This window comes from Streptomyces sp. NPDC058697 (assembly GCF_042715345.1).
Classification (GTDB): Bacteria; Actinomycetota; Actinomycetes; order Streptomycetales; family Streptomycetaceae; genus Streptomyces; species Streptomyces liliifuscus.
The window spans coordinates 507,944-561,825 of record NZ_JBHXSU010000004.1; the positions used below are offsets into that span (position 1 = coordinate 507,944).

The following is a 53,882-nucleotide window of genomic DNA, read 5'->3' on the forward strand; positions in this document are numbered from 1 at the left end:
ACGTCCTCGCCCAGGAAGAGGGTCCTGCTGGCCTACTTCTCCCGGCCGGGCGAGAACTACTTCAACGGCGGACGCACCCGCCTCAGGATCGGAAACACGGAAGTCCTCGCCCGCATGATCCGCGAGCACATCGAGTGCGACGTGCACCGCATCGAACCCGTCGACCCCTACTCCGACGACTACGACGAGACGGTCGCCCGCAACGTCCGCGAACAGAACGCCGATGCCCGGCCGGCCATCGCCGACCCCCTGTCCTCGATCGACCGCTACAACGTGGTGCTACTGGGCAGCCCCATCTGGAACGTCCGAGCACCCATGATCATGTCGGCCTTCGCCGAGAAGCACGACTTCCGCGGCAAGACGGTCCATCCCGTCACGACGCACGCGATGAGCGGACTGGGCACCACCCGGCGCGACTACGCGGCGGTCTGCCCGGGCGCGACCATCGGAGAAGGGCTGGCGATACGGGGCGAGGAAGTCGGGAAGGCCGACGCCGAGGTCCGCTCTTGGCTACGACGCATCGGCGCTCTCCAGGCCTGAATCGTGTCCGAGGACCGGCACACCCTATGGACACACGCGCCGGAACAGCAGACATGGCTGGCCGCGAACCAGCCGAGCAATGGAATTCAGGTCCGCGCGACACCAGTCCCCAGTCGGTCGCCCGGGGCGCCGCTCTGCACATTCCGTCGGGCCGGTCAGCCCCGGGTAGGCGCCAGAAGCCCGCGACGACTGCCACGGGCATCCGCTACGCACCGCTGGGCGCCACCGACCACAGAGGCGTTTCCCTGCGGCACCCCAAGCCCCTGCCGGCCAGGCAGCTGTCAACTCCCTTGCCCAGCCACCGGCTCCCACCTAGCCTGACTTTGTGCCGCTAATAAACAAATCCCGATCGCACAGTGTCGTGCCGGGCAACGACCTCACCGGACTCCGCATCGTCCTCACCGTCTTCTTCGCCCTCGACGGCTTCATCTTCGCCGGCTGGGTCGTCCGTATCCCCGCCATCAAAGAGCAGACCAACGCCTCCGCCAGCGCCCTGGGCCTCGCCCTTCTCGGCGTCTCCGCCGGCGCTGTGGTCACGATGATGTTCACCGGCCGGCTCTGCCGCCGCTACGGCAGCCACCCCGTCACCGTCGCCTGCGGCATCCTCCTCTCCCTCAGCGTCGCGCTGCCACCCCTCACCCACTCCACCTGGGCACTCGGCGCGGTCCTGCTGGTCTTCGGCGCCGCGTACGGCGGGATCAACGTCGCCTTCAACAGCGCCGCCGTCGACCTGGTGGCCGCGCTGCGGCGACCGATCATGCCCAGTTTCCACGCGGCCTTCAGCCTGGGCGGAATGATCGGCGCCGGCCTCGGCGGACTGGTCGCGGGCTCGCTGTCGCCGACCCGGCATCTGCTCGGCCTGACCGTGATCGGCCTGCTGGTGACCGCTGTCGCGGGACGCGCCCTGCTGCGGTACGAATCCCCCGTACCGCGGCCGACGCCCGGACGGCCCGAGGAGCGTGCACCCCGGCGACCGGACGCCCGTACGCGCCGACTGGTCGTCGTCTTCGGTCTGATCGCCCTCTGCACGGCCTACGGAGAGGGGGCCCTGGCCGACTGGGGCACACTGCACCTGGAGCAGGACCTGCACGCGCACCCGGGCATCGCCGCCGCGGGTTACTCGTGTTTCGCGCTCGCCATGACGATCGGCCGACTCTGCGGGACCACGCTCCTGGAGCGGCTCGGGCGGACCCGGACGGTGGTCGCGGGCGGCGCCATGGCCGCCGCCGGCATGCTCGTCGGATCGCTCGCCCCCTCCGTGTGGGCGGCCCTGCTCGGCTTCGCCGTCACCGGCATCGGCCTCGCCAACATCTTCCCCATCGCCGTCGAACGGGCCGGCGCCCTGGCCGGCCCCAGCGGCGTCGCCGTCGCCTCCACGTTCGGCTACGGCGGCATGCTCCTCGGGCCGCCCGCCATCGGTTTCATGGCCGACTGGTTCTCCCTGCCCATCGCCCTCACCAGTGTGGCGACCCTGGCCGCGGTGGCCGCCGTCATCGGGTACGGGACACGGCGGGCGACGGCCGACTGACGGCATCGCCGGAGCCGCCCCCGGGTGAGACACCGCCCGCCGAGGCACAGCGCCGCGCGCCCGACACCGTCACGGCGCAGCACGCCACTCCACGCCACGGCAGGGCCAGGCAGGGCACAGTGGTACCCGACGCACCATACGGATCAGGAAAGTTGATGTCATGACCGACAAGCTCACCGTCACTGTCCTCGGCACCGGGATCATGGGCGCCGCGATGGCCCGCAACCTCGTCCGCGCCGGACACACCGTCCGGGCCTGGAACCGCTCCCGCGACAAGGCCGAACCCCTCGCCGCCGACGGCGCGCACGTCGCCGACACCCCCGCGGAGGCGGTCGAGGGCGCCGATGTCGTCCTCACGATGCTGTACGACGGTCCCGCCGCGCTGGATGTGATGCGGCAGGCCGCACCCGCCCTGCGCGCCGGCACCGCGTGGGTGCAGTCGACGACCGCCGGGATCGAGGCCGTCGGCGAGCTGGCCGACTTCGCCCGCGAGAAGGGCCTGGTCTTCTACGACGCACCCGTTCTCGGCACCCGACAGCCCGCCGAGGCCGGTCAGTTGCTCGTCCTGGCCGCCGGTCCGGGCGACGGCAGGGAGGCCGTGACGCCGGTCTTCGACGCCGTCGGCGCCCGTACGGTGTGGACCGGTGAGGACGGCGCGGCGGGCAGCGCGACACGCCTCAAGCTCGTGGCCAACAGCTGGGTCCTCGCCGTCACCAACGCGACCGGTGAGGTGCTGGCCCTGGCCAAGGCCCTGGACGTGGAGCCGCAGAGCTTCTTCGACGCCATCGCGGGCGGCCCGCTCGACATGGGCTACCTGCGCGCCAAGGCCGGACTCATCCTCAACGACGAGCTGACACCGGCCGCCTTCGCCGTGGGCACCGCCGGCAAGGACGCCCGGCTCATCGTGGAGGCCGGCGAGCGGCACGGACTCCGTCTCGACGTCGCCGCCGCGAGCGCCGACCGCTTCGCCCGCGCCGCCGCCCAGGGCCACGCCGACGAGGACATGGCCGCCGTCTACTTCGCGAGCTTCGACGAGAAGGACGCGAACACCGGGGGCTGACAGCGGAGTTGGACACACCGGCTCATACCGAGTCGCGTACGACGACCCGCCCCGACGTCGTCGGCACCATCGGCTCGGTGCTCAGCCGTCCCGCCGCGAACATCGTGGCCCTCGACCAGCACACCGCCTGCTGTCCCTCCTGAAGCCCGCTCCATCCGGCACACTCCCCTTCATGGAGACTGCCGAGTTCATTCGAAGCCTGGACCGGGAAGGCGGGCTGCTGGCCGAGGCCGCGGAGGAGGCCGGGGCCGACGCCAACGTGCCCACCTGCCCGGACTGGCAGGTGCGGGACCTGTTGCGGCACACCGGCATGGTGCACCGCTGGGCCACGGCGTTCGTGGCCGAGGGGCACACCTCGTACCACCCCGACGGCGGCCTGCCCGAGCTGGACGGTTCGGCGTTGCTGACCTGGTTCCGGGACGGACACCGCAGGCTTGTCGAGACGCTCGCCACCGCTCCTCCCGACGTGGAGTGCTGGAGCTTCCTGCCCGCCCCTTCACCGCTCGCCTTCTGGGCACGGCGGCAGGCCCACGAGACGACCGTGCACCGGGTCGACGCGGAGTCCGCACGCGGCGGCACGCCGACCGCGGTCCCCGTGGCCTTCGCGGCCGACGGCATCGACGAACTGCTGCTCGGCTTCCACGCCCGCAGCAGGAGCAGGGTACGGACGGACGAGCCGCGGGTGCTGAGGGTACGGGCCTCGGACTCGGACGCCGTGTGGAGCGTACGGCTGTCGGCCGAGCCCCCGGCGGCCGAGCGGGGCGAACTGACGGACGCGGACTGCGAGTTGGCGGGGACGACTGCCCAGCTCTACCTGGCGCTGTGGAACCGCGGCCCGTTCCCGAGCGTGACGGGAGACTCGTCGATCGCGACGCTGTGGCGGCGGAAGTCCGCGGTCACCTGGAACTGACCGGCACGCGACGACACAAGCGACGGGCGGACGGCCGACTGCCTCAACGACCCACCCGCCCCAGCCAGTTCACCCCGCGGAGCCACCCGCCAGCATCCGCCCCAGCACCGCCCGCTGCACCGGCAGTACCTCGCCGTGCAGCGCGCGTCCCTTCGGTGTGAGGGCGACCCGGACGCCTCGCCGGTCCTCCGGGCACATGCAGCGCTCCACGAGGCCGTCCTTCTCCAGGCGGCCGATCAGCCGGGACAGCGCGCTCTGGCTCAGATGGACCCGCTCGGCGATCTCCTGGACGCGGTACGAGCTGTCGCCGCCGTCGGCCGGCGCGGACGCGGCCAGTACGTCGAGGACCTCGAAGTCACTTGCGCCCAGGCCGTGTTGGTGCAGGCTCCGGTCCAGTTCGCACAGTGTGCGCGCATGCACCGCGAGGATGTCGCGCCACTGGTCCACGAGGCCCTGCTCGGCCTTCTCGACAGCCGCCATGGCCCGCACCCTAGCAAAAAACCGCCTTTGTTGCGCACGCATTAAATGCTCTTGCATTGAATGCACGCGCATGTACTGTGTGGCGCATGACCTCTCCGCTCACCACCTCCGCGGCGCCGTCCCCGGCTGTTCGCTGGACGCCTCGCCTGTGGGGCACCCTCCTGGTGCTCTGCGCCGCGATGTTCCTGGACGCGCTGGACGTGTCGATGGTCGGCGTCGCCCTGCCGTCCATCGGTTCCGAACTCGATCTCTCCACCTCGACCCTGCAGTGGATCGTCAGCGGCTACATCCTGGGCTACGGCGGCCTGTTGCTCCTCGGCGGACGTGCCGCCGACCTCCTCGGCCGCCGCCAGGTCTTCCTGGTGGCACTCGCCGTCTTCGCGCTCGCCTCGCTGCTCGGCGGGCTCGTCGACTCGGGCCCGCTGCTCATCGCGAGCCGGTTCATCAAGGGCCTGAGCGCCGCGTTCACGGCTCCCGCGGGCCTGTCGATCATCACCACGACGTTCCCGGAGGGCCCGCTGCGCAACCGCGCGCTCTCCATCTACGTCACCTGTGCCGCGACCGGTTTCTCGATGGGCCTCGTCCTGTCCGGGCTGCTCACCGAGGCCAGTTGGCGCCTCACCATGCTGCTGCCCGCGCCCATCGCGGTCATCGCCCTGATAGCCGGTCTCAAGCTCATCCCGCGCAGCGAGCGCGACCGCACCCACCGCGGCTACGACATACCGGGCGCCATCCTCGGCACCGCCTCGATGCTGCTGCTCGTCTTCACCGTCGTCCAGGCACCCGAGGTGGGCTGGGCCTCGGCCCGTACGCTGCTGTCGTTCCTCGCGGTGGCCGTCCTGCTGACCGTGTTCGTACGCGTCGAGCAGCGCAGCCCCAGCCCGCTGATCCGGCTCGGCGTACTGCGCTCCGGCAACCAGATCCGGGCGCAGCTGGGCGCGATGGCGTTCTTCGGCTCGTACGTCAGCTTCCAGTTCCTGGTCACGATCTACATGCAGTCGCTGCTCGGCTGGTCGGCACTGCACACCGCGCTCGCCTTCCTGCCCGCGGGCGCGCTGGTGGCGCTGTCCTCGACGAAGATGGGCGCGATCGTCGACCGGTTCGGCACGCCACGGCTCATCGTGGCCGGCTTCGCCCTGATGGTCGTCGGCTACGCCCTGTTCCTGCGGGTCGACCTGGACCCCGTGTACGCGGCGGTGATCCTGCCGTCGATGCTGCTGATCGGCGCGGCCTGCGCGCTGGTCTTCCCCTCGCTCAACATCCAGGCCACCAACGGTGTGGACGACCACGAGCAGGGCATGGTTTCGGGTCTGCTCAACACCTCGGTGCAGGTCGGCGGTGCGATCTTCCTCGCGATCGTGACGGCCGTCGTGACCGCGAACTCCTCCGGGAGTTCCTCGCCCCAGGCCGTCCTCGACAGCTACCGCCCGGGTCTCGCCGTCATCACCGCGATCGCCGTGGTGGGCCTGCTCATCACGGCCACCGGACTGCGCGGGCAGCGCACTCGGACTCGGCAGACGACGATCCTGGTCGCCAAGTCCGAGGACGTACGGGACGACGAGCGGGAGCGGGCGGACGAGCGGGTGGCGGCCCGCGACTGACCCCGGCCCGCGACCGGCTCCTCTCTCGGTCCGGCTCTCTCTCGGACCGAACTTCTCTCGGACCGGCTCCTCCGTCTCGACGGTATGCGCCCGGCGGGCTTCCCTGCCCGCCGGGCGCGCCTTTCCTTGCCCCGCCGGGCGCTCCCCTGTGAGACTGCCGGTATGGGACAGACCAGGGGGCGGCGGACTCAGTCCGAGCGGGACGAGATGACCGTCGAGATCGGATACGCGTTGTTCAGTGCCGCGTTCGCCGCGGCGGTGGCGTTCGGGGCGCTGGCCGGACCGGCGCTGCTCTTCGACCTGCCGGTCACCATCGAGAAGGTCCAGCTCGCGGCCGGCACCTCACTCGCCGCGGTGCTCTTCATCTTCCGGGTGGCCAGTGTGCTGGTCCGGTTCCGGCAGGCGGCTCAGCCCAGCCAGCCCGGCCGCACCAGCCCCGACTCGTAGGCGAGCACGACCAGTTGGGCCCGGTCACGGGCGCCCAGCTTCACCATGGTCCGGCTGACGTGGGTCTTCGCGGTCAGCGGGCTGACCACCAGTCGGCGCGCGATCTCGTCGTTCGACAGCCCGATGCCGACCAGCGCCATCACCTCCCGCTCCCGCTCGGTGAGTTCGGCGAGCGCGCCTGCGGCCGCGGGCTCCTTGGAGCGGGCCGCGAACTCGGCGATCAGCCGCCGGGTCACACCCGGCGACAGCAGCGCGTCGCCCCCCACCACCGCCCGCACCGCGCGCAGGAGTTCCTCCGGCTCGGTGTCCTTGACCAGGAAGCCGGACGCTCCGGAGCGAATGGCCTCGAAGACGTACTCGTCCAGCTCGAAGGTGGTGAGCATGACGACCCTGACGTCGTTCAGGCCGTCGTCATCGGTGATACGGCGGGTCGCGGCGAGGCCGTCGAGCAGGGGCATGCGGATGTCCATCAGGACGACGTCGGGCCGCAGTTCGCGCACCGCGCGCAGCGCCTCCTCGCCGTCGGCGGCCTCTCCGGCCACCTCGATGTCCGGCTGAGCGTCGAGGAGCGCCTTGAAGCCTGCACGGACCAGTGACTGGTCGTCGGCGAGCAGTACGCGGATCACCGGTCCTCCTTGAGCTTGAGGGATTTCTCGGGCCGGTCGGACGTCCCGGCCGGCGCCCCTGACGCCCCGCCCGAGCTCTTGAGCGGCAGCAGGGCCAGCACCCGGAAGCCTCCGTCCTCGCGCGGTCCGGCCTCGATCGTGCCACCCAGGGCCGCGGCCCGCTCCCGCATTCCGGCCAGTCCGTTGCCGCTGCCGCCCGCGTCCTCGCCGGTCGCGGGTCCGTCGTCGTCGATACGGAGCGTCAACGCGTCGCGCGCGTAATCGACCCGCACGCGCGCGTGCCGCGATCCGGAGTGCCGTACGACGTTGGTGAGTGCCTCCTGGATGACGCGGAAGGCGGCGAGGTCGGCACCCGGCGGCAGGGCCCTGCGCTCGCCCCCGCTCTCGAGGTCGACCGTCAGTCCGGCGCCCGCCGCCTGCTCGACGAGCTCGGGGAGCCGGTCGAGGCCCGGCGCCGGCGCGCGCGGCGCGTCTCCGGGCGTGCGGAGCGTGTCGAGTACCTGGCGCACCTCCCCCAGTGCCTCCTTGCTCGCGGCCTTGATGGTGGTGAGCGCGGTGCGCGCCTGTTCCGGGTCGGAGTCGAGCAGCGCGAGGCCGACGCCCGCCTGGACGTTGATGACGGAGATGCTGTGCGCCAGGACGTCGTGCAGTTCCCGGGCGATCCGCAGCCGCTCCTCGTCGGCGCGCCGCTTGGCCGCCTGCCGGCGTTCCGCCCGGTCCCGGTCCCACTGTTCACGGCGTACCCGGGCGAGTTCGGAGACCGCGAGGATGGCGGCCATCCAGGCCGCGATGGCGACCTCCTCGCCCCACGAGGAGACCGGGTCGCCCTTCGGCGGCAGCCACCGGTAGAGCCAGTGGCCGACCAGGAGGTGGACCACCCACAGCGTGCCGAGCGCGGTCCAGGCCGCCCAGCGCTGCCCGGCCACGATCGCGCTGAAGCAGGCGAGCGCGACCGTGAGGAAGATCGGCCCGTACGGATATCCGGCGCTGAAGTAGACGAGGGCCGTGGCCGCGGTGCCGAACACCACGGCCACGGGATACCGCTGCCGCCACAGGAGCAGAGCGGCGCCCCCGAAGAGAAGGAGCCGCGCGAGGACGTCGAGCTGTTCCCGGTCGGGCTGCTGCTCCGCGGCGAAGGTGCTGCCGACCATGACGAACACGGTGAGGAGCAGCGTCGAACGCCACGGCCACCGCGGACGGCCGCCGCCCTCTTCTTCCTCGTCGCGGCGGTTCCACCACGGAGGGCCGTGCCGCCGGCCCCAAGGCGGGCCGCCCCCGGCCCAGGGGGGTCCGCCCCACCGGCGTGTGCGCTGCTCTTCCATGCCTGCCACGCTAGACGCCGCCGGTCGCCGGAGGCGTCAGCCGAGCGTGGTGATCACACGTACTCCCGGCGGAGTACCTGCTCCGGCTCCGGCTCGGCGGCCTCCCTGATCCGGAAGCGGCGCAGCGGCCTCGGTGCCCACCAGTTCGCGCGCCCCGCGAGCCGCATCGTGACCGGCAGCAGGACCACCCGGATGAGGGTCGCGTCGACGAGGATCGTCAGGGCCGTGCCGATGCCCAGCTCCTTCAGGAAGACGACGCCTCCGGTGGCGTACGACAGGAAGGACAGCGCGAGGATGCCGGCCGCCGCCGTGATCAGCGGGGCGCTGCGCCGGATGCCCTCGGCGACCGCGCGAACAGTGTCACCGGTGCGGTCGTGCTCCTCCTTGATGCGGGACAGCAGGAACACCTCGTAGTCCATCGAGAGGCCGTACGCCACGCAGAACATCAGCACCGGGATGCTCGGCTCGATCGAGCCGGTCGGCGTGAAGCCGAGCACTCCGGAGAGGTTGCCGTCCTGGAAGACCCACACCAGGCAGCCGAACATCACGGCCAGGCTGAGCAGGTTCAGGACGGTCGCCTTCAGCGGGAGCAGCACACTGCCGGTCATCAGGAAGAGGATCAGGTACGTCGCCCCGAGGACGAGCCCGGCGGCGAGCGGCAGCCGGTCGAGGAGCGTGGCGCGGAAGTCGGTGGTCTCGCCCGGGTAGCCGCCGACCAGTGCGCCGTCGGGGGCGGGTGTGTCCCGGACGCGTTCGACGAGCGCGGGTACGTCCCCGCGCATCGCCTCCTGAGTGGGCACAAGCGCCAGCCGTACGCGGCCGTCGGGCGCGGTCAGCCGGTCCTGGCCCGGCGCTCCCGTCCGCTGCCCGTCGCGGTAGGTGCCGGAGGGGGCGTCGACCTGGAACACGCCCTGGATTGAGGAGAGTTGGGCCGCGTACGCGCGCGTGGCAGCCGTGGTCGTGGGCTCTTCAACGGGCGCACCCGTGAGTGGTTTCGGGCTCGGTTTCGTGAGGACGACCTGGATGGTGTCGGTCGCCTCGGCGGGGAATTCCTCGTGCACGATCTCGGAGGTGGTGCGCGAGGAGGTCCCCTCGGGGAGAGTCCGCTCGTCGGGGAGTCCGAAGCGCAGCCCCAGGAGGGGCGAGGCGGCGAGGAGCAGGACGGTGAGCACTCCGGCGCCGGCGAGCAGCGGGCGGCGCATGGCCGCGAGTGCCGTGCGGTGCCAGAAGCCGGACGACGTGTGTGCGGCGGGCCGTTCGACCCGGTGGCCCCAGCGGGCCAGGGCAGCCGGCAGGAACACCACCGCTCCGGCCACCGCCGTCACCACGACAAGGACACCGGCGTACGCGAACGAGCTGAGGAAGAAGAACGGGAACACCAGCAGCGCGCACAGCGACACCGCCACCGTCACTCCGCTGAACACCACCGTGCGCCCCGCGATCGCGGTCGCCCGCACGACGGCGTCGGGCCCCGGGCGTCCGGCCGCGCGTTCCTCGCGGTAGCGGCTGATCACGAACAGGCTGTAGTCGACGCCGAGTCCGAGGCCCAGGACGAGGGCGAGGTTCGCCGCGAACGTCGACACCTCGGTGAACTGCGCGATCGCACGCAGCCCGGCGAGGGTGCCGAGTACGGACAGCAGACCGACCGCGATGGTCAACAGGGCAGCCGTCGTGCGCCGGTAGACCAGGACGAGAAGGAGCAGGACGGCCGGCAGTGCGAAGAGTTCGGCACGCAGGAAGTCGGTGCGGGCCTGTTCGCCGACCTGGCGTGAGATCTCCTCCTGACCGCCGACCTGGACGGTGAGTTCGTCGGTCGTTCGCGTCAACCGCGGTGAGAGCGTGGCGAGTTGTCCGCGTGCTTCCGTGGCGCTGCCTTCGAGCCGGACGAGGACGAGCGCGCGACGGCCGTCGGTGCCGCGCAGGGCGAGGCTGTCGGCGTCCCAGTACGAGGTGACGTCGGTGACCAGGGGCAGCCGCTCCACCTCCCGGGCCAGCGCGCGGGCCGCCTCCCGGGTGCGGGCACTGTCCACGTCGCCGTCGCGTGCCGTGACGAGCAGCGCCAGGTTGGGGTTGCCGGTGCCGAACTCCTCACGCAGTACGTCCCCCGCGCGCACCGACTCCGTGCCGGGCGAGCTCCAGCGCGCGAGGTCCAAGTCCTGCTGGGCGCCGGCCCCGTAGGCGGCGAGACCGAGGAGGACGAGGAGTACGCCGATCAGGACGGCACCGCTGCGCCGCACCGCCAGACGGCCGAGCCGGGTGAGCATCGTGGTGTGGCCTTTCTCCGGGGATCCGTAGCGGCCACGGTCGTCGGCCCCGCTGACCGTCCGCTGGAAGATCCACTGGAACGCGGGTGCCGGGATACTCTCGACGCATGGGTGAGGGGACACCGAAGGGCTTGCGCGAGAGCGGTTCGGCCGAGGGGGCGCCCGACCGCCTCCGTTTCGAACTGCTCGGCCCGCTCAGGGCGTTGCGCGACGGAGTCGAGGTGCCGCTGGGCCCGCCGAAGCAGCGCGCGGTACTCGCCGTACTGCTCCTCCAGGAGGGTCGCTCCATCTCGTACGACGCTCTGGTCGAGGCCGTGTGGGGAGGCGCCCCGCCCCTGCACGTACGCAACCTCGTGCAGAAGTACGTGTCCGGGTTGCGCCGAGCCCTGGGCGGCGCAGCGGAGTTGGTGTGGACGGGCAGCGGCTACCGGCTGACCGGCGCGGAAGCCGACGACCTGCGCGAGCGGCGGCGCTGGGTGGACGAGGCGCTCGCGGCGCGCGACGCGGGTGAGCTGCGGCGAGCGGGTGAACTGGTCGGGCGCGCCGAGGAGTTGTGGCGCGGCGAGTTCGCGGAGGGCCTGCGGGCGCCCTGTCTGGCGGCGGAACGGCTGCGCTGGGCCGAGAAACGGCTCACGGTGCTGGAGGCCCGGCTGGCCGGCGAGATCGAACTCGGCAGGTCCTTCGAGTACGTCCATGAGCTGGTCCGGCTCGTCGCCGCGCACCCGCTGCGGGAACGGCTCGTAGAACTGCTGATGCTCGCGCTGTACCGGACGGGCCGTTCCTCGGACGCGCTGACCGCCTACGAGGCCGCACGGCAGCGGCTCGCCGAGGCACTGGGCGCGGACCCGGGGCCTCCGCTGCGGTCACTGCACGCGCGGATGCTCCGTCAGGATCCCGCCCTGTTGCCCCGGCCGCCCGTGCCGGTGTCCTGAGGGAACACGAGGCCCACACCATGGCCGAGTTGGGCGACGGCGTGCCGGAAGAACGGCTCGCGGTCCTCCACGACCCGGTTGAACTGCCCGAACAGCTCGAAGCCGACGAGTCCGTAGAGCTGCGCCCAGGCCGCGACGAGTGCGGTGACCACCGCGGGCGGCAGGTCCGGGGCCAGATCCTCGGCCAGCCTCCGGGACTCGGGACCGAGTTCGGCGGGCAGCGGAGGAAGGGCCACCCCGGCGCCCTGGTGTGCGTCCCGGACGATGCCGATGAGGAGCAGCCCGACGCGGGACGCCGCGGGCACGGTGGTAAGGGGTGCCGTGTATCCGGGCACGGGCGATCCGTAGATCAGCGCGTACTCGTGTGGGTGCCCCAGCGCCCACTCGCGCACCGCCTCGCACACCGCGGTCCAACGGCGGATCGGCCCGGCGTCGGCCACCTTGGCGTGCGCCGCCTCGGCGGCGGCGCCGAGCGAGTCGTAGGCGTCGATGATGAGCGCGGTCAGCAGGTCGTCGCGGCTGGGGAAGTAGCGGTACAGCGCGGAGGAGACCATGCCGAGCTCGCGGGCCACGGCCCGCAGGGAGAGCTTGGCCGCGCCGTCCTCGGCGAGTTGTCTGCGCGCCTCGTCCTTGATGGCCGCGGTGACCTCGATCCTGGCTCGGGCGCGGACTCCTTTAGCGGTACTCATGCGCGCCAGTGTTCCATATTTTCAGAGCAGTGCACACAAACGAGAGCGGCGCACACATACAAGAGCGGCGCACTTAAAAGAGAGCAGCGAGCCATTTCGAGAGCACTGCTCTTGATTTGGATCACCGATCTCGTGCACACTGCTCTCAAGCGAGAGCAGTGCTCACACTTTCCGCCTCGGGAGGAAGTCACCATGACCACGTCCACGCACGTGAAGAAGCCCGGCTGGTTCACCGTGAACGTGCTCAACCGGACCATCGCCTGGATGACCCGCCGCGGCCTCAGCGTCTGGGGCTCCCGGGTCCTGGCCGTCCGCGGCCGCAAGAGCGGCGAGTGGCGCACCACCCCCGTCAACCTGCTGACCTTCGACGGCGGCCGGCAGTACCTCGTCGCCCCGCGCGGCCACGTCCAGTGGACGCACAACATGCGGGTCGCGGGCGGCGGCGAGCTGCACCTCGGCAAGAAGGTGGAGGTGTTCACCGCCGTGGAGGTCGCCGACGACGACAAGGTCCCGCTGCTGCGCGCCTACCTCAAGCGCTGGAAGGCCGAGGTCGGCGTGTTCTTCAACGGCGTCGGCCCCGACTCCTCCAACGAGGAGCTGCGGCGCATCGCCCCCGACCACCCGGTCTTCCGGATCACGGTCAAGAGCTGAGCGCCTCAGGTCACCGGTCCAGCGCGGTCAGCGCACGCCCCGCCATCGGATGCGACCGCACCATCTCGCCGAGCGAGGTGGATCCACGGGTTATGCCCGTGAACGCCTTCCAGGCGGGCCGGAAACCCGTGAGCGCGGCATGGAACATGCCGGGCCGCCGCTGGAAGATCGTGAGCATGCTCTTGCCGACGCTCATCTCGACGCCGAGACCCGCCTTGATCGCGAAGGCGTAGTTCAGCGCCTGCCGTCGCGTGTCCACGGCGTCGTGCGCCTCCGCGATCCGCACCGCCCACTCACCCGCGAGCCGCCCCGAGCGCAGCGCGAAGGAGATGCCCTCGCGGGTCCACGGTTCCAGGAGCCCCGCGGCGTCCCCGCACACCAGTACCCGCCCCCGCGACAGCGGCGAGTCGTCGGCGCGGCAGCGCGTCAGATGCCCGGACGAGATGCTCGGCTCGAAACCGGCGAGGCCGAGCCGGGCGATGAAGTCCTCCAAGTACCGCTTGGTGGCGGCGCCTTCACCGCGCGCCGAGATCACTCCGACGGTGAGTGTGTCCCCCTTGGGGAACACCCAGCCGTAACTGCCGGGAAGGGGGCCCCAGTCGATGAGGACCCGCCCCTTCCAGTCCTCCGCGACCGTCTCCGGCACCGGGATTTCCGCCTCCAGGCCCAGGTCGACCTGGTCGAGCTTCACCCCGACGTGTGCCCCTATCCGGCTGGCACTGCCGTCCGCGCCGACCACGGACCGGGCCAGCACCGTCTCGCCGTCCTGGAGGACGACGGCCACCGTGCGCCGGTCGGGGACGGCCGAGCCGTGCTGCTCCACCCGCGAGACCGTGACGCCCGTACGCAGTTCGGCGCCCGCCTTCTGGGCGTGCTCGACGAGCTGCTGGTCGAACTCGGGCCGGTTGATGAGCCCGAAGAGCATCTGCTTGGAGCGACGGGTGCGCGTGAACCTGCCGTCGAGCGAGAACGTGACCGCGTGCACCCGGTCCTGGAACGGCAGCTCGAATCCGGGCGGCAGCGCGTCACGGCTCGGTCCGATGATGCCGCCGCCGCACGTTTTGTAGCGGGGCAGCTCCGCTTTCTCCAGCAACAGGACGCGGCGCCCCGCGACCGCTGCCGCATAGGCGGCCGAGGCGCCCGCGGGCCCCCCGCCGACCACGACGACGTCCCACACCCGCTGTGCGTCGTCCGATGAGTTCTCGCTGCTCACGATGGTCTGCTGCTCCGATCCAGCCGCCTGCCGCACCTGCTCCACGCATCCTACGGCGACGCCCGGCCAGGACCACTGTGGGAGGATCTGCAGCTAATGCAGCGCGCACACCCGTATGCGCGCATCGCAGACGTACCCATCCTTACAACGTCGCACCCACGAGGAGCGTGCCCATGTCGTCGAATCCGGTCGCCGAGACCGTCGCCTCGTTGATGCCGAGGGCGAAGGCGGAGCTCACCGAGCTGGTGGCCTTCAAGTCGGTGGCGGACTTCGACCAGTTCCCCAGGAGCGAGAGCGAGGGCGCCGCGAACTGGGTGGCCGACGCACTGCGCGCCGAGGGCTTCCAGGACGTCGCGCTGCTCGACACCCCCGACGGCACACAGTCGGTGTACGGCAGCCTGCCGGGCCCCGAAGGCGCGAAGACCGTCCTCCTGTACGCCCACTACGACGTGCAGCCGCCGCTCGACGAGGCCGGCTGGGTGACCCCGCCCTTCGAGCTGACGGAGCGGGACGGCCGCTGGTACGGCCGCGGGTCCGCCGACTGCAAGGGCGGCCTGGTCATGCACCTGCTGGCGCTGCGCGCGCTCAAGGCCGACGGCGGGGTCCCGGTCAACGTCAAGGTCATCGTGGAGGGTTCCGAGGAGCAGGGCACGGGCGGCCTGGAGCGGTACGCCGAGGAGCACCCCGAGCTGCTGGCCGCCGACACGATCGTCATCGGTGACGCGGGCAACTTCCGGGTCGGCGTCCCCACGGTGACGACCGCGCTGCGCGGCATGACCCTCGTCCGTGTCCGGGTCGACACCCTCGAAGGCAACCTGCACTCCGGCCAGTTCGGCGGGGCGGCCCCCGACGCGCTGGGCGCGCTGATCCGCGTACTGGACTCGCTGCGTGCCGAGGACGGCTCGACGACGGTCGACGGGCTCACGGGCACCTCGCGCTGGGACGGCCTGCAGTACGACGAGGCGCAGTTCCGCAAGGACGCGAAGGTGCTCGACGGTGTGGAGCTGATCGGCTCGGGCACGGTCGCCGACCGCATCTGGGCGCGGCCGGCCGTGACCGTGCTCGGCATCGACTGCCCGCCGGTGGTCGGCGCCACCCCGTCCGTGCAGGCGGGCGCCCGCGCGCTGGTCAGCCTGCGGGTGCCGCCGGGCGTGGACACGGTCGAGGCGACCAAGCTGCTCCAGGCCCATCTGGAGGCGCACACCCCGTGGGGCGCGCGCGTGCAGCTCGAACAGATCGGCCAGGGTCAGCCGTTCCGCGCCGACACGACCAGTCCCGCGTACGCGGCGATGGCGCAGGCGATGAGCGACGCGTACGACGGGGCGGAGATGCAGTACGCCGGTCAGGGCGGCTCCATCCCGCTGTGCAACACCCTCGCGTCGCTCTATCCGCAGGCGGAGATCCTGCTCATCGGACTGAGCGAGCCGGAGGCACAGATCCACGCCGTGAACGAGAGCGTGTCGCCCGAGGAGCTGGAGCGGCTGTCCGTCGCCGAGGCACTGTTCCTGCGCAACTACGCGGCGAACTGAGCGAGTTGGCCGAGGGGCCTGCCACACAACACAACCGGCACGCCCCTCGACCCTCGTACGCCGCTCGGCCCTCGTACGACCCTCAGCCCTCGTACGACCCTCAGCCCTCGGCCCTCGTACGACCAGCACGCCTCGACCGTCGCCGGGGCAACTACCCCTTGGGCACCCCGGCCTCCAAATACAGGGCGGCTCCCCGCTCCCGTGCGCGCAGTGCCCAGCGCAGGCGCTCGTAGCGGACGGGTGGCAGCAGTTCGGCCGCCTCCTCCTCGGTGACGAAGCGCCAGGCGCGCAGTTCGGGGCCCGGCAGCAGCATCCGCCGGGCCTCGTCGCTGTCGAGCCGGCCGCCGTCGTAGAGGAGACGCAGTCCGCCGTAGGCGGGGGGAACCGGGGGCTCCCAGTCGACGACCAACAGGCTGGGTACGTCGGCGAGTTGGATGCCCGTCTCCTCGGCGACCTCGCGGACGCCCGCCCGCGCGGGTGCCTCGCCGGACTCGACGACGCCGCCCGGGAACTCCCAGCCGGCCTTGTAGGTCGGGTCGACGAGCAGCACCCGGTCCTGCTCGTCGAAGAGGAGTACGCCCGCGGCGACGGTCTCCGAGGTGGGCTCGGGGGTCTGCACGATGTCGCAGACGGGGACGGATCCACTGCTCACGGCCCCGGCGATGCGCACGGCGGCCTCGTAGGGGGTGAGCGCGCTGGTGTCGACCGGGTGGGCGTCGGCGGTGAGCCAGCCGGCGAGGGCGGCGAGGTACGGCTCGATGTGGTCGTAGGACCACTGCCGCACCCGTATCTCCCCGTCGGGGAGGTCCGGCGGGACCTCCCGGTCGGCTATTCGCTCGCGCAGGATCGTTTCCGCCGGGGCGAGAAGCACATGGCGTACCGCGATCCTGCGGGATGCGAGTCCGCCGAAGATCTCGTCACGGTAGTCCTGGCGGAGCAGCGTCATGGGGACCACGAGTACGCCCCCGAGTTCGGCGAGCATCGCGGCCGCGGTGTCGACCACGAGCCGTCGCCAGATCGGCAGGTCCTGAAAGTCGCCGACCTCGGCGAGGCGCTTGGCGGGCAGGAGCTGCGTCAGCCCGGCACCGATGAGCTCGGGGTCGAAGAGTGTGCTGTTCGGGATCAGGTCGATCAGTTCCCGTGCGGTGGTGGTCTTCCCCGCACCGAACGCACCGTTGATCCAAACGATCACGGTTCCCCCTCTGCTGTTGGCCCCCTGAGGCTTGCCCGCTCCACCCTGCCACGGAAACCAGGCCCTGAAGAGGTCGCGTTCGACGGGCCGGACGCATACGAAAGCCCGGCCCTCGACGGGCCGGGCTGATGGTCGGGACGGTCCTGACTCGCGGGTCAGTCCCGCTGCTCCTGGGGCTCGTCGTCCGTGGCCAGACTGCCTTCGCTGATCGTCTGGTCGAGGCTGCTGAGCGTGTTCTGTACGTCGAGGCTGCCGAGGGCGTCGCCGCCCTCCGCGGAGTGGGACGGCGTGACGGCCGCAACCACGAAGCCGGCGGCGAGGGAGGCGATGGCGAGCATGCTGCGCTTCTTCATGCCCGGTTCAACTGCCGACTCGCCCATGGGTCACGGTCGGCCTTTCCGCCGTCCCACGGCACGAACCCGCCACGCAGGAGATTTCGCCGGGACATCCGATGTCCCGTCCCACTTCCGGAAGCCACAAGCCCCTTCACCCATGACTGCCCCGCACTCCCTCCCCCGGACCGCAAATCAACACAACCGCACGCGGGGCTTGAATCCCACTCCCTAGTGGGAGCTTCGTCTAGGGTTTTGACGGGATATCGAACAAACGTTACCGCACCTCTTCCACCACAGTGCGACAGGTCCTACCGTAAGCGCGCACGGATGACGCGAACATGAAGACATCCAACCTTTCGCGAGTACGGAGGACGTAACGATGCGTCACTTTCTCACCCGCACGACTCGCCGAAGAGTGGTCGGAGCACTCACCGCAGGGCTGCTCGGCACCTTGGGGCTGACCGGACCGGCCCCGGCCGCCGACGCCGGAACACCGGCCGGAGCATCGGCCGGAGCTCTGGCGGCACCGGCGGCACCGGCCGCAGCCGCCCCGGACGACGGTCTCGCCCTCACCCCGCCCATGGGCTTCAACAACTGGAACTCCACGCACTGCCGTGCGGAGTTCAACGAGGAGATGGTCAAGGGAATCGCGGACATCTTCGTGGCCAAGGGTCTCAAGGAGGCCGGCTACGAGTACGTCAACCTCGACGACTGCTGGGCGCTGCCCACCCGTGACGCGAACGGCAAGCTGGTGCCCGACCCGGTCCGCTTCCCGGGCGGGATCAAGGCGGTCGCGGACTACGTGCACGCCAAGGGGCTCAAGCTCGGCATCTACACCAGCGCGGGCACCAAGACGTGCAACGACGCGGGCTTCCCGGGCGCGCTCGGCCACGAGTTCAGCGACGCCCAGCAGTTCGCGGACTGGGGTGTCGACTACCTGAAGTACGACAACTGCAACAACCAGGGCGTGGACGCCAAGCAGCGCTACACGACGATGCGTGACGCCCTGAAGGCCGCCTCCGAGACGACCGGCCGTCCCATCGTCTACAGCATCTGCGAGTGGGGCGAGAACAAGCCCTGGGAGTGGGCGGCCGACGTCGGCCAACTGTGGCGTACGACCGGGGACATCAGCGACAACTGGGGCTCGATGCTCTCGATCATGAAGCAGAACCTGCCGCTCGCGCAGTACGCGGGTCCCGGGCGCTGGAACGACCCCGACATGCTGGAGGTCGGCAACGGCGGCATGACGGACACCGAGTACCGCACGCACTTCTCGATGTGGTCGATCATGGCCGCGCCGCTGCTCATCGGCTCGGACCTGCGCTCCGTTCCCGAGGAGACCTTCGACATCCTCGGCAACAAGGAGGTCATCGCGGTCGACCAGGACCCGCTCGGCAAGCAGGGCGCGGTGCTCTCCTCCGAGGGCGGCCGCTGGGTCGTCGCCAAGGAGATGAAGGACGGCAGCCGCACGGTCGCCCTCTTCAACGAGACCGGCAGCGCCCAGCGCATCGCCACGACCGCGAAGGCCGTCGGACTGCCCGAGGCGGACGCCTACACACTGCGCGACCTGTGGCAGCACAAGAGCTACAACACGGCGGGCGCGATCTCGGCGACCGTCCCGGCACACGGCACGGTCCTCGTACGCGTATCGACGGACGGCCGCTGGGCCAAGAACCCGCCCGCCGTCGAACTCGGCCTGGACGGCAGCACGTTGATCGAGACGGGCAAGCCGGCCGCCCTCACCACCTCGGTCACCGACCTGGGCCGCACACCCGCGAAGCGCGTCTCCGTCTCCGTGAGCGGACCCCAGGGCTGGAAGGTGAAGGCCAAGTCGCCGACCACGACAGGCTCACTCCCGACCGGCAGGGCGCTGCGCACCAAGTGGACGGTGACCGCGCCCGCCGGCACGCCCACGGGGTCGTACGAGCTGAAGCTGAAGGCCACTTACCGCTCGCCGAGCGGGGTGCGGGCCGAGAGCGTGCTGCCGCTGACGGCGTCCGTCGTGACGGCCCCGCCCTCCGGCGCGTCGAACCTCGGTGATCTCCCCTGGCTCTCGACGACCAACGGCTGGGGGCCCGTCGAGCGCAACACCAGCAACGGCGAGAGCGACGCGGGAGACGGCACCCCGATCACGATCAACGGCGTCGTGTACGCCACGGGGCTCGGCGTCCATGCCGAGAGCACCGTCGAGTACTACACGGGCAAGGCCTGCGAGACCGTGACCGCGAAGGTCGGCGTGGACGACGAGGAGGGCACCGACGGGTCCGTCGCCTTCGAGATCTGGGCCGACGGCACGAAGGTTGCCTCGAGCGGCGTCCTGACCAACGCCCAGCCCGCACAGGCCCTTTCGGCCGACGTGAGCGGCGCCCAGGTGATCCGCCTGGTCGTCACGGACGGCGGAGACGGCATCACCTCGGACCACGGCGACTGGGCAGACACCCAACTCACCTGCTGACACCAGCGGTCCGGCAGGGCCCGACCACGCAGCTCCCCGCGCCCTTGAGTACCTTCTTTCCAGGGGCGCGGGGAACTGCGCAATCTTTATCTTTGGGGGCGCAGGGGAACGGCGCATTCTTTGGGGGCGCAGGGAACTGCGCATCCTTTGGGGGCGCGGGGAACGGCGCATTCTTTGGGGGCGCGGGGAACTGCGCGACAAGCCCCCACCGGCCGGCACCCAACAACGCTCGTATCGAATCGCCACCCGAGCGGCGAAGAGGCGGCTCAGCCGCCCACCACGGCCGTGGTGGCGCTCGGCTGCCGGCTGAGCGCAGCCGCCGCCGCGCCCACAAGCCCAGCGTCCGTCCCCATCTGCGCCGGCGTCACAGTGAGCCGCTGCACGAACGACAACGTGGCGTAGTCCCGCAACGCGGCACGCAGCGGCGTGAACAGGACGTCGCCCGCCTTCCCCACTCCCCCGCCGATCACCGCGATGTCGATCTCCACCAGCGTCGCCGTCGCCGCGATCCCGGCGGCCAGGGCCCGGGCGGCACGCTCGAAGGACGCCACCGCGACCGGGTCACCGGCGCGGGCGGCGGCGGCCACGGCGGCCGCCGAGTCGTCGCCCTCGGCCCCGGGCTTCCAGCCGCCCTCGATGGCGCGGCGCGCGATGTTCGGGCCGCTCGCGATGCGCTCGACACAGCCGCGGGAACCGCACGGGCACGGGTCGCCGTTGAGCTCCACGCTGATGTGGCCGATGTGACCGGCGTTGCCGGTGGGCCCGGGGTGCAGCTGTCCGCCCAGGACGAGGCCGCCTCCGACGCCGGTCGAGACGACCATGCAGAGCGCGTTGTCGTGTCCGCGGGCCGCACCCTGCCAGTGCTCGGCCGCGGTGATCGCCACGCCGTCGCCGATCAGCTCGACGGGCAGCCCGGCCGTGGCCGCCTGGACCCGCTCGACCAGGGGGTAGTCGCGCCAGCCGGGCACGTTCACGGGGCTCACGGTGCCCGCGGAGGCGTCCACCGGGCCCGCACTGCCGATGCCGATGGCCGTGGCGCGGCTCCACAGGGGCGAGACGGTCAGCTCGCCGAGCACGGCGTGGACGGCCGCCATGACGGTCTCGCCGCCCTCCTGAGCGGGCGTCGGCCGCTGGGCGCGCAGCAGGATCCGGCCGTGGCCGTCCACCAGCGCTCCGGCGATCTTGGTGCCGCCGATGTCGAGCGCGGCCACGAGGTCGGTGTGCATCAGTGTCTGATCTCCCGTTTGGATCCCATTTGGACCATGAGAAAAGGGCAGGCCGGTCTCGGCGTGAGGAAGGGTGGGCCGGAGATTGCGATGGACAGTCTCTCCCGCATCTGACAACGTTGTCCAGGCTCTATGCTCGACGCCACACCCCGATCTGGCGACCAACCGAGCATCCTCAGGACCGACGCAGCCCCATGGACTACAGGACAGGACAGCGCATCGTGGCCGAGACCGCCCGCCGAACCGAGAGCCGCTACGGCAACCGTCCCACGATGAAGGACGTCGCGGCGCGTGCCGGGGTCGGTCTGAAGACGGTATCGCGTGTAGTCAACGGCGAGCCAGGAGTCACCCCGGACACCGAGCGCCGGGTACAGGAGGCGATCGACGCGCTGGGCTTCAGGCGCAACGACAGCGCGCGGGTGCTCCGCAAGGGGCGTACGGCGAGCATCGGTCTCGTACTGGAGGATCTGGCGGACCCGTTCTACGGCCCGCTGAGCCGGGCGGTGGAGGAAGTGGCCCGCGCCCATGGCGCCCTGTTGATCAACGGCTCCAGCGCCGAGGACCCGGACCGCGAGCAGGAGCTGGTCCTCGCGCTGTGCGCGCGCCGCGTGGACGGGCTCGTGATCATCCCGGCCGGTGACGACCACCGCTATCTGGAGCCCGAGATAAAGGCGGGTGTCGCCACGGTCTTCGTGGACCGCCCCGCCGGACAGATCGACGCGGACGTCGTCCTCTCCGACAGCTTCGGCGGTGCGCGCGACGGCGTCGCCCACCTCATCGCGCACGGCCACCGCCGGATCGGGTTCATCGGTGACATGCCGCGCATCCACACCTCCGCCGAGCGTCTGCGCGGCTATCGCGCCGCCATGGAGGACGCCGGCATTCCGGTGGAGGACGCCTGGATGTCCCTGGGCGTCACCGACCCGCAGCGGGTGCGCAAGGCGGCCGAGGACATGCTCTCCGGCCCCTCCCCCGTCACGGCGATCTTCGCGGGCAACAACCGTGTGACGGTCACGGCCGTACGTGTCATCGCCGAGGGCTCCCGCCCCGTTGCCCTGGTCGGCTTCGACGACATAGAGCTCGCGGACCTCCTCCAGCCCGGGGTCACCGTCGTCGCCCAGGACGCGGCGCAGCTCGGGCGCACCGCCGCGGAACGCCTCTTCCGTCAGCTCGACGGCTCGCTCGTCCTTCCCGAACGCATCGAACTCCCGACGCGTCTGATCACTCGCGGCTCGGGCGAACTGCCGCCCTCGGACTGACCCATGACGGCACAGGACCCGTACGCGGACCGCACGCTGGAAGCTCTTGGCCTGGCCGAGGCGCCGCGCGACCATCCGCTGGCCTATCCGGGCGCCTGGCCCAGGGAATCAGGACTCCTGGACGGGGACCGGCTGTTGCCCCTCACCCGCCACACGTTCCCGGACCGCGTCCCGGTCCTCGCGGTCGGCTCCAACGCCTGCCCCGCGCAACTCCGGCACAAGATGCGGGAGTACGAGCTGTCGTCCCCGCTCCCGCTGGTCAAGGCGCGGGTCACCGGGCTGGAGGTGGGCGTCTCGGCGCACGTCAGCGCGATGGGGTACGTGTCCGCGTCGCCCTTTCACGCGCCCGGGCACACCCGCGAGCTGTTCCTCACCTGGCTGGACCCGGCACAGCTCGCGGCGGTCGACGCGAGCGAGGGCGTCATGGCGCCGGCGGGGGCGTACGACCGTGTGTCGCTGCCCGCCGCCGACGTCCGGATCGAGCTGGAGTCGGGCGCCACACTCGACGGGGCCCACCTCTACGTCAACCGGCGCGGAATCCTCCACGACGGTACGGGGGCGCCGCTGAGGCATCCCGGCGAGCGGCCGCTGCTCACCCAACTCCTCGGCCGGTCACCGCGGTTGCGGGACCTGTTCGGCGCCACGCCCGAGGAGTTCTGCGCCAAGGCGCGCGGCGATCTGCGGCTGTGCACCGCGGGCACCCGGCTCTTCGCCGAGGAGGGGTGGACGACGGCCTCCGGACTGGAGAAGTACCTGCCGGGTCAGCAGACCGGCAGCCCCGGAACCGGCGCGTCGTTGTCGCCGCCCTTGATGTAGACGTCGCTGACGAAGACGTTCGTGTTGCCGCTGTCGTCGTCGGTCTTCGCCCACCAGACGTTCGTCCACTCGCCGTAGGTCTCGCGGCGGCCGAGGTTCTGCTGGCAGTAGAAGTAGTTGGTGCCCGCGTTGAGGGTGCCCGCCTCGGCGCCGGACGCGGTGTAGGACGTGGACGTCTTCCAGACCTCGCAGTTGTACTTGCCGCCGCCGATGGCGTGGCAGACCGGGGCGGGAGTGGGGTCCTCGCCTCCACCGGTCGTGCCGCCGTCCGAACCGCCGCCCGTGGTGCCGCCCTCGCTGGGCCTGGGCGAGGCGGCGGGTGCCTTGTCCGTGGGCTTGGTGTCCTCGGTGTGCTCCGGCTTCTCGCTCGGCTTCACGGACTCCTTGTTGTCGCCCTGTTCCGTGGGCTCGGTGTCGTCCGACAGGTCGATCGAGCCGCGGCTCGCGCCCTCGGACGGGGTGGCGCCGCCGCCCTGGGAAACCTTGGGCCCGGCGGTGGGCTTCGACTCGTCGCCGCCGTTCATGAGGGCGACGGTGACGCCGGTCGCGGCCAGCACGACGGTGACCGCCGCTGCGGCGAGAAGGACCCGGCCCTTGCGGCGCCGGGGGCCCGCCGGAACGGCGGGCTGAGCCATCGACTCGGGCGGCCCGAAGCCCGGTCCGGGCGTCGGGGCCGGTATGGAGGAAGCCGCGGCCGACGGCATGCCGTGACCGCCTGCCTGCTGAGAACCGGGTGCTGTCGGGCCCGCGTCCGGGAAGCCGGGCCCGTAACCGCCTGCCGCGGAGGCCGAGGCAGGTGTCGAGGCGCCCGTCCCGTCCGTCGCCGGACCTGCGGGCCCCGGCCGGCCTTCTCCGGCTCCGGGGGATCCGGTCCCGGTACCGACGCCCGCGGCGCCGAACGCGGCTGCTCCTGTACCCGAGTCCGCGGCCCCGGTCCCGCTCGGTTCCGGGGCGCCGAAGCCCGCGTGGCCCGCCGCCGGTGCGCCGGGCGCGGAGCCGCCGAAGGAGCCGGCCTCCGCCCTGTCCTCGCCCGCGGGCCCGAAGCCCGCGCCGGCCGACTCGGGTGGGCCGAAGCCCGGCGGCACCGCCGGCACGCTCCGCTCGGTCGCTTCGCGCGGCCGGGGCGTGGGCGGTCGCAGGCCCGTGGTCGCCGAGTCCGGGCCGGTGGTGGCGTCCGCCACCCCTTGCAGCAGGCGGCTCGCCTCGTCGGCGTCCGGGCGGGACTCCGGCTGCTTGTGCATCAGTTGCCGCAGAACAGGGCCGAGCGGTCCGGCGCGCTGCGGCTCCGGCAGCGGTTCGACCACGATCGCCGTGAGGGTGGACCACGTCGACGTACGCCGGAACGGCGAGGCTCCCTCGACGGCCGCGTACAGCGTGGCGCCCAGGGCCCAGATGTCGGAGGCGGGGCCCGGTTCGTGGCCCTGCGCCCGCTCAGGTGCCAGGTAGTCCAGAGAGCCGACCAGTTCGCCGCTGCGGGTGAGATGGGTGGCGGAGCCGTCGCCCGGGTCGTCCATCGTGGCGATGCCGAAGTCGGTGAGGACGACCCGGCCGGAGCGGTCGAGCAGGATGTTGCCGGGCTTCACGTCACGGTGGAGCACTCCGACGCGGTGGGCCGCGGAGAGCGCGTCCATGACCTTCGCGCCGATTCCGGCCACCTCGCGTGCGTCGAGGGTGCCGCGCTCGCGCAGGACGTCGTCCAGGGACGGTCCGTCCACCAGTTCCATGACGATCAGCGGCCGGCCGTCGACCTCCGCCACATCGTGCACGGCGACGACTCCGGGGTGGCGCACGCGGGCCGCCGCGCGCGCCTCGCGCTGCATGCGCAGCCCCAGGTCGGCCAGTTCGGGCGCGCCCGCGTCCGAGTACGTACGGAGTTCCTTGACCGCGACCTCGCGGCCGAGGACCTCGTCGAGTGCCCGCCAGACGACGCCCATGCCGCCGCGGCCCAGTTGGGCGACGACGCGGTAGCGTCCGACGAGGAGCCGGCCGATCCCGTCGGGCTGGTCGGGCCCGTCCGGTCGGTCCTTCTCCCCTGGTTGCTGGTTTTCCCCCGAAGACACCGCTGCCCCGTTCCTGAGTCACACCAATGAGTGGCATCCAGAGTACGGGGCGGAAGTGACAGCCGGGGCGGGGGCGCTGTCGCTGTGACTTGGTCGCTACGTGCGGGGTGCCACGGTGTGCGGGGTGCCCCGGGCCGTCTTGAACCTGCGGGCCGGTTGTGGCTTGTCGCGCAGTTCCCCGCGCCCCTCAAGAGCGCACTACTTGGCCGAGATTGTCAGGTCCGCTCGCCTCGGGGTTGCGAAAGTCTCCAGGTCGGCTCGGGTCAGGCCCGCCGCTCGGGCCACCTCCGCGATGTCGAGGGCGCCGCAGTCGAGGCCGCGGAGGAGGTAGCCGCTGAGGGCCTTGGCGGTGGCGGGCTCGTCCATGACGTCGCCGCCGGCGTGGTTGGCGTACCGGGCGAGACGTCCCGCAGCCTGCTCGAAGCCCTCGCGGTAGAACGCGAACACGGCCGCGTAGCGCGTCGGGATGTGGCCGGGGTGCATGTCCCAGCCCTGGTAGTAGGCGCGGGCGAGGGCGCGGCGGGTGAGGCCGTAGTGCAGCCGCCAGGCGTCGTGGACCTTGGGCGTCGGGCCGACCGGCAGGACGTTCGTGGAGCCGTCCGAGACGCGGACGCCGGTGCCCGCGGCCGCGACCTGCATGATCGCCTTGGCGTGGTCGGCGGCCGGGTGGTCGCTGGCCTGGTAGGCGGCGGAGACGCCGAGGCAGGCGCTGTAGTCGAAGGTGCCGTAGTGCAGGCCCGTGGCCCGCCCCTCCGCCGCCTGGATCATGCGGGCGACGGTCGCGGTGCCGTCGGTGGCGAGGATGGACTGGCTGGTCTCGATCTGGATCTCGAAGCCGATCCGGCCCTGCTCCAGGCCGCGCGCCTTCTCGAACTCCTCCAGGAGCCGCACCATGGCCGTGACCTGTTCGGGATAGGTCACCTTGGGGAGGGTCAGCACGAGCCCGTCGGGCAGGCCGCCCGCCTCCATCAGGCCGGTCAGGAAGATGTCGAGGGTGCGGATGCCACGGTCGCGGACCGGCGCCTCCATGCACTTCATGCGGATGCCCATGTACGGGGCCGCCGTGCGGTTCTCGTACGCCTGCGACACCAGCCGTGCCGCGCGGGCCGCCGCCTCGTCCTCCTCGGCGTCCGGGCGCGGGCCGTAGCCGTCCTCGAAGTCGACGCGGAGGTCCTCGATGGGTTCGCGCTCCAGCTTGGCTCGTACACGGTCGTACACGGGCGCTGCGAGGTCGTCGGAGAGGCCGAGGACCGCGGCGAAGGAGGCGGCGTCGGGCGCGTGTTCGTCGAGGGCCGCGAGGGCCTGGTCGCCCCAGGAACGGATGGTGTCGGCGGCGAAGACGTCACCGGGGACGTACACGGTGTGGACGGGCTGGCGGGTGCCGGGGTCGCCGGGGTAGCAGCGCTCCAACTCGGCGTCGACCGGGGCGAGGGAGGCGCTGATCTCCTCGCTGACCGCGCCCGCGAGGCTCGTCGCCACTTTCTCCTGCTGGCCCTGACCCATTCCACGCCCTCCCGTTTTCCGCTTCACGGAATCAAATATCCGTAGAGCGAAGTTATCCGCGGACCTTCCCGCCGGTCAACACCCTCCGTCCACCCGGGCCACCCCGAGGGATCTCGCTCCGACCGCCTCCGATACCCTGCCGGGCCACGTCCAGATTCGTTCCCGGGCCATGGCCGGATCCCTTCCCCGGCCGTCCGGGATTCGCACCGCGGCCGCCCCTGAATTCCCTCAGGGGCCGTCCCCGGGACTTCCTTCGGGGTCCATCCCGGGATCTCGACATGTTCACGCCGAGCTTCGAGACTGCGATGCGCACGACTCGCCCGCTGTCCGCAGCAGACCCGGTGTCCCCCACGGGAACCGGCATCGGCCACAGAAGGAGCCACCCGTGCCCCATCGCAGTCGAGTCACGCGCCGCCTGGGCCTCAAGACCGCGCTCGCCGCGGCGGTCACGCTGCCTCTGTCCAGTACAGCACTGTCGACCTCATCCGCCGCCGCCGCGAACCGAATACCGAGGAGCCGCCGGATGGAGGTCATGTCGTTCAATCTGCGGTACGCGAGCACCGCCGAGCCCAACAGCTGGGCCGTCCGCCGCCCCGTGATGCGCGAACTCCTGCGCCAGGAGCAGCCGCACGTCATGGGTGTCCAGGAGGGTCTCTACCAGCAGGTACGCGACATCGAGGCCGACCTCGGCACGCACTACGACTGGATCGGCACGGGCCGCGCGGGCGGCAGCCGCGACGAGTTCATGGCGGTCTACTACGACACCCGCAGACTCGCCCCGGTCGAGTACGACCACTTCTGGCTCTCCGACACCCCCAACGTGATCGGCTCGAACACCTGGGGCGGCGGGTCCATACGCATGGTGACCTGGGTCCGCTTCCGTGACCTGGGCGACGGGGACCGGCAGTTCTACTTCCTCAACACCCACCTCGACAACGCGAGCCAGAACGCACGCGCGCGTGCGGCGTCCCTGATCGCCGCACGGATCGCCGGGCTCGACCGGACCCTGCCGCTGCTGGTGACCGGCGACTTCAACGTCGCCGCCCACAAGAACGCCGTCTACGACACGATGCTGGCCGCCGGACTCACCGACACCTGGGACACCGCGGCCGAGCGGAGCGCGCTGTACGCCACCTTCCACGGCTACCGGCCCCTGACGCCGGACGGCGACCGCATCGACTGGATACTCGCCACGCCCGGCGTGACCTCGCACCGGGCGTCGATCAACACCTTCGCCGTGGGCGGACAGTTCCCGAGCGACCATCTGCCCGTACAGGCGTCGCTGACCCTGGCATGAGACGAGGCCCCGGTGACCGTGACGGTCACCGGGGCCTCGTAGGTCACGAGGTACCCGCGAAACGCCTGCGGGGCACCCCTGAAGCCGATCAGCCCTTGCGGGTGTTGATCTCCTCGGTGAGCTGCGGGACGACCTCGAAGAGGTCGCCGACCACGCCGTAGTCGACCAGGTCGAAGATCGGCGCCTCGGCGTCCTTGTTGACCGCGACGATCGTCTTCGAGGTCTGCATACCGGCGCGGTGCTGGATCGCGCCGGAGATGCCGGAGGCGATGTACAGCTGCGGGGAGACCGACTTGCCGGTCTGGCCGACCTGGTTGGTGTGCGGGTACCAGCCGGCGTCCACCGCGGCACGCGAGGCGCCGACGGCCGCGCCGAGCGAGTCGGCGAGGGCCTCGATGATCCCGAAGTTCTCGGCGCCGTTGACACCGCGGCCGCCGGAGACCACGATCGCGGCCTCGGTCAGCTCGGGGCGGCCCGTCGACTCGCGCGGGGTGCGGCCGGTGACCTTGGTGCCGGTCGCCTTGTCCGAGAAGGAGACCGCGAGGGCCTCGACGGCACCGGCGGCCGGGGCGGCCTCCACGGCGGCCGAGTTCGGCTTGACCGTGATGACCGGGGTGCCCTTGGAGATGCGGGACTTGGTGGTGAAGGAGGCGGCGAACGCGGACTGCGTGGCCACCGGGCCCTCGTCGCCGGCCTCCAGGTCGACGGCGTCGGTGATGATGCCCGAGCCGATGCGGACCGCGAGACGGGCGGCGATCTCCTTGCCCTCGGCGGAGGACGGCACGAGCACGGCGGCCGGGGAGACGGCCTCGTACGCTGCCTGGAGCGCGTCCACCTTCGGGACGACCAGGTAGTCGGCGTACTCCGCGGCGTCGTGCGTGAGGACCTTGACCGCGCCGTGCTCGGCGAGTGCGGCGGCGGTGTCGGCGGCGCCGGGGCCCAGCGCGACGGCGACGGGCTCGCCGATGCGGCGGGCCAGCGTCAGCAGCTCAAGGGTGGGCTTGCGGACGGCACCGTCCACGTGGTCGACATAGACGAGAACTTCAGCCATGGGAATGCTCTCCTGCTTGCGAAAGATGAGGGGCGGTCGGCGGATGGAGGTTCAGCGAGCCTCGAACGGGCTCTAGATGAACTTCTGGCCCGCGAGGAACTCGGCGAGCTGCTTGCCGCCCTCGCCCTCGTCCTTGACGATCGTGCCGGCGGTGCGTGCCGGGCGCTCGGTGGCGGAGTCGACCTTGGTCCAGGAGCCTTCGAGACCGACCTCGTCCGTCTCGATCTCCAGGTCCTCCAGGTCCCAGGACTGCACCGGCTTCTTCTTGGCGGCCATGATGCCCTTGAAGGACGGGTAACGCGCCTCGCCCGACTGGTCGGTGACCGACACGACGGCCGGCAGGGAGGCCTCCAGCTGCTCGGAGGCGGTGTCGCCGTCACGGCGGCCCTTGACCACGCCGTCCTCGACGGAGACCTCGGAGAGCAGCGTGACCTGCGGGACACCCAGCCGCTCGGCGAGCAGCGCCGGGACGACACCGGCGGTGCCGTCGGTGGACGCCATGCCGGAGATGACCAGGTCGTAGCCGGCCTTCTCGATGGCCTTGGCCAGCACGAGCGACGTACCGATGATGTCGGTGCCGTGCAGGTCGTCGTCCTCGACGTGGATCGCCTTGTCGGCGCCCATGGACAGCGCCTTGCGCAGGGCGTCCTTGGCGTCCTCGGGGCCGACGGTCAGCACGGTGATCTCCGCGTCGTCGGCCTCGTCGGCGATCTGCAGGGCCTGCTCGACCGCGTACTCGTCGAGCTCCGACAGCAGGCCGTCCACGTCGTCACGGTCGACGGTCAGGTCATCGGCGAAGTGCCGGTCGCCAGTGGCGTCGGGCACGTACTTCACGGTGACAACGATCCTCAAGCTCACGCCGGCTCTCCTACTGCATCGTCTTTTTTCTGGGCTGCCTGCTTAGGGGCAGCATAGGCGCCTGAAGCGGCCGTTCCCGGTGGGGGCGACCCGCGCTCCGGGCGAAATATTACTCGCCAGTACGCACATCTACGCTCCCGCAGGTGGTTCCCTCTAAGCAAGCGCTTTGAACTGTGACCTTCGCAACGCAGCGTAATCGGAACTCGACGCTCCCGCAGGCGAGGTGGGCCGTACGGCCCGACGCGTCATTCCCGCAGCCCCTTGAAGTCGCCCTGGTGGTACAGGAGTGGGCGGCCGGCGCCGGCGGGGTCCCCGAGGACCACCTCGGCCAGCACGATGCGGTGGTCCCCGGCCGGCACACGGGCCACGACCCGGCAGACGAGCCAGGCGAGGACGTCGTCCAGCACGGGGACGCCCTCGGGGCCCTCCCGCCAGGCGGTGGGCGCGCCGAAGCGGTCAGCGCCGCTGCGGGCGAAGGTGGCCGCCAGTTCGCGCTGGTGCTCGCCGAGTATGTGGACGCCGACGTGGTCCCTCTCGGCGATCGCCGGCCAGCTGGACGCGCCGGTGCCGACACCGAAGGAGACCAGCGGGGGCTCGGCGGACACCGAGGTGAGCGAGGTGGCGGTGAAGCCCACGGGGCCCTCGCCGCCCTGGGCCGTGATCACGGCGACTCCGGCCGCATGGCGCCGGAAGACGGAGCGCAGGAGGTCCGGGGAGGCGAGTTCGGGAGAGGTGAGCCGAGGGGTTCCGAGATCGGGCGTGGCCGTCATGGAGTTGTCCTTCTGCGGGAGGCGACGAGCAGGTCCTGGGCTGGTCAACAGCCCGGACAGTGCGCGCTCGCGCAGCGGGCGGCAGCCGCGGTCCGAGGGCGTTCGCGCTCGACGAGAAGGAGTTCCATGGGCATACGGTCAGGCTGACGATAGGTGGTGCGTGCAGTCAAGTGCGTCCCGGCATATGGGAGATGCGTCACCGGTGCCCTCCAGCCTTGTCCAGCTTCACAGGTCAGGGTGTTCCGACCGCCTCGCCGAGCGCGGCGATCACGTCCGCCTTGCGCGGCTGTCCCGTCGCGCGCCGGACCACGCGTCCGTCCGCGTCGAGGACGAGCACGGTCGGCGTCTTGAGAATGTCGAGTTCCCGTACGAGGTCGAGGTGGTCCTCGGCGTCGATCTCGACGTGCGTCACGCCCGGGACCAGTCCGGCGACCTCGCCGAGGACCCTGCGGGTCGCCCTGCAAGGCGCACAGAAGGCGCTGGAGAACTGGACGAGCGTGGCGCGCTCACCGAGGTCCTCGCCCAACTCGGCCGCGCCCAGCCGTTTTCCGCCGTCCCGCCCGCGCACTCTGACTCTCCCGCTCCGCCGTCGGTTCAGCACTCCGAAGGCGCTCGCCGCCACGAGCACCACCACGCACACCACGATTCCGGCCATCCTCGGCTTCAGCATTCACGAGACTGCAAAGATTCCCGTGTCAACGGATCGTTTTCCATGCGGAATGCTTGATCCATGGACATCGATGCAAGAGGGCCGCGTTTCGGAGCGGCCGTGACGGCCGTCGTACTGGCGGTCGTACTGATCACCGGCAGCGCCTGGCTGCTGGCCTGGCAGACACTGGCGTTCGCGCTCGGCGCCGCCGGTGGCGTGGCGCGTTCCCCGTACGGCTGGCTGTTCCGCAAGGCGGTGCGTCCGCGGATCGGGCCGCCGACGGAGTTCGAGGCGCCGGAGCCGCCACGGTTCGCACAGGCGGTCGGTTTCGCGTTCGCGGCGCTGGGTTTGATCGGCTACGGAGTGGGGCCCGAGTGGCTGGGGCTCGCGGCGACCGGGGCGGCGCTCGCGGCGGCGTTTCTGAACGCGGCGTTCGGGTACTGCCTCGGGTGTGAGATGTACCTGCTCGTACGTCGACTCACGGTTCGCGCAGAGTAAAGGCGGCTTAAAACTCCGAGGTGGATCAAGGGGTGACGTGACGAGGATCTCGCCCTGGCGCGGCACGAACACTGGCCACTCGTCCGTTCTTGGGGCACGATCTGCGCAATGCCGTAAACCTACGGCAGCGTAACTTCCCGCCGGGAGCCCCCTTCCCAGGCAGACCAGAGAGAAGGGTCCCTTCCGTCCATGGCTGAGCTTGCCTACCGTCCCGCCATCGGTCTCGCCCAGACTTTGTTCAAGGCCTGGGACCTGAAGATCGACCTCAAGGGAACGGAGAACATCCCGCGCTCGGGCGGTGCGGTGCTGGTGAGCAACCACATCAGCTATCTCGACTTCATCTTCGACGGTCTGGCAGCCCTGCCGCAGAAGCGTCTGGTCCGCTTCATGGCGAAGGAGTCGGTCTTCCGGCACAAGATCTCCGGCCCGCTGATGCGCAACATGAAGCACATCCCGGTGGACCGCAAGAACGGCGAGGCGGCGTACGCCCACGCGCTCGACTCGCTGCGCTCCGGCGAGATCGTAGGCGTCTTCCCCGAGGCCACGATCTCCCAGTCGTTCACGCTGAAGAGCTTCAAGTCGGGTGCCGCGCGCATGGCCCAGGAGGCCGGCGTCCCGCTGATCCCGATGGCGGTGTGGGGCACGCAGCGGCTGTGGACCAAGGGCCACCCGCGCCACTTCAAGCGCAGCCACTTCCCGATCACCATCCGCGTCGGCGAGGCCATAGAGGCCTCGCGCGACAAGTACGCGGGCGCGATCACCCGCCAGCTGCGCGAGCGCGTGCAGGAGCTCCTGGAAGCCGCGCAGCGCGCCTACCCCGTACGCCCCAAGGGCCCCAACGACACCTGGTGGATGCCGGCCCACCTCGGCGGCACGGCCCCCACCCCCGAAGAGGTCAAGGCCGCCGAGGCCCTCTGAGAGGCCGGTTGCGTCGAGCCGCTACCGAGGCGCGTGCACAGTGATCCGCGCCCCCGGGCTGAACTTCTCCAGCAGTTCGGCGAGTTCGGCTCCCGCGGCCTCCACGTCGGCGACCGGCATCGGTGTGAGGCTCTCCAGGAGGAAGACCGCCGAGGCCGACTCCTCGGTGAGGCGGGTGCGCGGGCCCTGGCGCCAGTTCCAGCGGCGGCAGGTCACGCCCCTCTCGTCGCACCACACCACCTCGCCGGCGTCGGGGTGCTCGACGGTCTCCTCCCCCGCCGCGACGGTGACGAACTCCTCGTCGCCCGTGGCGCGCACGAGACGCATCCCGCCCTGGATGTGGTCGAGGTCCTCCCCGCCGACGGGGATCAGATGGGCGACGCTGATCGCGTTGTAGAGATCGACCAGCACGTTGATCCGGGGCAGCCCGGCGTCCGAGAGGGCCCTCTTCGCCAGCGCCTCCGCCGAGTTGCGCGTACGCGAGGGCTTGGAGCCGAACGCCGTGTAGACCTCGCGCCAGGCGGCCATGTGCGGGTCCTCGTGCGGGGCGCGCCCGTCGAGGCGGGCCGCGAGACGGCGGGCCGCGTCGTCGAGGAGCTCCGAGGTGGCGTCCGTACTGGGCCCGTTGACGAGGCCGTACGCCTCGATGGCGAGGTGCGTGAAACCGGGTGCGAGGGCGCGGACCTCGTCGGACACGGTGAGCGGGAGTGTCATCGTCTGCCTTGCCTGCCTTGCCTCAGAGTGCGGTGGGGAGGGTCCTCCACAGGTGCGGCCGGTCGGGGGCTGCCTTGAGGGCGCTCAGGACGACCGGATGAGGTTCAGCGTACAGTACTGGATAGTCCATCTCATTGGACTGCGGGTCGACGGGGAAGGCCAGCCGTTCGCCGTCGAGCGAGAACCGGGCATCCACGCCCGGTTTGTTGCCGCGGCAGTCCTGCCGGTGCCAGGCCCCGTTGAACCGCACGGCGACCAGACCGTGCACGACGTGCCCGCTTCCGTCGTCGTGGAGAAGCGACTGGTAACAGAAGGCGGTGGGGATGTCCTCGGCCCGCAGGAGCGCGGCGAGCGCGTGCGCCTTGGCGTGGCAGATGCCGGTGCGCAGCTCCAGGACGTCGGACGCGCGCCAGGTGACGCGCGGGTCGCCCGCGTCCTGGGAGTGCGGGACGGTGTCGCGCACGAACTCGTACGCGGCGCGCGCATACTCATACGAGTCCGCCACCCCCTCGGCGAGACGGGCAGCCGTCTCCCGCACGAGTGGATGGTGATGGTCGACCACCTCGCCAGCAGCCAAGTATGCGGACAGGTCGGGGGTGTTCTGGATCAGCTCCATGCCCGCAGAGCATAGGAATGCGATCACCCGAGAGTCAATTACTTTTCAAGTGACCGCATACCTATGCACGCCGACACTGGGGAGCTAGCGGGCCATTTCCTCCTTGAGCGCCGCCACGAAGCCGTCGACATCGTCCTCGGTCGTGTCGAAGGCGCACATCCAGCGGACGTCGCCCGCGGCCTCGTCCCAGAAGTAGAAGCGGTAGCGCTTCTGCAAGCGCTCGCTCACGTCGTGGGGCAGCCGTGCGAAGACGGCGTTGGCCTGCACGGGGTGGAGGATCTCGACGCCGTGGACCGCGCGGACGCCCTCGGCGAGGCGCTGGGCCATCTCGTTCGCGTGGCGGGCGTTGCGCAGCCACAGGTCCTTGGCGAGCAGCGCCTCCAACTGCACCGAGACGAAGCGCATCTTGGAGGCGAGCTGCATCGACAGCTTGCGCAGGTGCTTCATGTGGCTGACGGCGTCCTGGTTGAGGACGACCACGGCTTCGCCGAACAGCGCGCCGTTCTTCGTGCCGCCGAAGGACAGGACGTCCACGCCGACCGCGTTGGTGAACGCCCGCATCGGGACGTCAAGGGAGGCGGCCGCGTTGGCTATCCGGGCACCGTCGAGGTGGACCTTCATGCCGTGCGCGTGGGCGTGCTCGCAGATCGCGCGGACCTCGTCGGGCGTGTAGACGGTGCCCAGCTCGGTGTTCTGGGTGATCGAGACGACCTGCGGCATCGCACGGTGCTCGTCGTCCCAGCCGTACGCCTGCCGGTCGATCAGCTCAGGGGTGAGCTTGCCGTCGGGCGTGGGCACCGTGAGGAGCTTGAGCCCGCCCATGCGCTCGGGGGCGCCGCCCTCGTCGACGTTGATGTGCGCGCTCTCCGCACAGATCACCGCGCCCCAGCGGTCCGTGAGCGCCTGGAGCGCCACGACGTTCGCGCCGGTGCCGTTGAAGACGGGGAACGCCTCGGCACTCGCGCCGAAGTGGCCCCGGATCACCTGCTGGAGGTGATCGGTGTAGTCGTCCTCGCCGTACGCGATCTGGTGCCCGCCGTTGGCCAGGGCCAGGGCGGCGAGCACCTCGGGGTGGGCCCCCGCGTAGTTGTCACTGGCGAATCCGCGGATCTCCGGGTCGTGACGCCGCCGGGCGTCGGTCTTCGGAGGGTTCACCGCTTCTCGGTCAGCCACAGACGCTTTCCGTTCACTTCGGAGGCGGGCCGCTCCCAGACGTCGGTGATGGCCTCGGCCAGCTCCTTGACGTCCGTGAAGCCCGCGAACTTCGCGTTCGGGCGCTCGGCGCGCATCGCGTCGTGCACCAACGCCTTCACCACCAGGATGGCAGCCGCCGACGTCGCCCCGTCCGCGCCCTCGGCGACTCCGGCCTTGCGGAAGAAGTCGCCCATGGCCAGCGTCCATGCCTCGGCCGCGGCCTTGGCGGCGGAGTAGGCGGCGTTGCCCGCGGTGGGCTTGCTGGCGCCCGCGGCGCTGATCAGGACGTACCGGCCGCGGTCGCTGCGCTGCAGTGCCTCGTGGAAGGCGAGGGAAGTGTGCTGCACGGTCCGGATCAGCAGCATCTCCAGGAAGTCCCAGTCGTCGAGGCTGGTCCTGGTGAAGGTCTCGCTGCCGCGCCAGCCGCCCACGAGGTGGACCAGGCCGTCGACCCGCCCGAAGTCCTTCTCGATGCGGGCGGCCCAGTCGTGGCTGGACTGCAGGTCGAGCAGGTCGACCGTGTCGCCGACGACCGTGGAGCCGCCGTGCGCGTAGCGGGCAGCGTCCACCGCCTCCGCGAGCCGCTCGGGATCGTTGTCCGAGCCGACGACGGTCGCTCCCGCCTCGGCGAGCCGCAGGAGCGCCGCCCGGCCGGCGGGTCCGCCCGCGCCGGCCACCGCGATCACCGCACCGCTGAGAGCCCCATTCCCCATGATCTTCGCCTCCTGAGCAGTGTTCTTGGCGCGGTCGCTCACGCGGCCACCCGCTCGGCACTCTCCGCCGTGATGCCCTTGGTGGAGGCGATCACGTTCTTCAGCTTCTTGGAGAGGGCCTCATAGAACATGCTCAGGGGAAACTCGTCCGGAAGCACGTCGTCCACGAGCTTTCGCGGCGGCTGGTTCAGATCGAGGGCGTCCGGGCCCTTGGCCCAGCGGGATCCCGGGTGCGGGGCGAGGTACTGGGACACCATGTCGTACGCGGCGAACCAGTGGACCAGCTTCGGCCGGTCGATGCCGTCGCGGTACAGCTTCTCGATCTCGGCGCACAGCTGGTTGGTGACCTGCGGGGCGCGCTGCCAGTCGATGTGCAGCTTGTTGTCGGTCCAGCGGACGACGTCGTGCTTGTGCAGGTAGGCGAAGAGCAGCTGGCCGCCGAGCCCGTCGTAGTTGCGGACGCGGTCGCCGGTCACGGGGAAGCGGAACAGGCGGTCGAACAGCACTGCGTACTGCACGTCACGGCCCTGCGGGAAGCCGTCGGCCTCCAGTTTCACGGCCTCCTTGAAGGCGGTGAGGTCGCAGCGCAGCTCCTCCAGGCCGTACATCCAGAACGGCTGGCGCTGCTTGATCATGAAGGGGTCGAAGGGCAGGTCGCCGTGGCTGTGGGTGCGGTCGTGGACCATGTCCCACAGGACGAAGGCCTGCTCGCAGCGCGCCTGGTCGCCGACCATCTCGCGGATGTCGTCGGGCAGTTCGAGGCCGAGCGTGCCGACGGCGGCCTCGGTGACCTTGCGGAAGCGGGCGGCCTCGCGGTCGCAGAAGATACCGCCCCAGGAGAATCGTTCCGGCGCCTCGCGCACGGCGATGGTCTCCGGGAAGAGGACGGCCGAGTTGGTGTCGTATCCGGCCGTGAAGTCCTCGAAGGTGATGCCGCAGAACATCGGGTTGTCGTAGCGGGTGCGCTCAAGATCGGCCAGCCACTCGGGCCAGACCATGCGCAGGACGACCGCTTCGAAGTTGCGGTCCGGATTGCCGTTCTGCGTGTACATCGGGAAGACGACCAGGTGCTGGAGCCCGTCCTCGCGGTGTGCGGCGGGCTGGAAGGCCAGCAGGGAGTCGAGGAAGTCGGGGACCTGGAAGCCGCCCTCCGCCCAGCGGTGCAGGTCCTTGACCAGCGCCTCGTGGTAGGCGGTGTCGTGTGGAAGGAGCGGGGAGAGTTCCTCGACCGCGTCGATGACCCGGCGCACGGTGAGACCGGCTTCGGCCTGATCCGGGGCGCCCTCGGCGTCGAAGTCGACCGAACCGTCCTTGGACTGCCATGGCCGGATCCGCTCCACGGCATCCTTGAGCACGGGCCAAGCCGGGTGCTCCACCACCCTGTCCTGCGGAGGAGCCTGCTCCTCCGTACCCACCTGCACAAGAATTTCCGTCATGACCCATCCTCCACGGGAGAACCTCGCGTATGGACACCGTATGCGTGCAGGGTTCTCCGCCACAAGTGGAGACTCGGGAGATTATCCTGCCTCCCCTCGTCTTCACCGCTCTTTTTCCTGCCGGATGCCACGGCGACGAATACTTCCGCCGATTGCTGGGTAGCCGCCGAAGTTCGGTCAACCCGCTCGGGACTCGCCCACGCAGGAGTGAGGCGGGAGGAGCCCGGCACGGCCTGTTCTCGCCGCTGGAAGGCCTCATTGGCCGCTGCCGGAGCGGGTTCAACGCCGGGCCGGGCGATTAGGCTGCGGCCTTGCCGCGTGGGCACGGGAACGCGGCAGCCGAGCCGCCGTCGACGGAAGCGGAGTCAGCCTTGAACTTTCTCACCATCGGGCACCGCGGAATCATGGGTGTCGAACCCGAGAACACCCTCCGCTCCTTCATCGCCGCCCAGCAGGCCGGCCTCGACCTGATCGAACTCGATCTGCATCTGAGCAAGGACGGCGCGCTCGTCGTCATGCACGACGCCGACGTGGACCGTACGACCGACGGCTCGGGGCCGATCGCCGAGAAGACCCTCGCCGAGCTGCGGGTGCTGGACGCCGGCCGCGGTGAGCGGATCCCGGTCTTCGAGGAGGTCCTGGACGCCGTCACGGCCCCGCTGCAGGCCGAGATCAAGGACGTGGCCGCGGCCCGGGCGCTGGCGGAGGTGATGAACCGGCGCGATCTGGTCGGCAGGGTCGAGGTCCTGTCGTTCCACGACGAGGCCATCGCCGAGACCGCGCGGCTCGTCCCCGGCGTCCGCACGGCGCTGGTCGCCAGCCGCTATGGCATCGATGTCGTCGAGCGGGCGACCGCGGTCGGCGCCACGAGTCTCGTGCTGAACATCCGGCGGCTGACCCTGGAGGTCGTCGAGCGCGCCCGCAAGGCGGACCTGCGGATCATCGGCTGGGTCGTGAACACCCAGGACCATCTGCGCCTCGTACGCGCCCTCGAACTGGACGGCGCGACCACCGACTATCCGGAGATCAAGCGCACGGGCCGCTTCACGGCGTAACGGCCGGACCGCGAGGCGGAACGATTATGCGAGCGGCTTCACCAGGAGCTCGAACCGCAGATCGTCGCGCTGCGGGATGCCGAACCGCTCGTCGCCGTACGGGAAGGGAGTCATCTCTCCCGTACGGCGGTAACCGCGCCGCTCGTACCAGGCGATGAGGTCCTCCCGTACGGAGATCACGGTCATGTGCATCTCCTTGACATCCCAGGTCTCACGCGCGAACCGCTCCGCCTCGGCGATGATCACCTTGCCGAGGCCGGCGCCCTGGAGGGCGGGGCTGACCGCGAACATGCCGAAGTAGGCGTGGTCACCCCGGTGTTCGAGCTGACAGCAGGCGACCACCGTGCCGTCGCGCTCGACGGTCAGCAGGCGGCTGTCGGGAGACTTGATGACCGCGCGCACGCCCTCCGGGTCGGTCCGCTGACCCTCCAGGATGTCCGCCTCGGTCGTCCACCCGGTGCGGCTGGAGTCTCCCCGGTAGGCCGACTCGATCAGCACGACGAGGGCGTCCACGTCGGCGTCGGTGGCGTCGCGGAACGTCAGTCCGGTGGCGGCGGTGTCCATGGAGCGGTTCTCCGATCTCGGGCGCGGCTCGGGCACCGCCGAGCGTAGCCGTCCCACTAGGCTGCGGGCACATGGTGCATGTACTGAGCAGCCGGACCTTGCTCCGCCCCACCGACCCCGAGCGTTCCCGCGCCTTCTACGGCGAGAAGCTGGGCCTGCCGGTCTACCGCGAGTTCGGTACGGGTCCCGAGCGCGGCACCGTCTACTTCCTCGGCGGCGGTTTCCTGGAGGTCGCGGGCCGCTCCGAGGAACCCCCCTCCCCCGCCGTCAAGTTGTGGCTCCAGGTCGCGGACGTCACAGCGGCGTACGAGGAACTTCTGGCCGCGGGCGTCGAGGTGCGCCGGCCTCCGGTGAAGGAGCCGTGGGGGCTCATCGAGATGTGGCTCGCGGATCCGGACGGAACCGAGATCGTGGTGGTGGAGGTGCCGGCGGACCATCCGCTGCGGTACCGGCCCTGAGCGGAGGCGCTGCGCGGAGGTGAGCGGAGGCGCTGCGCGGAGGCACCGCGCGGACCGCCCTTGGCGTCACTCCCAGCACAGGCAGAACGGGTGGCCGGCCGGGTCCGCGTAGACGCGGAACCTGCGGCTGCCGCCCTCGTCGTCCAGGTCGAGCGGGGTGGCTCCGAGGGCGAGTACCTGCGGCTCGGCCGCGTCGATGTCCGGCACGAGGAAATCCAGGTGCAGTTGCTGGGAGTTGCCGTCGGCGCGCGGCCAGTCCGGCGGGCGGTGGTCCGGGGCGCGTTGGAAGGAGATGCGGTGGCCGCCGGGCGCGTAGAGGTCGTACCAGTCGTCGTCGTACTGCTTGACCTCGCCGCCGAGCACGCCCGCGTAGAACTCCGCGAGGGCGGGTGGGTCCGGGCAGTCCAGGGCTACCAGGGTGTACGTGGCGATGGCCATGATCGTCCCTTCGGTCGTTCGCCCAGAGGTCCCTTCGGGGGGGCCTTCAGAGGCTCCTCAGAGGTCCTTCAGCGCGGGAAGCAGTTTCTTCTCGGCCCAGTCCAGGAAGGGGAGTTGGTGGTCGCCGCCGATCTGGACCAGGGCTACCTCGGTGAAGCCCGCGGTGACGTAGGGGCGTACAGCCTCGACGAAGGTGCCGACGTCGTCGCCGCACGGGATCGCCTTCGCGACGTCCTCGGGCCGGACGTGCTGGGTGGCCGTGTCGAAGCTCGCCGGGCCGGGCAGTTCGGAGTTGACCGGCCAGCCGCCCAGTGACCAGCGGAACTGTTCGTGGGCCCGCCGGACCGCGGCGTCCTTGTCGGGGTCGTAGCAGACGGGCAGCTGGCCCACCTTGGGCTTGCCGTTGCCGCCGTGCCGTTCGAAGGAGTCGACCAGTTCGGCCTTCGGCTCGGTGGCGATCAACAGGTCGGCGAGGCGGCCGGCGAGGGCGCAGGAGCGTTCGCCCGAGACGGCGATGCCGATCGGGGTCGGCTCGTCCGGCAGGTCGAAGAGCCGGGCGTTCTCCACGTCGAAGTGCGGGCCGTGGTGGTTGACGTTCTTGCCGTCGAAGAGCGCGCGGATGATCTCCACGGCCTCTTCCAGCATCTCCAGGCGTACGTGCGCGGCGGGCCAGCCGCCGCCCACCACATGTTCGTTGAGGTTCTCGCCGGAACCGAGTCCAAGCCGGAAACGGCCCTCGGCGAGCAGTTGTGTGGTGGCGGCCTTCTGGGCGACGACCGCCGGGTGGTAGCGGGTCGTCGGGCAGGTCACGTACGTCATGAGGGGGATCGTGGAGGTGGCCTGCGCCGCGGCGCCGAGGACGCTCCACGCGTACGGGGCGTGCCCCTGCTCCTCCAGCCAGGGGAAGTAGTGGTCGGACGTGACGGAGAAGTCGAATCCGGCCCGTTCCGCGGCCACCACGTGTTGTACGAGGTCACGGGGGCCGGCCTGCTCGGTCATCATCGTGTATCCGATGTGCGTCATGTGTTCCGAGTGGCCGGTCGGGGGTACCCGAAACGTGCCCCCGCCGGGCGGCGCCAGGAGTTGTGCCGCGCGACGGTTCAGTCCCCGGACGACCCCGGACGAGCGGAGGAAGGGAAGCCATGCCCAGGCCGCAGATCAAGGACGAGACGACCTACCAGGCGCTGCGCCGCGAGGGCGCGGGCAAGGAGAAGGCCGCTCGGATCGCCAACAGTCCGAAATCCTCCTCGCGCAAGGGCGGCAGGAGCGGCTCGTACGAGGACCGGTCGAAGCAGGATCTGTACGAGCAGGCGAAGAAGGTCGGCGTCGAGGGCCGCTCGTCGATGTCGAAGGACGAGCTGATCAAGGCTCTGCGGAACCGCTGACCGCCGAACGGCCGAACTGCCCCTGACCAGGCTCGGGCGATGCCCGCGGCGAGCGCGTGATCCCGGGGTTCCTGGGGGCTCTGCACGAGGGCGCACGGAGGCGTCGAGGAGTTGCGGCGCCTCATACGGGCAGAACGCTCCTCATGACACCGCGACTCTCCGTGACAGCCCGCACCGCGGGGCCCGGCGTCCTGCCGCCCCTTCGTCCGATTCCCCTCGGTGGCACGGGTCCCGAGGATGTCGTCGTCGACCGTGAAGGCCGCGTGATCACAGGCGTGGCCGACGGCCGCATCCTCCGTTTCCGGCCGCGCGGTCCCGCCCGTGTGGAGCAGATCGCCCGGACGGGAGGGCGTCCACTGGGGCTCGAAGTCCTGCCGGACGGGCGTTTGCTGGTCTGCGACGCGGAGCGCGGGCTGCTGCGGGTCACGCCGGAGGCCGACTCAGGGGCCGGGTCCTCTCCACCTTCTGACCTTTCACCTTCTGCCCCTTCCCCTTCCTCTTCTTCTTCAGCAGGGAGGGTCGAAGTTCTGGTCGACCGGGTGGCGGGTGAGCCGTTGCGGTTCTGCAGCAACGCGGCCGCGGCGGCGGACGGCACGGTGTACTTCACGGCCTCCAGCAGGCGTTTCGGGCTTCACGAGTGGCTCGGCGACCTGATCGAGCGGACGGCGACCGGGCGGCTGCTGCGGCTCCCGCCCGGCGGGGGCGAGCCCGAAGTCCTGCTGGACGACCTGGACTTCGCGAACGGAGTCGTGCTGGCCGAGGACGAGTCCTGGGTCGCCGTGGCCGAGACAGGCGCGTACCGCCTCACCCGGCTGTGGCTGTCCGGGCCGCGGACCGGACAGCGCGACACCTTGATCGAGAACCTCCCCGGCTTCCCGGACAACCTCTCCCGTGGCTCGGACGGCACGGTGTGGGTCGCCCTGGCGGGCCCGCGGCAGCGGCCCCTCGACTGGCTGCGCCGGGCGCCCGCGGGCGTACGACGGGCGGCGTGGCGAGCGGTCCGGCCCCTGCCGGTAAGCCCTCGTCCCGTCGCCCGGGTGCTGGGCATCGGCCCGGGCGGCCGTGTCCGCCACGACCTCAGGCGCCGCCGGGCGGGCTACCGGATGGTGACCAGCGTGCACGAGCACGACGGCATGCTGATCCTAGGCAGCCTGCTGGAGAAGGGCATCGTCGTGTGCGAGCTGCCGGGGCGGGCGTGAGGACGGCGGAACGGAACAGGGGCGGGCTGCCCGAGCCCCTCAGCGGTGGTCCAGCCGCTGAGTGATGGTCCAGCCCCTCAGTGGTGGCCGAGCCCGCCGCTGCCGAAGCCGCCGCTGCTGTTGCGGCCCCAGATCGACCGCGTCTGGTCCTTGGCGCGGCGCGAGGACACGTTGCCGTGCAGCTCGTGCGGGGTGAGGACGCTGCCGTTGTGCGGCATCTCGTCGGGCTCGCGCATCTCGCTGATCTCATGGACCGCGCCGCCCGCGGGCAGGTGAGGGTGGTCCTCGGGGCGAGGTGGACCGGGTTCCCGGGCGCGCACCCGCATCCCCCACCACACCGCGACGACCAGCATCGCCGTGATCAGAAGTCCCACCACGAAGGGGGCCGCGCCGGCCACGACTTCGTGGGGGATGGCTATCTCCCTGCCGAAGGTGTCCATAAAGGCATAGTACCCACCTATAAACACCCAAACAGGGCCTGACCGGTATTCCCGCACCTGTGTGCCGAGGGCCGCCAAGGGTACGGGGAGGGGATGCGTATGGGTGTACTGGATGTCGGCTCGAACACGGTAAGACTCGTCATCGCGGAGACGGACGGGGCCGTTCCGCTCCCCGTGCACACGGCCAAGCGCCGGCTGAGGCTCTCCGACCATGTCGAGCGGGGTGGTCATCTGCCGGAGGAACAGGTGAACCGGCTGGTGGAGGCGGTGGCGGAGGCCCGGGTGGAAGGTAGTCGATGGGGGGTGACCCAGCCCTTCGCCTTCGCCACGGCGATCGTGCGGGACGCCCCGAACCGCCCCGAGATCCTGGATCGGGTCACCGCGGAGGCGGGTGTACCGCTGCATGTGCTGCCCGGCGAGGTCGAGGCGGAGCTGACGTTCCTGGCGGCGCGGCGCTGGATGGGCTGGCGCGCGGGGCCGCTGGCCATGCTGGACATCGGGGGCGGCACGCTGGAGGTGGCGTTCGGCCGGAGCAAGCTGCCGGACTTCGCGATCTCGCTGCCGCTGGGGGCCAGCCGGCTGACCCGCGAGTTCTTCCGCGGCCAGGACCCGCCGTCGCTTCGCCGGGCCAAGCTGCTGCGTCGGCACGTGCGGCATCAGCTGCGTGACGTCGCGGCCCGTATCCGCTGGGAGGCGCCGCGTACGACGGTCGCCACCTCGCGTACGCTCCAGCAGCTGGGCCGGCTGTGCGGCGCGGCCCCGGGCCGGTCGGGGCCCTTCACTCCGCGCGGCATCACCCGTACCGACCTCCGCGTGGCCGTCGAGCGGCTGGCCGTGCTGCCCGCCGCCGATCGTGCCCTCCTGCCGGGTATCTCCCCCGCGCGTGCCGGTCAGTCGCTGGCCGGGGCGATCGTCGCGCACACCACGATGAAGCTGATGGGCATCGACGAGATGACCCTCTGCCCCTGGGCGCTGCGCGAAGGGGTCCTGCTCCGCTGTATCGAGGACGGCAACGCCGACTGGTGGGACGGTACGGCCCCCAGCCTCCGCGACCAGGGGGCCGTACCGACGCGGGTGCTCCGCCCTGTCGGGGGCGCGGACGTGAGCTCCACGGTGTCCGCCGCCGCGTCATCCGCTCAACTCTCCACCCGATCAGGGCAGTTCACCTGATGACGAGTACCGACGGTCAGGTCCCGTCCTGGTCCTGGTCGTGGTCCTAGGACACCGTGCAGGCCGTTCCGTTGAGGGTGAAGGCGGTGGGTGCGGTGTTGCTGCCGGACCAGGAGCCGTTGAAGCCGAAGGTGACCGACGCACCGGGCGCGATCGCCGCGTTGTAGGTGGCGTTGGCCGCGGAGACCGCGGAGCCCGACTGGGTGACGGTGGCGTTCCAGGCCTGCGTCACGCTCTGCCCGGCGGGCCAACTCCACGCCAGGGTCCAGCCGTTGACGGCGGCGGTGCTCCTGTTCCTGATGGTCACCTGCGCGGTGAAGCCGGTGTTCCACTGGCTCTGCACGGCGTACGTCACCGCGCAGGCGCCCGCCGGTGGATTCGTACCGCCGTCGGTCCAGCCGAGTGCCTCGGCGATGCCGTAATAGGCGGGCTTCGGCTGGAAGTTCTCGTCGTACGGGGTCGCCGCGCCGTAGCCGGGGAACACGTCGGGGATCCACGAGTCGGAGTCGGTGAAGCCCCAGACGGTGACGCCCTCACAGCGCGACACGGCGACGCAGGCGGCGGTGACGGCCTTGTACTCGGCCTTCTGCTGGGCGAGTTGGGCACTGGTCGGCGGGACCGTCGTGCGGATGTCGAGCTCGGTGATCGCGGCATCCACGCCGAGGTCGGCGAAGCGCCGGATGTTGGCCTGCAACGTCGACGGCAGCTGGCCGAGGATCAGATGGGCCTGCAGTCCGACGCCGTCGATCGGGACGCCCTGCTCCTTGAGGGACTTGACCAGGTTGTAGAGGGCGGTGCTCTTCGCGTTGACGCCTTCGACGTTGTAGTCGTTGACGTACAGCTTCGCGGCCGGGTCGGCGGCGCGGGCCGCCCGCAGCGCGTCGGCGATGTACGAGTCACCGATCGCCGTCTGGAACACCGACTGGCGGCGGGTGCCGTCCTCGTTGAACGGCTCGTTGACCACGTCCCAGTGGTCGATGCGGCCCTTGTAGCGGCCGGCCTCGGTGGCGATGTGGTCGGTCATGACGGTGCGCAGACTGTCGGCGTTCCAGCTGCCGTTGCTGACCCAGCTCGGCAGTTGGCTGTGCCAGACCAGGGTGTGGCCGCGGACCTGCTGCGCGTGCGCCTCGGCGTAGTTCACGACGGCGTCGGCGCCCGACCAGTTGAAGCTGCCGCGGGTCGGTTCGACCGAGCCCCACTTCATCTCGTTGCCCGGCGTGATCGAGTCGAACTGCTCGCCGACGATCGTGCCGTACGTGCCGGTCAGCTTGGAGGCCGTGACGGCCGTCCCGTAGTAGATGCCCTTGGCGGCGGCGAGGTCCCGCAACACGGGCGCGGCGGCGGCCTGTTGGCCCGAGCTGTCGGCCCGTCCTGAACCGTCGGCCTGCCCGGACCCGCCCGCCGTATGACCGGAGACGGCTCCCCCGATCACGAGCGACGCCGCGGCCAGGGTCACCGACGCGGCTCTGCGTAAGCTCTGGAGCTTCATGGACGTCCCTCTCATGATGGCTTCACGTCGATCCCGGAATTTCCGGAAGACTTCTGCAAAGTTTCGAGAGTGCGCCCGGAACGGTAGAGGCGTACGTGGTAACCGTCAACGGAGGAGGGGCAGTTGACCGTGGGGGACGCCGGGGAGAGTGCGATGCGGGAGGGTCGGGGCAAGGTCACGATCACGGAGATCGCGCGGGAGGCCGGTGTCTCCGTACCGACCGTGTCCCGGGTGGTCAACGGCCGGTCGGACGTGGCGCCCGGGACCCGGGCCCGGGTCGAGGACCTGCTGCACCGGCACGGCTACCGCAGACGGCCGGCGGCCACCCCCCGCACCCGTGCCGCCCTGCTCGACCTGGTCTTCAACGACCTCGACAGCCCCTGGGCCGTGGAGATCATCCGCGGTGTGGAGGAGGTCGCGCACGCCGCGGGCATCGGCACGGTCGTCTCGGCGATCCACAACCGCTCGGGCGACGCGCGCCAGTGGATGACGAACCTGCGGGCCCGCGCCTCGGACGGCGTCGTCCTGGTGACCTCCGTCCTGGAACCGGTGCTGCACGAGGAGCTGCGCCGCCTCGGCGTACCCCTCGTGGTGATCGACCCGGCGGGCTCCCCCGCGCTGGACGTGCCGACGGTCGGGGCGACGAACTGGGCGGGCGGGATGGCCGCCACCGAGCACCTGTTGCGGCTCGGCCATCGCAGGATCGGGTTCGTCGCGGGTCCGCCCCGGCTGCTCTGCTCCCGGGCCCGCCTCGACGGCTACCGCGCGGCCCTGGACCGTGCCGGGATCGCCGTCGACGCGTCGCTGATGGTGCCCGGCGACTTCTACCAGGAGTCCGGCTTCACGGGCTGCAACACCCTTCTCGGCCTCACCGAGCCGCCCACGGCGCTCTTCGCCGCGAGCGACCAGATGGCGATGGGCGCGGTCGAGGCACTGCGGCGGAGGGGGCTTCGCGTCCCGGAGGACATGAGCGTGGTGGGTTTCGACGACCTTCCGGAAGTCCGCTGGTCGGCTCCTCCGCTCACCACGGTCCGCCAGCCCCTCGCCGAGATGGGCAAACTCGCGGTCCGTACGGTCCTGAAGCTCACCCGGGGCGAGGAACTCGACTCGCCCCGGGTGGAGTTGGCGACCGAACTCGTCGTGCGGTCGAGCACGGCACCGGTGCCGGCCGGGCGGCGCGGTGGCGCGTGAGGGTGCCCTGAGGGGCGTCCTACGGAAGGTGCTCCCACCCGCGGTCCGTGCGCGTCAGCTCGTGGAACCCGGCGCCGGTCAGCCTGCCGATCGCTTCCGCGGCGCCGGCGGCCTCGTACGCGAAGAGCCTCCGTACTCCTGAGAGCCGCAGCCAGTGGGCGGCCTGGGCGAGGAGCCAGTTCTCCAGGCCGTCCACCGGGTGCTCGATGTGGAGGTTGCCGATGTCGGCGAGGCCGCCGCTGCGTGCGTGACGTTCGGGGCGGTCCAGGGCGGTGTCGACCTCGATGAAGCCGAGTACGCGCCCGTCGGCGTGGGCCGTGAAGCGGGTGCCGCACTCGCCGAGCGTGCGGTCGACGGAGACTCCCGGCAGGGGTGTGAACGACGGCAGATCGGCCACGTCGGCGATCAGGATGACCTCGGTGTCTCCCGTGTGCCGGAACCCGGCCCGTTCGTAGGCGGCACGGATGTGCGGCCAGGGCCGTGGCAGGCCGTAGACGACGGGTGCGGGGAGAGATCCGTCGGCGTAGCGGAGGCGGACGTTCCAGCGGGCCAGCTGGGCCAGACAGGCCGCCATCAGCAGATCGGAGGCCTGGTCGGAGTCCGGCCAGAAGGAGGCGGGCGGATGGCAGACGAACCAGTCGATCGCGCCGGCGTCGCGGAAGCTCTCGCCGACCTCGGTGTCGGCGCGGTAGCGCAGGAGATGCGCGCCGGCCACCACGTACCGCCGCTGCTCGGCGACGAGCGTGATCCGCTCGGCCACCCAGGGGTCGGTGATGAACTCGTCCGGCTGCCGTGTCATACCGCTGAGCACGGTGTTCACGGAGACGGAGACACCGGGGACGACAGCGGCTACATGCGCGTTGACGAGTTCGGTGAGCTGGTCGCGGTCGTCGCGGTGGAAGGGACGCACCGTGAGCGCGGGCATGCGGAGACCTCCGGATCGGGTACGTGAGGAGGCCGCCATGAGGTGCGGTACGCGGGCGAGAGTACGCCTCACCGGGTGGCGCCGCCATGTGGTTTTCCGTCGGCTCGCCGGGGCCCGTGGCCAGGACTAGCGTGCGAGGAGGGGCCTGTCACGCTCCTGACGTGCTCACGCAGGAGAGTGACCTGCTCAAGCCAGAAGGCTCGAAAGCCGGAAAGAAGGTCGGCCATGAAACTGGACAAGGCGGTGCCCGGCGGGCCCTGCTGGACCGAGCTGGGGACCAGTGACCTGGAGGCGGCCAAGCGGTTCTACTCCGATGTCTTCGGCTGGCGCCCGGAGACGGATCCGCGCGTGGAGGCGGGCGGCTACACGCTCGCGCACCTCGGCGACGCGGCGGTCGCCGCCCTGACCCCGCTGTTCCAGGAGTCGCAGCCGGTCGCCTGGAACGTGTCGTTCGCGGTGCCAGACGCCGACGCGACCGTGCGGGCGGTACGGGAGGCGGGCGGCTCGGTCGTCATGGAGCCGATGGACGTCTTCGACCTGGGGCGTTTCGCGGTGGTGGCCGACCCGGGCGGCGCGGTGTTCCAGCTCTGGCAGGCGCGCTCCTTCGCCGGCGCCGGGCTGTTCAACGCCCCCGGCGCGCTCGGCTGGGTCGAGCTGATGACACGTACCCCCGGCCTGGTCACCGCGTTCTACACGACGGTGTTCGGCTGGACCGTCAACGCCTCGGAGCACTACACGCAGTGGGGCATCGGCGGCGCCGACTTCGGCGGCATGGTGGAGATGGGCGACAAGTTCCCGCACGAGGTGCCCTCGCACTGGCTGCCGTACTTCGCCGTCGAGGACGTCGAGGCCACCGCCGAGGCGAGTACACAGGCGGGCGGCGGCGTCCTCATGGAACCGACATCGGTCCCCGAGGGCCCGCGCATCGCGGTGCTCCGGGACCCGCAGGGCGCGGTGTTCGGCGTCTACCGGGCGGGCGACGAGGGCTAGGGAACCGTCGGTCAGGGCTTGACGCCGCCGAGGTGTCAGCCGCGCGGGGCGCGCAGCCTGCCCTCCAGCTGGACCAGCAACTCGCCCAGCAGCGCGGCGAGTTCCCGCTGCACGGTGCCGTCGACCCCGGACAGGACCGCGGTCTCGTACGAGAGCTGGTCGGGCAGGATGGAGTCGACCAGGTCGCGTCCGGCGTCCGTGAGGCGCACATGGGCGACGCGTCGGTCGCGGGTGTCGCCCCGGCGCTCGACCAGGCCTCGCTCGGTCAGCTGCTTGAGCCGCTTGGTGACGGCGGCGCCGGAGGAGAAGGTCTCGCGGGCCAGCTCGCCGGGGGTCAGTTCGAGGCCGGTACGGCGCAGGGCGCCGAGGAGATCGAACTCGGGGCGGGTGAGTCCGGCGTGTCGCAGGGGCGCGTCCTCGGCCTGCTGGAGGAGCGCGGCACAGCGGTTGATGCGGCCGATGATCTCCATGGGGCCGGTGTCGAGGTCGGGGTGGACCGTCTGCCACTGCCGTACCACCGCGGCGAGGGTGTCCCCCGCGGCCGTCCCCCCGGCCGGCTCTCCGTGGACCGCGCCCCCTCTGCCCGCCGTCCGCCCGTTCGCTGCCGTCATGCCCGTTTGCCCTCCAGAACGTGCAGTCCCTGCCGTCGTACCGCAGTCGCGAGCGTACGGTGTCCGGCCCGCTCGGCGAGCAGCACCCGCTCCGTCGGCACGGCGCGCTGCCACCACTCGCCCGCGGCCGCGTCGGCCGTGGCGCGCAGCTCGACGAGCGCGGTGGTCAGCCGGCGGCGGGCCGCTTCCAGGGCGCGCGGCCCGGGTCGCTCGGCGGCGATCAGTCGCTCGGCGTGCTCGCGGGCCCGTTCCACCGTGTCGAGGTCGTTCTCGATGCGGTCTCCGGCCCGCCGGTTGGTGACCGCGACCGCGGCGACGAAGCCGACCAGCGCGCCGACGACCGTGTCCACGATCCGGTCCGTCATCAGCTCGCCGGGCTGCTGGAAGCCCGTGAACTCGGTGATCAGCAGCGCCATCGGGGTCACGCAGATGCTGCCGAGCCAGTAGTTGCGGCTGATCAGGGCCTCCGCACCGAAGTTGAAGGCGAGGCAGCACAGGACGAGGGCGGCGGGGCCGAGGTGGGCGAGCGGGGCGACGGCCGCGAAGAGGAGTACGCCGACGAGGTTGCCGACGACGCGCTGTACTCCACGGCTCCAGGTCAGCGTGATGTTCGCCTGATAGAGCGAGGCGGCGGTGACCAGGGCCCAGTACGGGCGGCCGACGCCGAGCGCCAGCGACACATAGCCGGCGAGGGCACAGCCGAGCGCGGTGCGCAGGGCGAGGGGCAGGAGCGGGCCGAGCCTGTCGGCCAACGGGCGCCTGCCCGCGGCCCGTTCGGCCTCCACACCGAGGAGTTCGTCGCCGAGGGGTTCGTCGGCCGCCGATGCCGGCTCCACGCGCGGCACGGGGCCCCTTCCGCGCAGGTCGCGCGCCCAGGAGCGCAGTCGTGCCGGGTCCGTGTCGGCGGGTGCGGCGAGCGCGATCTCGGCCCGCACGACGAGCCCTTCGAGGGCGCGTCGGGGCTCCGAGCGGGCGCCGGTGGCGAGCAGCGACTGCCAGGCTGCGTGCACGGCGGCGGCCGCGACCGCTCTGGCGCGCTCACGTCCGGGGGAAGGGGAGGGGGAAGCGGTGGGGGACGCCTCGGCGGACGCGGCCGCGGACGTCTCGACGAACATCTCGGCGTACGCGGCTGCCGCGTTCAGGGCTCGCACCGTGGCCCGGCGCTCCGGTCCGTGCGGTCGTACGAGGCCGGGGGCCATGCCGACGAGCCACGCCCAGGCGCCCGCCGCGGCGGCGAGGGCGAGATGGCCGGGGACCTGGCCGAGCGTCTGCGGGATGAAGAGGGCGGCCGAGCTGATGAAGGCGAAGATCACCGGTCCGGGCGGGCCGATGCGGGTCGCGTCGCACAGCGCCTTCTGGGCGGCGGCGAGCAGCGCGCCGACGGCAACGAGGATCACGGCGGAGGACGTGAGCGACGCCGTGACCAGGGCGACCGCGAGCGAGGCCAGCATGCCGAGCACGACCCAGGCGAGGGCCCGGGCGCGGGCCGCGTACGGCAGGTTGTGGGCGTAGAGCGCGCAGAGCGACCCGGCCATCGTGTACATCGCGAGGTCCAGCCGGCTGAGCGCCAGCAGCGTCAGGTTCGGCACGCCGACCGCGACGACCACGCTCAGCGCGGGCTTGAACCAGATGTCGGAGGGCCTGCCGACGCGCAGGACGCCCGCGAGAGGCAGTCGGCGTGCGGGGCTGGGGCTGGGTGCGGCACTGCTCATGGCAATAAGGTTAGCAGGTGTTTTACTCGTGAAGGATATCGACGATACTGCCCGCACTCCCGCACGCTCCCCCGTCTACACCCTTGCGCTTGCTTGCGCTCCGCCCTCTCCGGGCATCACTTGGAACGGACTGTTCGACACCGTCGAGCGGGGAGGTGCGCGGTGCACGGTCCTGCGTCACCGGGCTGGCTGCTCGTCGCGCTGTGCGCGGCGACCGGGGCCTACTGTCTGCTGCGGATGCGCAGCAGGGTCGAGGAGCAGCGCCGTACCGCGGGCGGTGAGGCGCTGATGGGGTTCGGGATGGCCGCGATGGCCGTGCCCGCGGCGGCTCTCGCGCCCCCGCGCTGGGCCTGGGTCGCCTACGCGGCGGTGTTCGGGGCGGCCGCGCTGCGTGCCCTGTGGGCCGCGCGGAGCAGCACCCACCATCTGCACCATCTGGTGGGCGCGTTCGCGATGGCCTACATGGCGGCGGTGATGGCGAGCGGGGCGCACGCCGGGGTTCCCGCGCTGACGGGGGTGCTCCTCGCCTACTTCACGGCGTATGTGCTGTGGACGGGCACGCGGCTGGTACCGGTCGCCGTCGCCGGACCTGGACGTGTGCCCGGACCTGGACCGGGACCTGCGCCCGGACCTCGGCCTGGATCCGGATCCGGCGGGGGTGTCCGTACCGCCGGGTGGGGCGACCGGCTGGAGCTGGCACGGGCGTGCCGGCTCTCGATGGGCATCGGGATGCTGGCCATGCTTCTCACACTCTGAACCAGAACTTCTCACGTTCCGGGCCGATGCTTCCCGCGTTCCGGGCCGGCGCCTTCCACGTTCCGGGCCGGCTCTTCTCACGTTCCGGGCCAACGGCATCTCACTCTCCGAGCGGGCATCTCCCGGCCCCCGGGCCCGCTTTACGAAACCGTGGTGTACGTCACTTGCCGCGGCAGCCCGTATCCGCCGGCGGCGCCCCGCTCATAGGCTGCAGCCATGATGGTCCCCGCGGCACTGCTGCTGCTCGGCGCGCTGGCCGCCGTCCTCGCTCCGCGGCTGCTCGCCCGGACGGACTGGCAGGACCGCGAACCGGTGGTCGCCCTGTGGGTGTGGCAGTGCGTGGTGATGGCCGTTCTGCTGTGCTGCGCGCTGTCGATGACGCTCAGTGCGGCGGGGGCCTGGCAGGCCGTCCGCGGCCATGTCTTCGCCCCCGCCCCGCATGGCGTCGTGGAGAGTTACGCGCTTGCCGGAGGCCCCTGGGCCGCGACGACCGCGGTGGCGCTCGCGCTCGGTGGTGTCTGGAGCGCCGCGATGCTGGGGCGCGAGATCACCCGGGCCAGGACCCGGCACCGCCGTCGGCGGGCCGAACTCCTCGTACGCGCCCCGGTGTTGCCCGGCGAGGAGCCCGGCAGCGATCGCCTCGTCGTCCTTGAGGGCGAGCGTCCCGACGCCTGGTGGCTGCCGGGGGCGGCGCCCCAACTCGTCATCACCACGGCTGCGTTGCGCCGCCTCAAGGGACGGCAGCTGGACGCGGTGCTCGCCCACGAGCAGGGCCACGCGCAGGCCCGGCACGACTGGCTGCTGCACTCCTCGGCCGCGCTGGCCAACGGCTTTCCGCAGGTCCCGGTGTTCGCGGCGTTCCGCGACGAGATGCACCGGCTGGTCGAACTCGCCGCGGACGACATGGCCTCGCGCCGTTTCGGCCGGCTGACGACCGCCCTCGCGCTGGTCGAACTGAACGAGGACCGGGGCGTGTTCGGCCCCTGTCCCACGCCGCACGCCCATGTACCGCAGCGCGTGCACCGGCTGCTCACTCCCCCGGACCGCCTTCCGCCCGCCCGTCGGCTGCGGCTCACGGCGGCCGCCGCGCTGGTGCCGGTGGTCCCGGTCCTGGTGACCTTCGTGCCGGGTCTGCGGGCGCTCGGTTAGCCGACGCGCAGCGCCCCGGACACCCCGGGTTCGCCTTTGACCCCACGGGTCGGCGAGGATCGGTGCATGCACTCCCCACCCGTCGACTCGCCGCCCCACGCTCCTGGTCCCGGGATCGCCGTACGTGTCGCGGCGGCTGTCGCTCTTCCCTCCGTACTGCTGCTCGTCCTGGTCGCGATGTCCTGGGACCCGCTCATCGCCCTCGACGGCGACATCGCCCGCACCACCCACCGCTGGGCGGTCGACGACCCCGACACGACGCAGACGTTCCGCATCCTCACGGACTGGGTGTGGGACCCCTGGACGATGCGTGCCGTGTGCGCCGTCGCCGTGCTCTGGCTGGTCCTGCACCACTCGGCATGGTGGCTCGCGCTGTGGCTGACGGCCACATGTGTGCTCGGCACACTGCTCCAGCAGGGGCTCAAGGCGGCCATCGACCGGAAGCGTCCGGTGTGGCCCGACCCCGTGGACTCCGCCCACTTCGCGGCCTATCCCTCCGGCCACGCGATGACGGCCACGGTCGTGTGCGGCCTGATGCTGTGGCTCCTGCATCTGTACGGCGCCGGACGCGTCCTGTGGCGTATCGCGCTCACCCTCTCCGTCGTGTCCGTCATCGGTGTCGGCCTCACCCGTATCTGGCTGGGCGTGCACTGGTCGTCGGACGTGCTCGGCGGCTGGCTGCTCGGCGTTCTGACGGTGGCGCTCGCGGTGGCGTCGTACACGAGGTTCCAGGGCACCTCCGAGCCGCGCTGACGGCGCCCTCGGGCACCACGGCCGACGCCCAGGTGCCCTAGAGTCGCCGAATGCGGCGACGGACGGGACTGGCGATGGCCGGGGTTGCGACTCTGGCCTGGGGCGAGTGGTTGAACTGGCGCTGGTCCCGGGTTCTGGTGGGGAACGGTGAGGGCGCCGCCGAGGCCGTGGTCGTGCTGGGTTTCCGCAACCCCCGGGCGACGGCGAACGTCATCAACCGATGGCGGGTCCGAGCCGGCATTCGC

General features: G+C 71.2%; 55 protein-coding genes (2 of these 55 running past the window's edge). 27 read left to right on the forward strand and 28 right to left on the reverse strand.

Annotation, left to right across the window (positions count from 1 at the left end):
- From ACFWXQ_RS13115 to ACFWXQ_RS13135, 5 genes are all read left to right on the forward strand, one after another.
- Positions 1 to 540 carry the 3' portion of a flavodoxin gene (locus tag ACFWXQ_RS13115; protein ID WP_383945186.1) on the forward strand. Its footprint begins 81 nt before the window's first position, so the window shows 540 of its 621 coding nt (coding positions 82–621); its start codon lies off the left edge, out of view; the stop codon is at positions 538 to 540.
- Between the two features lie 361 nt (positions 541 to 901).
- Positions 902 to 2,068 (forward strand): MFS transporter, encoded by a 1,167-nt coding sequence (locus ACFWXQ_RS13120; RefSeq protein WP_383945183.1) that lies wholly within the window; start codon positions 902 to 904, stop codon positions 2,066 to 2,068.
- Between the two features lie 160 nt (positions 2,069 to 2,228).
- Positions 2,229 to 3,128 (forward strand): NAD(P)-dependent oxidoreductase, encoded by a 900-nt coding sequence (locus ACFWXQ_RS13125; RefSeq protein ID WP_383945180.1) that lies wholly within the window; start codon positions 2,229 to 2,231, stop codon positions 3,126 to 3,128.
- Positions 3,129 to 3,136: 8 nt separating this feature from the next.
- Entirely contained in the window at positions 3,137 to 3,271 is a 135-nt protein-coding gene (locus ACFWXQ_RS13130) for a hypothetical protein (RefSeq protein ID WP_383945177.1), read from the forward strand.
- Positions 3,272 to 3,300: 29 nt separating this feature from the next.
- Positions 3,301 to 4,038, forward strand: coding sequence for a maleylpyruvate isomerase family mycothiol-dependent enzyme (locus ACFWXQ_RS13135; protein WP_383945174.1), 738 nt, complete (start codon positions 3,301 to 3,303; stop codon positions 4,036 to 4,038).
- A gap of 69 nt (positions 4,039 to 4,107) precedes the next feature.
- On the opposite strand, the gene ACFWXQ_RS13140 is transcribed toward ACFWXQ_RS13135, so the two are convergent.
- On the reverse strand, positions 4,108 to 4,518 hold the full coding sequence (locus ACFWXQ_RS13140) for a MarR family winged helix-turn-helix transcriptional regulator (RefSeq protein WP_383945171.1): 411 nt from the start codon (positions 4,516 to 4,518) through the stop codon (positions 4,108 to 4,110).
- 86 nt (positions 4,519 to 4,604) lie between these two features.
- Between ACFWXQ_RS13140 and ACFWXQ_RS13145 the strand changes: the two genes are divergently transcribed.
- Positions 4,605 to 6,119 (forward strand): MFS transporter, encoded by a 1,515-nt coding sequence (locus ACFWXQ_RS13145; protein ID WP_383945169.1) that lies wholly within the window; start codon positions 4,605 to 4,607, stop codon positions 6,117 to 6,119.
- 162 nt (positions 6,120 to 6,281) lie between these two features.
- Positions 6,282 to 6,566, forward strand: a complete 285-nt coding sequence (locus tag ACFWXQ_RS13150) for a DUF6332 family protein (RefSeq protein WP_189838597.1) — start codon at positions 6,282 to 6,284, stop codon at positions 6,564 to 6,566.
- Here the strand turns inward: ACFWXQ_RS13150 and ACFWXQ_RS13155 are convergent.
- Genes ACFWXQ_RS13155 through ACFWXQ_RS13165 form a run of 3 tightly spaced genes read right to left on the reverse strand, consistent with a single transcriptional unit; the run spans position 6,527 to position 10,901 of the window.
- Positions 6,527 to 7,192, reverse strand: coding sequence for a response regulator (locus tag ACFWXQ_RS13155; RefSeq protein WP_383945167.1), 666 nt, complete (start codon positions 7,190 to 7,192; stop codon positions 6,527 to 6,529). The two genes, ACFWXQ_RS13150 and ACFWXQ_RS13155, sit on opposite strands and share 40 nt — an antisense overlap.
- A complete protein-coding gene (locus ACFWXQ_RS13160; protein ID WP_383945164.1) occupies positions 7,189 to 8,514 on the reverse strand; it encodes a histidine kinase in 1,326 nt (441 codons plus the stop codon). The genes ACFWXQ_RS13155 and ACFWXQ_RS13160 overlap by 4 nt, the downstream gene beginning before the upstream one ends.
- A gap of 53 nt (positions 8,515 to 8,567) precedes the next feature.
- Positions 8,568 to 10,901: an MMPL family transporter gene (locus tag ACFWXQ_RS13165; protein ID WP_383945162.1), complete on the reverse strand. Its 2,334-nt coding sequence runs from the start codon at positions 10,899 to 10,901 to the stop codon at positions 8,568 to 8,570.
- On the opposite strand from ACFWXQ_RS13165, the gene ACFWXQ_RS13170 reads away from it, so the two are divergent.
- Positions 10,886 to 11,710: a BTAD domain-containing putative transcriptional regulator gene (locus ACFWXQ_RS13170; protein WP_383945159.1), complete on the forward strand. Its 825-nt coding sequence runs from the start codon at positions 10,886 to 10,888 to the stop codon at positions 11,708 to 11,710. The genes ACFWXQ_RS13165 and ACFWXQ_RS13170 overlap by 16 nt on opposite strands.
- Here the strand turns inward: ACFWXQ_RS13170 and ACFWXQ_RS13175 are convergent.
- Complete coding sequence (locus tag ACFWXQ_RS13175; protein ID WP_383945157.1) at positions 11,665 to 12,399, reverse strand: TetR/AcrR family transcriptional regulator; 735 nt, start codon at positions 12,397 to 12,399, stop codon at positions 11,665 to 11,667. The two genes, ACFWXQ_RS13170 and ACFWXQ_RS13175, sit on opposite strands and share 46 nt — an antisense overlap.
- Before the next feature lie 192 nt (positions 12,400 to 12,591).
- Between ACFWXQ_RS13175 and ACFWXQ_RS13180 the strand changes: the two genes are divergently transcribed.
- Entirely contained in the window at positions 12,592 to 13,050 is a 459-nt protein-coding gene (locus tag ACFWXQ_RS13180; RefSeq protein ID WP_383945154.1) for a nitroreductase family deazaflavin-dependent oxidoreductase, read from the forward strand.
- Between the two features lie 10 nt (positions 13,051 to 13,060).
- On the opposite strand, the gene ACFWXQ_RS13185 is transcribed toward ACFWXQ_RS13180, so the two are convergent.
- Positions 13,061 to 14,263 carry a geranylgeranyl reductase family protein gene (locus ACFWXQ_RS13185; protein ID WP_383945151.1) on the reverse strand — a complete coding sequence of 401 codons (1,203 nt, stop codon included), beginning with the start codon at positions 14,261 to 14,263 and terminating at the stop codon, positions 13,061 to 13,063.
- Between the two features lie 173 nt (positions 14,264 to 14,436).
- Between ACFWXQ_RS13185 and ACFWXQ_RS13190 the strand changes: the two genes are divergently transcribed.
- Positions 14,437 to 15,792, forward strand: a complete 1,356-nt coding sequence (locus tag ACFWXQ_RS13190; RefSeq protein WP_383945149.1) for a dipeptidase — start codon at positions 14,437 to 14,439, stop codon at positions 15,790 to 15,792.
- A 151-nt stretch (positions 15,793 to 15,943) separates the two neighbouring features.
- On the opposite strand, the gene ACFWXQ_RS13195 is transcribed toward ACFWXQ_RS13190, so the two are convergent.
- Together ACFWXQ_RS13195 and ACFWXQ_RS13200 are read right to left on the reverse strand one after the other, a co-directional pair.
- Positions 15,944 to 16,984 (reverse strand): NUDIX domain-containing protein, encoded by a 1,041-nt coding sequence (locus tag ACFWXQ_RS13195; protein ID WP_383945147.1) that lies wholly within the window; start codon positions 16,982 to 16,984, stop codon positions 15,944 to 15,946.
- A gap of 155 nt (positions 16,985 to 17,139) precedes the next feature.
- Entirely contained in the window at positions 17,140 to 17,337 is a 198-nt protein-coding gene (locus tag ACFWXQ_RS13200) for a hypothetical protein (protein WP_383945144.1), read from the reverse strand.
- A 361-nt stretch (positions 17,338 to 17,698) separates the two neighbouring features.
- On the opposite strand from ACFWXQ_RS13200, the gene ACFWXQ_RS13205 reads away from it, so the two are divergent.
- Positions 17,699 to 19,774, forward strand: coding sequence for an NPCBM/NEW2 domain-containing protein (locus ACFWXQ_RS13205; protein ID WP_383945141.1), 2,076 nt, complete (start codon positions 17,699 to 17,701; stop codon positions 19,772 to 19,774).
- Between the two features lie 266 nt (positions 19,775 to 20,040).
- Here ACFWXQ_RS13205 and ACFWXQ_RS13210 read toward each other — a convergent pair whose 3' ends face one another.
- The gene (locus ACFWXQ_RS13210; protein ID WP_386268171.1) at positions 20,041 to 21,000 is read right to left on the reverse strand and encodes an ROK family protein; all 960 of its coding nucleotides are present in this window, start codon (positions 20,998 to 21,000) and stop codon (positions 20,041 to 20,043) included.
- A gap of 194 nt (positions 21,001 to 21,194) precedes the next feature.
- Between ACFWXQ_RS13210 and ACFWXQ_RS13215 the strand changes: the two genes are divergently transcribed.
- Together ACFWXQ_RS13215 and ACFWXQ_RS13220 are read left to right on the forward strand one after the other, a co-directional pair.
- On the forward strand, positions 21,195 to 22,259 hold the full coding sequence (locus ACFWXQ_RS13215) for a LacI family DNA-binding transcriptional regulator (RefSeq protein ID WP_055613455.1): 1,065 nt from the start codon (positions 21,195 to 21,197) through the stop codon (positions 22,257 to 22,259).
- A 3-nt stretch (positions 22,260 to 22,262) separates the two neighbouring features.
- Complete coding sequence (locus ACFWXQ_RS13220; protein WP_383956972.1) at positions 22,263 to 23,075, forward strand: hypothetical protein; 813 nt, start codon at positions 22,263 to 22,265, stop codon at positions 23,073 to 23,075.
- Here the strand turns inward: ACFWXQ_RS13220 and ACFWXQ_RS13225 are convergent.
- Complete coding sequence (locus tag ACFWXQ_RS13225; RefSeq protein WP_386268173.1) at positions 23,021 to 25,135, reverse strand: serine/threonine-protein kinase; 2,115 nt, start codon at positions 25,133 to 25,135, stop codon at positions 23,021 to 23,023. The two genes, ACFWXQ_RS13220 and ACFWXQ_RS13225, sit on opposite strands and share 55 nt — an antisense overlap.
- A 198-nt stretch (positions 25,136 to 25,333) precedes the next feature.
- Complete coding sequence (locus ACFWXQ_RS13230; protein WP_383942625.1) at positions 25,334 to 26,638, reverse strand: DUF6986 family protein; 1,305 nt, start codon at positions 26,636 to 26,638, stop codon at positions 25,334 to 25,336.
- 385 nt (positions 26,639 to 27,023) lie between these two features.
- Between ACFWXQ_RS13230 and ACFWXQ_RS13235 the strand changes: the two genes are divergently transcribed.
- Positions 27,024 to 27,935 carry an endonuclease/exonuclease/phosphatase family protein gene (locus ACFWXQ_RS13235; protein ID WP_383942622.1) on the forward strand — a complete coding sequence of 304 codons (912 nt, stop codon included), beginning with the start codon at positions 27,024 to 27,026 and terminating at the stop codon, positions 27,933 to 27,935.
- 88 nt (positions 27,936 to 28,023) lie between these two features.
- Here the strand turns inward: ACFWXQ_RS13235 and ACFWXQ_RS13240 are convergent, their stop codons facing one another.
- The 4 genes from ACFWXQ_RS13240 to ACFWXQ_RS13255 all read right to left on the reverse strand — a co-directional run bounded on the left by ACFWXQ_RS13240 (position 28,024) and on the right by ACFWXQ_RS13255 (position 31,269).
- Positions 28,024 to 28,986: an electron transfer flavoprotein subunit alpha/FixB family protein gene (locus ACFWXQ_RS13240; protein ID WP_189842199.1), complete on the reverse strand. Its 963-nt coding sequence runs from the start codon at positions 28,984 to 28,986 to the stop codon at positions 28,024 to 28,026.
- A 72-nt stretch (positions 28,987 to 29,058) separates the two neighbouring features.
- Positions 29,059 to 29,844, reverse strand: coding sequence for an electron transfer flavoprotein subunit beta/FixA family protein (locus tag ACFWXQ_RS13245; protein ID WP_055613450.1), 786 nt, complete (start codon positions 29,842 to 29,844; stop codon positions 29,059 to 29,061).
- A gap of 245 nt (positions 29,845 to 30,089) precedes the next feature.
- On the reverse strand, positions 30,090 to 30,614 hold the full coding sequence (locus tag ACFWXQ_RS13250) for a flavin reductase family protein (protein WP_269650724.1): 525 nt from the start codon (positions 30,612 to 30,614) through the stop codon (positions 30,090 to 30,092).
- Between the two features lie 232 nt (positions 30,615 to 30,846).
- A complete protein-coding gene (locus ACFWXQ_RS13255) occupies positions 30,847 to 31,269 on the reverse strand; it encodes a thioredoxin family protein (RefSeq protein ID WP_189842299.1) in 423 nt (140 codons plus the stop codon).
- 75 nt (positions 31,270 to 31,344) lie between these two features.
- Between ACFWXQ_RS13255 and ACFWXQ_RS13260 the strand changes: the two genes are divergently transcribed.
- Both ACFWXQ_RS13260 and ACFWXQ_RS13265 read left to right on the forward strand, forming a co-directional pair.
- Positions 31,345 to 31,761 carry a DUF4395 domain-containing protein gene (locus ACFWXQ_RS13260; protein WP_383942617.1) on the forward strand — a complete coding sequence of 139 codons (417 nt, stop codon included), beginning with the start codon at positions 31,345 to 31,347 and terminating at the stop codon, positions 31,759 to 31,761.
- A gap of 189 nt (positions 31,762 to 31,950) precedes the next feature.
- Positions 31,951 to 32,679 (forward strand): lysophospholipid acyltransferase family protein, encoded by a 729-nt coding sequence (locus ACFWXQ_RS13265; RefSeq protein WP_383942614.1) that lies wholly within the window; start codon positions 31,951 to 31,953, stop codon positions 32,677 to 32,679.
- Positions 32,680 to 32,700: 21 nt separating this feature from the next.
- Here the strand turns inward: ACFWXQ_RS13265 and ACFWXQ_RS13270 are convergent, their stop codons facing one another.
- The 5 genes from ACFWXQ_RS13270 to ACFWXQ_RS13290 all read right to left on the reverse strand — a co-directional run bounded on the left by ACFWXQ_RS13270 (position 32,701) and on the right by ACFWXQ_RS13290 (position 37,352).
- Positions 32,701 to 33,393, reverse strand: a complete 693-nt coding sequence (locus ACFWXQ_RS13270) for a B3/4 domain-containing protein (RefSeq protein WP_383942612.1) — start codon at positions 33,391 to 33,393, stop codon at positions 32,701 to 32,703.
- A gap of 22 nt (positions 33,394 to 33,415) precedes the next feature.
- Positions 33,416 to 34,009 carry a transglutaminase domain-containing protein gene (locus ACFWXQ_RS13275; protein ID WP_383942609.1) on the reverse strand — a complete coding sequence of 198 codons (594 nt, stop codon included), beginning with the start codon at positions 34,007 to 34,009 and terminating at the stop codon, positions 33,416 to 33,418.
- Positions 34,010 to 34,093: 84 nt separating this feature from the next.
- On the reverse strand, positions 34,094 to 35,164 hold the full coding sequence (locus tag ACFWXQ_RS13280; protein ID WP_200402000.1) for a low specificity L-threonine aldolase: 1,071 nt from the start codon (positions 35,162 to 35,164) through the stop codon (positions 34,094 to 34,096).
- Positions 35,161 to 35,916 (reverse strand): SDR family NAD(P)-dependent oxidoreductase, encoded by a 756-nt coding sequence (locus ACFWXQ_RS13285; RefSeq protein WP_383942631.1) that lies wholly within the window; start codon positions 35,914 to 35,916, stop codon positions 35,161 to 35,163. The genes ACFWXQ_RS13280 and ACFWXQ_RS13285 overlap by 4 nt, the downstream gene beginning before the upstream one ends.
- Before the next feature lie 38 nt (positions 35,917 to 35,954).
- Positions 35,955 to 37,352, reverse strand: coding sequence for a DUF6421 family protein (locus ACFWXQ_RS13290; RefSeq protein ID WP_383942606.1), 1,398 nt, complete (start codon positions 37,350 to 37,352; stop codon positions 35,955 to 35,957).
- A 371-nt stretch (positions 37,353 to 37,723) separates the two neighbouring features.
- Between ACFWXQ_RS13290 and ACFWXQ_RS13295 the strand changes: the two genes are divergently transcribed.
- Positions 37,724 to 38,407, forward strand: a complete 684-nt coding sequence (locus tag ACFWXQ_RS13295; protein ID WP_383942603.1) for a glycerophosphodiester phosphodiesterase — start codon at positions 37,724 to 37,726, stop codon at positions 38,405 to 38,407.
- A gap of 24 nt (positions 38,408 to 38,431) precedes the next feature.
- Here the strand turns inward: ACFWXQ_RS13295 and ACFWXQ_RS13300 are convergent, their stop codons facing one another.
- Complete coding sequence (locus tag ACFWXQ_RS13300) at positions 38,432 to 38,971, reverse strand: GNAT family N-acetyltransferase (RefSeq protein ID WP_383942601.1); 540 nt, start codon at positions 38,969 to 38,971, stop codon at positions 38,432 to 38,434.
- Between the two features lie 71 nt (positions 38,972 to 39,042).
- Between ACFWXQ_RS13300 and ACFWXQ_RS13305 the strand changes: the two genes are divergently transcribed.
- A complete protein-coding gene (locus ACFWXQ_RS13305) occupies positions 39,043 to 39,429 on the forward strand; it encodes a VOC family protein (protein WP_383942598.1) in 387 nt (128 codons plus the stop codon).
- A gap of 66 nt (positions 39,430 to 39,495) precedes the next feature.
- Here the strand turns inward: ACFWXQ_RS13305 and ACFWXQ_RS13310 are convergent, their stop codons facing one another.
- The gene (locus ACFWXQ_RS13310; protein ID WP_383942595.1) at positions 39,496 to 39,867 is read right to left on the reverse strand and encodes a VOC family protein; all 372 of its coding nucleotides are present in this window, start codon (positions 39,865 to 39,867) and stop codon (positions 39,496 to 39,498) included.
- Positions 39,868 to 39,924: 57 nt separating this feature from the next.
- The gene (locus tag ACFWXQ_RS13315) at positions 39,925 to 40,890 is read right to left on the reverse strand and encodes an LLM class F420-dependent oxidoreductase (RefSeq protein ID WP_383942592.1); all 966 of its coding nucleotides are present in this window, start codon (positions 40,888 to 40,890) and stop codon (positions 39,925 to 39,927) included.
- Between the two features lie 119 nt (positions 40,891 to 41,009).
- Between ACFWXQ_RS13315 and ACFWXQ_RS13320 the strand changes: the two genes are divergently transcribed.
- Both ACFWXQ_RS13320 and ACFWXQ_RS13325 read left to right on the forward strand, forming a co-directional pair.
- Positions 41,010 to 41,252, forward strand: a complete 243-nt coding sequence (locus ACFWXQ_RS13320) for a Rho termination factor N-terminal domain-containing protein (protein WP_383942590.1) — start codon at positions 41,010 to 41,012, stop codon at positions 41,250 to 41,252.
- A 143-nt stretch (positions 41,253 to 41,395) separates the two neighbouring features.
- A complete protein-coding gene (locus tag ACFWXQ_RS13325; protein WP_383942587.1) occupies positions 41,396 to 42,451 on the forward strand; it encodes an SMP-30/gluconolactonase/LRE family protein in 1,056 nt (351 codons plus the stop codon).
- A gap of 77 nt (positions 42,452 to 42,528) precedes the next feature.
- Here ACFWXQ_RS13325 and ACFWXQ_RS13330 read toward each other — a convergent pair whose 3' ends face one another.
- Positions 42,529 to 42,891 (reverse strand): DUF6479 family protein, encoded by a 363-nt coding sequence (locus tag ACFWXQ_RS13330; protein ID WP_383942584.1) that lies wholly within the window; start codon positions 42,889 to 42,891, stop codon positions 42,529 to 42,531.
- 93 nt (positions 42,892 to 42,984) lie between these two features.
- Here ACFWXQ_RS13330 and ACFWXQ_RS13335 point away from each other — a divergent pair, with 93 nt between their 5' ends.
- The gene (locus ACFWXQ_RS13335) at positions 42,985 to 44,061 is read left to right on the forward strand and encodes a Ppx/GppA family phosphatase (RefSeq protein ID WP_383942582.1); all 1,077 of its coding nucleotides are present in this window, start codon (positions 42,985 to 42,987) and stop codon (positions 44,059 to 44,061) included.
- 46 nt (positions 44,062 to 44,107) lie between these two features.
- Here the strand turns inward: ACFWXQ_RS13335 and ACFWXQ_RS13340 are convergent, their stop codons facing one another.
- Positions 44,108 to 45,565, reverse strand: coding sequence for an endo-1,4-beta-xylanase (locus ACFWXQ_RS13340; RefSeq protein WP_383942579.1), 1,458 nt, complete (start codon positions 45,563 to 45,565; stop codon positions 44,108 to 44,110).
- Positions 45,566 to 45,703: 138 nt separating this feature from the next.
- Between ACFWXQ_RS13340 and ACFWXQ_RS13345 the strand changes: the two genes are divergently transcribed.
- Positions 45,704 to 46,741 (forward strand): LacI family DNA-binding transcriptional regulator, encoded by a 1,038-nt coding sequence (locus ACFWXQ_RS13345; protein WP_383942576.1) that lies wholly within the window; start codon positions 45,704 to 45,706, stop codon positions 46,739 to 46,741.
- A 19-nt stretch (positions 46,742 to 46,760) separates the two neighbouring features.
- Here ACFWXQ_RS13345 and ACFWXQ_RS13350 read toward each other — a convergent pair whose 3' ends face one another.
- On the reverse strand, positions 46,761 to 47,666 hold the full coding sequence (locus ACFWXQ_RS13350; protein WP_383942574.1) for an N-acetyltransferase: 906 nt from the start codon (positions 47,664 to 47,666) through the stop codon (positions 46,761 to 46,763).
- Between the two features lie 225 nt (positions 47,667 to 47,891).
- On the opposite strand from ACFWXQ_RS13350, the gene ACFWXQ_RS13355 reads away from it, so the two are divergent.
- Entirely contained in the window at positions 47,892 to 48,656 is a 765-nt protein-coding gene (locus tag ACFWXQ_RS13355; protein WP_383942571.1) for a VOC family protein, read from the forward strand.
- A 35-nt stretch (positions 48,657 to 48,691) separates the two neighbouring features.
- Here ACFWXQ_RS13355 and ACFWXQ_RS13360 read toward each other — a convergent pair whose 3' ends face one another.
- On the reverse strand, positions 48,692 to 49,267 hold the full coding sequence (locus ACFWXQ_RS13360; RefSeq protein WP_383942569.1) for a MarR family winged helix-turn-helix transcriptional regulator: 576 nt from the start codon (positions 49,265 to 49,267) through the stop codon (positions 48,692 to 48,694).
- Positions 49,264 to 50,979, reverse strand: coding sequence for an FUSC family protein (locus ACFWXQ_RS13365; RefSeq protein WP_386268180.1), 1,716 nt, complete (start codon positions 50,977 to 50,979; stop codon positions 49,264 to 49,266). Before ACFWXQ_RS13365 ends, ACFWXQ_RS13360 begins: the two co-directional genes overlap by 4 nt.
- A 162-nt stretch (positions 50,980 to 51,141) precedes the next feature.
- Here ACFWXQ_RS13365 and ACFWXQ_RS13370 point away from each other — a divergent pair, with 162 nt between their 5' ends.
- From ACFWXQ_RS13370 to ACFWXQ_RS13385, 4 genes are all read left to right on the forward strand, one after another.
- Positions 51,142 to 51,735, forward strand: coding sequence for a DUF5134 domain-containing protein (locus ACFWXQ_RS13370; RefSeq protein ID WP_383942564.1), 594 nt, complete (start codon positions 51,142 to 51,144; stop codon positions 51,733 to 51,735).
- 216 nt (positions 51,736 to 51,951) lie between these two features.
- A complete protein-coding gene (locus ACFWXQ_RS13375) occupies positions 51,952 to 52,884 on the forward strand; it encodes a M56 family metallopeptidase (protein ID WP_383942561.1) in 933 nt (310 codons plus the stop codon).
- Between the two features lie 66 nt (positions 52,885 to 52,950).
- Entirely contained in the window at positions 52,951 to 53,637 is a 687-nt protein-coding gene (locus tag ACFWXQ_RS13380; RefSeq protein WP_383942557.1) for a phosphatase PAP2 family protein, read from the forward strand.
- A gap of 50 nt (positions 53,638 to 53,687) precedes the next feature.
- Positions 53,688 to 53,882, forward strand: the 5' portion of a protein-coding gene (locus ACFWXQ_RS13385; protein WP_383942554.1) for a YdcF family protein. The gene runs 411 nt beyond the window's last position; the window shows 195 of its 606 coding nt (coding positions 1–195); it begins with the start codon at positions 53,688 to 53,690; its stop codon lies off the right edge, out of view.

Excerpts from the sequence above, each read along its gene's own strand:
- ACFWXQ_RS13315 (WP_383942592.1), bottom strand. The coding sequence starts at position 40,890 with ATGACGCACATCGGATACACGATGATGACCGAGCAGGCCGGCCCCCGT.
- ACFWXQ_RS13175 (WP_383945157.1), bottom strand. The coding sequence starts at position 12,399 with ATGAGTACCGCTAAAGGAGTCCGCGCCCGAGCCAGGATCGAGGTCACC.
- ACFWXQ_RS13365 (WP_386268180.1), bottom strand. The coding sequence starts at position 50,979 with ATGAGCAGTGCCGCACCCAGCCCCAGCCCCGCACGCCGACTGCCTCTC.
- ACFWXQ_RS13180 (WP_383945154.1), top strand. The coding sequence starts at position 12,592 with ATGACCACGTCCACGCACGTGAAGAAGCCCGGCTGGTTCACCGTGAAC.
- ACFWXQ_RS13285 (WP_383942631.1), bottom strand. The coding sequence starts at position 35,916 with ATGGGGAATGGGGCTCTCAGCGGTGCGGTGATCGCGGTGGCCGGCGCG.
- ACFWXQ_RS13345 (WP_383942576.1), top strand. The coding sequence starts at position 45,704 with ATGCGGGAGGGTCGGGGCAAGGTCACGATCACGGAGATCGCGCGGGAG.
- ACFWXQ_RS13230 (WP_383942625.1), bottom strand. The coding sequence starts at position 26,638 with ATGGGTCAGGGCCAGCAGGAGAAAGTGGCGACGAGCCTCGCGGGCGCG.
- ACFWXQ_RS13275 (WP_383942609.1), bottom strand. The coding sequence starts at position 34,009 with ATGGAGCTGATCCAGAACACCCCCGACCTGTCCGCATACTTGGCTGCT.
- ACFWXQ_RS13290 (WP_383942606.1), bottom strand. The coding sequence starts at position 37,352 with ATGACGGAAATTCTTGTGCAGGTGGGTACGGAGGAGCAGGCTCCTCCG.
- ACFWXQ_RS13190 (WP_383945149.1), top strand. The coding sequence starts at position 14,437 with ATGTCGTCGAATCCGGTCGCCGAGACCGTCGCCTCGTTGATGCCGAGG.
- ACFWXQ_RS13350 (WP_383942574.1), bottom strand. The coding sequence starts at position 47,666 with ATGCCCGCGCTCACGGTGCGTCCCTTCCACCGCGACGACCGCGACCAG.
- ACFWXQ_RS13380 (WP_383942557.1), top strand. The coding sequence starts at position 52,951 with ATGCACTCCCCACCCGTCGACTCGCCGCCCCACGCTCCTGGTCCCGGG.
- ACFWXQ_RS13250 (WP_269650724.1), bottom strand. The coding sequence starts at position 30,614 with ATGACGGCCACGCCCGATCTCGGAACCCCTCGGCTCACCTCTCCCGAA.
- ACFWXQ_RS13305 (WP_383942598.1), top strand. The coding sequence starts at position 39,043 with ATGGTGCATGTACTGAGCAGCCGGACCTTGCTCCGCCCCACCGACCCC.
- ACFWXQ_RS13140 (WP_383945171.1), bottom strand. The coding sequence starts at position 4,518 with ATGGCGGCTGTCGAGAAGGCCGAGCAGGGCCTCGTGGACCAGTGGCGC.
- ACFWXQ_RS13145 (WP_383945169.1), top strand. The coding sequence starts at position 4,605 with ATGACCTCTCCGCTCACCACCTCCGCGGCGCCGTCCCCGGCTGTTCGC.
- ACFWXQ_RS13215 (WP_055613455.1), top strand. The coding sequence starts at position 21,195 with ATGGACTACAGGACAGGACAGCGCATCGTGGCCGAGACCGCCCGCCGA.
- ACFWXQ_RS13355 (WP_383942571.1), top strand. The coding sequence starts at position 47,892 with ATGAAACTGGACAAGGCGGTGCCCGGCGGGCCCTGCTGGACCGAGCTG.
- ACFWXQ_RS13300 (WP_383942601.1), bottom strand. The coding sequence starts at position 38,971 with ATGGACACCGCCGCCACCGGACTGACGTTCCGCGACGCCACCGACGCC.
- ACFWXQ_RS13210 (WP_386268171.1), bottom strand. The coding sequence starts at position 21,000 with ATGCACACCGACCTCGTGGCCGCGCTCGACATCGGCGGCACCAAGATC.
- ACFWXQ_RS13205 (WP_383945141.1), top strand. The coding sequence starts at position 17,699 with ATGCGTCACTTTCTCACCCGCACGACTCGCCGAAGAGTGGTCGGAGCA.
- ACFWXQ_RS13220 (WP_383956972.1), top strand. The coding sequence starts at position 22,263 with ATGACGGCACAGGACCCGTACGCGGACCGCACGCTGGAAGCTCTTGGC.
- ACFWXQ_RS13360 (WP_383942569.1), bottom strand. The coding sequence starts at position 49,267 with ATGACGGCAGCGAACGGGCGGACGGCGGGCAGAGGGGGCGCGGTCCAC.
- ACFWXQ_RS13260 (WP_383942617.1), top strand. The coding sequence starts at position 31,345 with ATGGACATCGATGCAAGAGGGCCGCGTTTCGGAGCGGCCGTGACGGCC.
- ACFWXQ_RS13240 (WP_189842199.1), bottom strand. The coding sequence starts at position 28,986 with ATGGCTGAAGTTCTCGTCTATGTCGACCACGTGGACGGTGCCGTCCGC.
- ACFWXQ_RS13320 (WP_383942590.1), top strand. The coding sequence starts at position 41,010 with ATGCCCAGGCCGCAGATCAAGGACGAGACGACCTACCAGGCGCTGCGC.
- ACFWXQ_RS13255 (WP_189842299.1), bottom strand. The coding sequence starts at position 31,269 with ATGGCCGGAATCGTGGTGTGCGTGGTGGTGCTCGTGGCGGCGAGCGCC.
- ACFWXQ_RS13340 (WP_383942579.1), bottom strand. The coding sequence starts at position 45,565 with ATGAGAGGGACGTCCATGAAGCTCCAGAGCTTACGCAGAGCCGCGTCG.
- ACFWXQ_RS13375 (WP_383942561.1), top strand. The coding sequence starts at position 51,952 with ATGATGGTCCCCGCGGCACTGCTGCTGCTCGGCGCGCTGGCCGCCGTC.
- ACFWXQ_RS13310 (WP_383942595.1), bottom strand. The coding sequence starts at position 39,867 with ATGGCCATCGCCACGTACACCCTGGTAGCCCTGGACTGCCCGGACCCA.
- ACFWXQ_RS13270 (WP_383942612.1), bottom strand. The coding sequence starts at position 33,393 with ATGACACTCCCGCTCACCGTGTCCGACGAGGTCCGCGCCCTCGCACCC.
- ACFWXQ_RS13125 (WP_383945180.1), top strand. The coding sequence starts at position 2,229 with ATGACCGACAAGCTCACCGTCACTGTCCTCGGCACCGGGATCATGGGC.
- ACFWXQ_RS13335 (WP_383942582.1), top strand. The coding sequence starts at position 42,985 with ATGCGTATGGGTGTACTGGATGTCGGCTCGAACACGGTAAGACTCGTC.
- ACFWXQ_RS13135 (WP_383945174.1), top strand. The coding sequence starts at position 3,301 with ATGGAGACTGCCGAGTTCATTCGAAGCCTGGACCGGGAAGGCGGGCTG.
- ACFWXQ_RS13150 (WP_189838597.1), top strand. The coding sequence starts at position 6,282 with ATGGGACAGACCAGGGGGCGGCGGACTCAGTCCGAGCGGGACGAGATG.
- ACFWXQ_RS13325 (WP_383942587.1), top strand. The coding sequence starts at position 41,396 with ATGACACCGCGACTCTCCGTGACAGCCCGCACCGCGGGGCCCGGCGTC.
- ACFWXQ_RS13160 (WP_383945164.1), bottom strand. The coding sequence starts at position 8,514 with ATGGAAGAGCAGCGCACACGCCGGTGGGGCGGACCCCCCTGGGCCGGG.
- ACFWXQ_RS13330 (WP_383942584.1), bottom strand. The coding sequence starts at position 42,891 with ATGGACACCTTCGGCAGGGAGATAGCCATCCCCCACGAAGTCGTGGCC.
- ACFWXQ_RS13265 (WP_383942614.1), top strand. The coding sequence starts at position 31,951 with ATGGCTGAGCTTGCCTACCGTCCCGCCATCGGTCTCGCCCAGACTTTG.
- ACFWXQ_RS13170 (WP_383945159.1), top strand. The coding sequence starts at position 10,886 with ATGGGTGAGGGGACACCGAAGGGCTTGCGCGAGAGCGGTTCGGCCGAG.
- ACFWXQ_RS13200 (WP_383945144.1), bottom strand. The coding sequence starts at position 17,337 with ATGAAGAAGCGCAGCATGCTCGCCATCGCCTCCCTCGCCGCCGGCTTC.